The organism is Gemmatimonadota bacterium (assembly GCA_026705765.1).
Taxonomy (GTDB): domain Bacteria; phylum Latescibacterota; class UBA2968; order UBA2968; family UBA2968; genus VXRD01.
Window position 1 is genome coordinate 1 of the sequence record JAPPAB010000167.1, and the last position, 50954, is coordinate 50954.

Consider the following 50954-nt stretch of genomic DNA (forward strand, 5'->3'; position numbering starts at 1 on the left):
GGTCGAGATATGTGTACATATAGAAATACCCCCTCTTTACAGGTCAATATTTGATGGGGGAGCATAAATGGGAGAAGTGTAGCGAGTAGAAGTTCTTTGTCTAACTCTTGCGTTCATAATATACGACTGTGAATTGATCATGTGGCTCTTTTTTTGAGATGGTCCATTCATTTTCGTCAAATTCGGGGAAGTATTCATCACCTGCGTATTCACCGTCGATGTACGATAGGATCATCTGGTCGGCTTTTGAAAGCAGGGCGCGATAAATTTCGCCGCCGCCGCAGATGAATACTTCGCGGTCATAGGATCTGGCTTTTTCAATGGCTTCTTCGAGTGATCTGCACACATCTACGCCTTTTGTGTCGGGCAGGGTGCGGCTCACGATGACATGTAGGCGGTCCGGCAGGGGTTTGCCACCCCAGGATTGATATGTTTTGCGCCCTACGAGGAGGACGTGTCCAGTAGTGGTGCGCCGAAAGTGCTTCGATTCTTCAGAGATGTGCCAGGGCATTTGGTTGTCCCGACCAATGACGCGGTTTTTGTCCATTGCAGCGATGATGGTCATTGTTTTCCTCAGTTTTGTGTGGGCGCGATTTCCAATAGGGCGTTGGTTTTGACGACATGTCCGATGAGGTCGTGTTCGGTTGCGTCGGTGATTTCGACTTCGACAAAGTCACCGATATTTGCAGGACCCGTGAAGAATACGGCGCCGTCGATTTCCGGGGCGTCCATTCGCGTGCGGCCGATGTAGTGATATGCCGGGTCGTCTGAGGCTTCATCTACCAGTACTTTGAAGGTGCGTCCCACATGTACGGCGTTCAATTCGCCCGATATTTGCGCCTGTAATGCCATGAGGTCGTTCAACCGTTCGCGTTTGATGTCTTCGGGTACGTCGTCTTGCAGTGCGCCCGCTTGCGTGCCTTCTTCGTGTGAATAGGTGAATCCGACGAGGCGGTTGAATTGCATTTCATCGACGAAGTCCATGAGTTCTGCAAAGTGTTCATCGCGTTCGCCGGGAAATCCGGTGATAATTGATGAGCGGATGGTCAAATTGGGTATGCGTTCGCGCAAGGTGTGGATGAGTTTTCGAATGCCCGCTTTTGTGGTGCCCCGGTTCATGGCTTTTAGTATAGGGTCTGATGCGTGCTGGATGGGCAGGTCGATGTAGGCACACAATTTTTCTTCGGTTGCCAGGAGGTCGATTAGTTCATTGCGCCAACCGGTTGGATAGGCGTATAACATCCGCACCCAGTCGAGTTTCTCGATTTGGATTAGTTCTTTTAGCAGGTCTATCAGCCGGGGTTTGCCGTACAGGTCTGCGCCATATCGCATGGTGTCCTGGGCGATGAGGGCGATTTCGCGCACGCCGTTGCCGACCATGCGATAGGCTTCGGCGATGAGGCGGTCCAGGTTTTCGCTTTTGTTTTTTCCGCGAAAGCTCGGGATGGCGCAAAATGCACATGTTCTGTCGCATCCGTCCGAGATTCGCAAGTACGCCCAGTGTTTTGGGGTGAGTAGATGGCGGGCTTCTGCATCTCGGATGGTGTGTATGCGCGATGTGCCCAACAGGTGATCGCAGTGTGCGACGATTTCGCGTTCGCCGGCGAGGCCCACGATCATGTCTGCTTCGACGAGTTCGGTTTCCAATTCTGTTCGATATCGCTCGGCCAGGCAGCCCGTGACGATGACGCCGCGACAACGTCCGTTTTTTTTGTATTCTGCGGCGTCCATTACTGTTGCTATTGATTCTTCTTTGGCTGGTTCGATGAATCCGCAGGTGTTGACGACGATGATGTCGGCGTCTTCCGCGTTGTCCGAGAGGTCGTAGCCGTTGAGCTTGAGGAGGTGGTGCATGCGCTCGGAATCGACGGTATTTTTGGGGCAGCCGAGGGTTATGAGGTTGATTGTTGGCATAGGATATTTTCAGGTTAAAGGTTTATGGCATTGCCGTCCAGATAGCCCAAGCGTAGATTGCGATGAGTATTGTGATTATCACGGCAAATACAATCGCTTTTGGTTTGCGCGCTGGTATGTTGAGGAGCAGGGTTGCGATCATTAAAAGATATGTGATGAATAAAATTTGTCCAACGCGATCGTCGGGCAGGATAAAGCGCGTTGTGAATACCAGCGGCAAGAGTAATACCGATGATGGTCTTTCGTCCCGGTCTGTATCTGACAATTTTATGGCGTAAACACCTGTGTATCCGATGAGCAATGCGACGGATAGGGGACCTTTTAATCCAAAGCAATAGGCAAAAATAGCGGGTGCAAAACCATAGGTGCAAATTGCAATGAGGCGGTTGAGAACGACGTGTTTTGGGTTGCGCCAGATATTGAGCAGGGCGGCGAATAGCAGGGCTATGAGGGCGGCTTCGTATTGCGCGTGTATGGCGTAGATCGCGATGCCAAAGGCGAAGAACAAGCCCGATAGTGCGGTTAATCTGGATGGTGTTTTCAAATTCATGATACGGCCTGTACGCCCAGTTGTGATCCCGCGTGTACCTGGACTTCGATGCCTGCTTGTGTATCGCGGGTCAGGTCATTGTCAAAGACAATGCGCCCGGGCTCAAACAAGAGTACCAGAGTAGATCCTCCAAATTGGAAATAGCCCTTTTCCTGCCCACGTTCTACATTGCCCGGCTGGTATGTTTGGACGATGCGCCCCACGCCCCAGCCCGCTACTTCCATGATCAGGATGCGGCCAAAGTGTTCGGTTTCGAGGTATGTTACTTCGCGCTTGTTGTGGGCAAATAAGTCGGGTTTTACGTCGAGGGCAATGGGATTGACGAGATAATAGCGTCCAGAGATTTTAGTAGATGAGGTTGCGATGCCAGCAACGGGAAAGTGGTAGCGGTGATAGTCTGCCGGGGCCAATCGAATGACGAGTGCAGCACCATTTCTATAGGGGATTGCAGATTCTTTTGATGATAGGAGGTGTGCAATATCGACATGGGATCCTTTGATGGGTAAACGGGTTTGTGCATTTAGTTTGGGATATGCGAGTACTTTGCCATCGGCGGGTGAACAGAAGATGCGGAGGTCGGCGATAAAGGGGCGTGCGTCGGGTTTGAGTTTGCGCGAGAAAAAGGCGTTTAGGTTTTTGTACTGGTTCAGGGGCAATTCGATTTCGTTGAGGTTGATGTCGTATTTTTGTACAAATGCCTGGATTTTTTTTCGCGATCCCGATAGGTCCATCCATTTGCCGAGTAGCCAGCAAAATGGGTATGTGTTCAGGACTATGTTGTAAATAACTATTGCGACCCGAGATCGCGCAACAGCGTATTGAACGCGGGGCAATATGAGCGGTTCGGAGATCATTTCACCTGTTTTGCGATTGCGATAGGTTATTTGTTCGGTCATGGGTGTGCTTTAAAGCTATGTGAAAGATTTGGGCCAAAATTTTTCTGGCCGGGTTTCAAAGGTCATGCGTTCCTTTTTTGTCGGGTGTATTATGGTCAGGCTCTGTGCGTGGAGGGCGATGGCGCGGTTGGGGAATGGTTTGCGCGATCCGTATTTAAAGTCGCCCAATACAGGGTGGCCTATGTCCGCGAATTGTACGCGTATTTGGTGATGGCGTCCGGTGGCGAGGTCCACGCGGATTGAGGATATCCCGTTGCGATATGCCAGTCGCTCGTACGTGAGTTCTGCGCGTTGTCCGTGAGGGGCGTTTACGATGCGGCTTTTTGTTTGCCGCCGCGCGATGTGGTTTACGAGATGGCCGTTTTCGGGAATTTTGCCGTGGACGAGAGCGATATAGCGTTTTTCAACGGTTCGCTCTCGAAATTGTTGCGACAGGCGGCGAGCTGATTTCGATGTACGCGCAAAGACGACTACGCCCGATACGGGACGGTCCAATCGGTGTACGAGTCCGAGAAATACGTTGCCAGGTTTGTTGAATTTGACTTTGAGATAGGCTTTGCCCATGTCCAGCAAGTTTTTGTCGCCAGTGTGGTTGCCCTGTACGAGCAGGCCAGCGGTTTTGTGTACGACCAGCAGGTGATTGTCGAGGTAGAGGATGTCCATTGTGTCTCAAATTTACATGCTAAAGATTAAAAGCGCAACTGATGTGGGCATTTTGCGGTTGACCACAGGATGTGAATGGGATAGCTTGCAGCGCGATAAGGGTTAAAGGCAACTGTCACTACTGAGTTGTGCGTACGTCATTGCGGCAGGATTTTAGCCGCAATCCAGAAAGGTTTTTATGAAAAGATTTTTTGTTTTGCTCCTGATGGTCAGTGCGCCGCTCGGTGCGGATGAAAGTCTTCATCGGGCTGCGATTGATGCGATGGTTATGGCGGCGCGCTATTTTCGCACCGATGTTGCGACCAATGGCGGTTATTTGTGGCGGTATAAGACCGATTTTTCCATGCGCGAGGGCGAGGGTACGGCGTCGTTTTCGACGATCTGGGTGCAGCCGCCGGGTACACCTGCTGTGGGTATGGCGTTTTTGGAGGCGTATGAGGCTACGGGCGATACGCTGTTTTTGAATGGTGCTGTTGAGGCGGCGCGCGCGCTTGTTTGGGGGCAACTCGCTTCCGGGGGTTGGGATTATCGCATTGATTTTGATGCGGAGCAGAGCAAACGCTGGCATTTTCGACGAGATGTCGAGCGGGGCGATGTCGATACGGGGAACCGCCGCAATCGCACGACGCTTGACGATAATAATACGCAGAGTGCGTTGCAGTTGTTGATGCGGGTTGATAAGGTGCAAGATTTTGAGGATGAAGAGGTTCACACGGCGGTGTTATTTGGTCTCGATGCGCTTCTCAAGGCGCAGTATCCAAATGGGGCGTGGCCGCAGCGGTTTGAGGTTTTTCCCGATCCGGAAAAGTTTCCGGTGAAGAAGGCGCGTTATCCCAATACGTGGTCGCGGACCTATCCCAATACGCGCTATTTGGATTATTATACGTTTAATGATAATGCGATTGCCGATGTGATCGAGACGATGGTTGAGGCGTACGATGTTTACGGGGATGTCCGCTACCTCGATGCGGCCAAGCGCGGTGGTGATTTTATTATTCTGGCGCAGATGCCCGAGCCACAGCCCGCGTGGGCGCAGCAGTACAATTTGGATATGGAGCCGACCTGGGCGCGTCGTTTTGAGCCGCCTTCTGTTACGGGTGGGGAGAGTTTTGGGGTTTTGCAAGTGCTTTTGGATTTGTATTTGGCGACCGGTGGGGAACGCTTTTTGGATCCGATTCCCAGGGCGCTGGATTGGGCAAAGCGCTCGCTTTTGCCCGATGGTCGCCTGGCGCGGTTTTACGAGCTTCAGACCAATCGGCCGCTGTTTTTTACCCGCGATTATGTGCTTACGTATGACGATTCAGATTTGCCCACGCATTATGCGTTTAAGGTGAGTGGGAGTCGGATTGAGCGGGTTGAGGTTCTGTATAAGCGCATCAGGGCAGAGGGGCGGGAGAAGATTCTGTCTGAGCGCGGGCGCGTTACCAGCCCGGGTGCTGATCGCGTGAGGGAAGTTATTGATGCGCTCGATGACCGGGGGCGCTGGGTCGAGCAGGGGTCGTTGAGGAATCCAGAGAATAGACGCGAGCGCATTGAGGCGGAGATTCTTTCGTGCCGCACGTTTATTCGGAATCTGAGCTTGCTGGCGCGTTATGTGAGAAGTGAACGAAAATAAATAAGGAGATGCTATGCCTGAACTCGAAACGCGACGTCTTGGTCGCACGGAACTTAAACCCAAAGCGATTGGTCTTGGCTGTGCGTTTCTCGGCAGTCCGCAGCGCGTTTCCGATGATGAGGGGGTTGCGACTGTGCGAGAGGCGATTGATCGGGGGATCAATTTTATCGATACGTCTGCTGCTTATGGCGCGGGCGAGAGCGAGCGGCGCGTGGGTCTCGCGCTTCAAGGGGGGTACCGGGAGAAGGTTTATTTGCAGACTAAGGCGGGTACTCATCGGGATCGGCGGCACGATTTTTCGGCGAAGTCGATTCGATGGACGGTTGAGAATAGTCTTAGGCAACTCAAGACGGATTATATCGATGCGTTGCTTATCCACGATCCGAGGGATATAGAAGAGGTTTATTCACCGGGGTATGCTTCGGATGAGCTTTTGAAGATGAGAGACGAGGGGCTGATCGGTTATACGGGTATTGGCTGTCGTTCACACGATTTTCACCGCTATGCGATTGAGACGGGGGTTTGCGATATTGTGATTACGTTTCTCGATTATACGTTGCTGAGTCAGACGGCTGCGGAGACGACGATTCCTCTCGCGCTTGAGCACGATGTGGGTGTTATTCTGGCGAGTGTGCAGGGTATGGGTGTGCTGGCAGGTCCCAGGCCCGATGTCGAGTTGACGGGTCGCCGGTATCCAGGGCAGGCAGAGCGCGCTGTTGCGATGTGGGAGTGGTGCAATGCGCGGGGGATTAGTATTCGTCGCTTTGCTCTGCAGTTTTGTCTGGCAGCACCCTTAAATGGCAATGGCATGCTTCTTGTGGGACCGGCTTCTCCCCGCGAACTCGACGAGGTGCTCTCCGATGCCACTGCTGATGTTGATCTCGATCTTTGGGGGGAGTTTGAGAGGGCGTTTGGTGTGGGGTTGGAAGTGTGAAGTAGGAAGTGAGAAATGTGAAGTAAGAAGTTGAAAGCGATTGTCATCGCGGCAGGGTGTTGAGCCGCGATCCAGTGTTTGTTGTAGGGGCGACCCCCTGTGGTCGCCCTGTGTTTTGTACCTATTTCTGATGTTATACCCAATGATCATTACTAAATAAAATATATTTAAAGAGATTTTTTCTCTTTTCACCTTGATTTTTGGCTAAATTTCTCTAAGTTTAATATGATATAAGCCGAAAATATCATATTAGGAGGTGGTGAGATGATAATCAGTTTCTCAGTAGAAAACTGGATGTCTTTCCGCGACCCAACCACCTTTTCGATGGTTGCCAGCCGAGAGCGTCAGCATGGAGAACGCGTCCCAAAGCTCGGCAAGTACCAAACGCGGGTTCTTCCGATTGCGGCGATTTATGGCGGCAATGCCTCGGGCAAGACCAATTTTTTTAAGGCTCTGAATTTTGTCAAGACGCTGGTTATTAAAGGTACCAGACCCGATAGCCTGATTCCAATTGAGACATTTCGATTGGATGCCGAGGGGAAAAGTCGGCCTTCGTGCTTTTCTTTTGAGTTGCTGATTGACGAGATCATCTACGATTTTAGCTTTGCAGTGACCCAAGAGGCGGTGCTGGAAGAAAGAATGGTTAAGATCACGAGTACAAGTGAAAAAGTGCTCTATGATCGACGAGATGGCAATCTCAGCTTTGATACATCGCTCGCCGAAGACATGTTCTTGCAATTCGCTTTCAGGGGGACCCGGGATAATCAGCTTTTTTTGACCAACTCCGTGTCCCAAAAGGTGGACAATTTCAGACCAGTCTATGACTGGTTTGAGAATACGCTTGAACTGGTGGCACCCGACTCGCGGTTTGGACCCTTTGAGTTTTTTGATGAAGAACATCCACTTTACATGGCCATGAACGAGATGTTGACATGGCTCGATACCGGAATTGCTCATCTTGATAGTGAAGAAATTCCATTTGAGAACATACCGCTTACCGAGCGATTAAAGACCGAACTCCAGGAAGAAGTGCAGGAAGGTAAGAGTGCTCATCTGGTGCGGGAAAATCCGGCTGACCGCATGGTGATTACCCGCAAGGATGGGGAGTTAACCGCAAAGAGACTGGTCACTTTCCATACGAAATCGGATGGTACAGAGGCCAGATTCGAAATTCATCAGGAATCGGATGGTTCACTACGGGTTATTGATCTCCTGCCCGCCTTTATTGATCTTTCGTCGCAAGTGTCTCAGAGGGTCTATCTTATTGATGAGATTGACCGCAGTCTGCATCCCTTGTTGATCCGTCACCTACTTGAGATGTACCTGACCTGTTGTTCTGCAGAGACTCGAACGCAATTGCTGCTGACGACCCATAATGTTATGCTGATGGATCAGCAGTTGTTGCGTCGGGACGAAATGTGGGCGGCGGAAAGGGATAAGTCAGGCGTGTCGAGTCTGTTTTCTTTTAGCGAGTACAAAGATGTTCGTTATGACAAGGATATTCGGAAAAGTTATTTGCAGGGGCGGATGGGAGGTATCCCTCGCATCTCGCCAGGATGATTATTCGCAAATCTTCATAATCCGGAGAAAATAGAGGAACGGACTGATGCCGTCGAGAAGACGTAGATTCCGCATCAAAGAATTGCGAAAGGGTAATTCCCTTTTCGAAATGTTTGAAGTCACAAGGGAAGGTTACGCCGACGCAGATGAAATCGACCTGAACTAATCCCTTTGCTGCTCTAATAAAGAAAAATGGTTGTATAAGCGAAACGCTTTGAATAGCCCCAGCATTCTATAATTGTCAATCATCCTGATAGAGAAGTGGAAAATGGCCCAAGACGAATCCCCTATCATAAACATTCCTTCCTATCGTCGTGACCTTTACCAACTGCTTACCTTGTTGTTGGCAGACGAAAAAGTTGCGATGAATGAGAATTTCAGAAATTTGTCCGAAATTAACCATGACAACGAAGTCAATAGGCTATTGATATGGATAGCTATAGCGACTCGCCAGTTGCTTGATATCAAAAACCACTCCATAAGAGCACAGATATGTGGACAATACTGTAATAATTTTCCACATAGAGGCTATGATGATCTGAATTTTCGCACTGCGTGTAACGCCATTATCCACGCTGTAGAAATTCTTTCTTACGATCCCGATGATGAAGAAAGTACTCGTGAGGGCACCTGGAAGGCAGATTACTATAAAGGAACAATCACTGTTCGAGGAAGACGACGAGTGAGAGGGGGACAACAAGCGACACGTGCATTGCTGGACTGTGAAAAATTCGTGGAATACTGTATCTTGTTGAGTGAAGAATTTATTGTGGAGGTCTAACGACATGGCTACCAGTAGAACCGTTTACAAATACCACTTTAAGTTGGGCAATCGCATTGTCCACACGGGCATCACCAGAGATCTTGATCGCCGCGAGGCCGAGCACCAGCGAAAACCCGGTTGGGACAGGGGCCACATTTTTCAGGTCGGTTTTCGCACCACTCAAGAGGCTGCGCTCCAATGGGAAGCGGAACAACGGAGACTGGGCAAGCCAACAGGGCCGTAATGTCTGAGAAATCCCTCAATGGAGTATGCTATGATATCGACCCTGAAGAAGATTTTGTTCCACCAAGGCAGGCTGAAGCACCTTCGCACCCCTCAGGATGAGACAGCCGAATTTCTGTTACGATACCGCGACCTCGATGTGGGGCATCTCTCTCTTCATGATGGAAAGTGGTATTTCGAGTACACGGATGCTTTCCGGAAGAAGAAAGACGCTTATCCAATCGTCAATTTTCCGCGTTTAGACAAGCGCTACGAATCTGACGTGTTGTGGCCATTTTTCGTGGTTCGTATCCCTGGCCTGGGGCAGCCATCCATCCAGCGTGTGATCCGCGAGGAGAACCTCGACCCGCATAATGAGGTCCAATTGCTCAAGCGTTTTGGCAAAACTACGATCGCCAATCCATTTATCTTGATCCCCAAAGACAGCTCCGCCGGACCCGAAGATTGATCCTTCTGACCTCCTCCAAGCTACTTGAAGTCCAACGGCGTCTTCCAAACCGTTGGGCTTTTTTTAAGGGATTATATACGGTAGTGCCAAAGGGTTATCTTTGAGCATGGTTGTATATCTGAGTGTTGGATAGCGCGGATGAAAGAAGAAAGGCGAATATGGTGTTGATACTCAACGGGGCGGTTGAGAAAGGATCCCATCGACGCGAAAGGAACAAAAAACGCCGACAGGCTTTAACAGAATAGGGTGACACAATATAACGCTGTGGAAAGGATGTCAGATGAATGATTTTTCTAAATTTCTCAAGAGTGTAGATCTTTCCGGTATGTCTGTTGAACAAATACTCGCCATGATTCCAGTACTCAAAATGTTACCGTTGCCAAAAAAAATAAAGGAACAACTTTTAGATATGGAAAAACAAGCAAAAAATTTGATAGCAACAAAACAACAAGCGTATAATGTTGATGCCCAATTACTTGACAGGGGATGGTTTGTTCACAAAAATCTCAATATTGAAACGGTTCAACAAGCCAATACTATGTGTTCTGTCGGTAATTTGTTGGCAGCAGAAGAAGTGTTCTGTGACTTCTTTTTGGACAGGATAGACGAAGATACTAACCTTTTGGGTATCTACGCGAAAAATATCGGATGGGGCAAGTATCTTGATCCAAGGTCAAAAAAGACGCTTCGACAGGAAGAAGATAAAGATGCAGATTACTCGGGAAATATGTATGCACAAAACATCAACCGTGCGTATGAGAATACCCGGAAGGGTTGTTATGCTGAGGCAACGCTATTGATGCTTCCTATCATTGATGGTATGACATCTAAGTTTTTGATTGCTTCTGGTACGGACAGAGAGACAATTTTTTCTAATAATTCAAGAGAGAAGTTGACGCCAGAGGCAGAACAAGCGATAAAAACTGTCGCACCTAATTTCTGGGAAGCATTGGATATTATAGCAGAAACACGAAGCAGATATAGTGCCGAAGAGATAACAATTCCTTACAGAAATGGAATTATGCATGGGACTGATGTCAATTTCAACAATAAGTTTGTTGTGTGCAAATGTTGGGCACTTCTGCTTACTGTTGACGAGGTAATGAAGAAAATCTCTGATGCCGAATATCAAAAAACCGTAGCGAGAAAATCACTCGCAGAGTCAAGGAGAGAAACACAGCGATTAGAAGAAGATTCAAAAACATTTGTACCACGGGATAAACTGGCGATAACAGGTGACGGCAACTTTGAGACGCAACAGTTTGAAAAAAATACACCCGAATATGCTTTGCAGAAATTTTTTACCGGGTGGAAAAACAAAAACTATAGAGATGTTGCTATGATAGCGTCGGTAATTACACAATCAAAAAGTATACCCGATGATCAACGGAGAGATTTGCATAGTGTTATACAAGAGATGAAAGAACGGCTTGATGATTATGACCTGATTTCTTGTATTTTTAAACCTGATATATCGGAGAAATTGTGGCAAACGAAAATCTCTTGCGAGGTTACTTTTCTAAATAAGTTTTGTGAATCTCCCGAACAAAAAACAGGTGTTTTCGAGTTTATACTTGGTTGCCAAGAAACAGATTTTTTTGATACTGTTTCACGGTATGATAAGAATGCCGTATGGCAGTTGTATTTGGACTCCTTATCTTTTCTGTCTTAGTGAGATTTTTTCTATACACCGAAACAAAAGATCGCCCTGAGGTTATTTTAAGCCATTCTGGGTGTGTTATGTGCCTTCTCGCTTGGTCTGTATCTACTTGCCCCTATTTGTCTATGAGGAAAACGGAAACAGGTCTTTTTTGCTTTTGGCACTACCGTATATAATCCCCTTTTTTTATTGGAGTCTTACTGGCGGCTTCACAAGTGCTTTTAGTGTTGTTCATAATTGACTGACGGGTTTTCTTTAACAAGGAAAAAAATTTATCTGCTTCGTCATTGTGATAGCATTTGACATTTACCATTAGGAGGTATCCATGCCTACAATGCCCCCAATTCATCCGGGAGAGATCCTGCTTGAGGAATTTCTCGAGCCTCTGAGTATTAGCCAGTATCGTCTGGCAAAAGACATCTCAGTTCCCCCTCGCCGGATTAACGAGATTGTTCACGGCAAGCGCGCTATTTCGGCAGACACTGCGCTTCGGTTGGCGCGCTACTTTGGAACCACAGATCGGTTCTGGCTCAATCTTCAGACACGCTACAATTTAGAGTTGGAGAAAGATCGCCTCGGTGAGCGACTGGAGGCTGAGGTGCGCGTTTTAGAGCGTCAGGTGTTGACGGACGCCCGGTAGGATGCGATTGATAGCCGGAAATGGACACAGTCGGTTTGAATATAGCTCAAGTCGCCGGAGGTTGCATTTCTGGCTATTTCAACACCTGGTCGAGTGAAACCCGACCCGATTCAATGGCCAGAACGGCTCTTAGAACGTGCAGTTCAAACATCATTTCATCGTCAGGAAATTCAGTTCTGACTTGATGGCATATTTGATCCAGATGCTCATTGTTGATGCCGGTTCGGCGTGCAGCACTGAGATAGTCAAACATCATAATTGAAATCCTAAAAAAATACTGTTTTCCAGATAAAGGTTTGCAAATATACTAAAAAAAGAAGCCAGGACAATGGGCGAACTCATTTTAGATGTACAGTTAGGGATATAAGTCTCCAAAATACCATAATCCTAATCCCCATAACTGCCTGCACTTTATAGTCGCTGACAAGAAATCTATCTGGTTAATATTGTTATTTGGAGTTATATTTCAAGTCAGCAGAGCATTTATACAGGGAGTCACAGAAATGGCTGATTTACTTGAACAGGTAGTCGCAGAGATTCAAAAACTGCCGCAAGACCAGCGGGATGCCATTGCCGCACGTATTATAGCTGACCTGAAAGATGATCAGGCCTGGACAGAACGTTTTGAGGCCACAACTGATGAGCAGTGGGATCGTTTAGCTGAAGGAGTAAGAAGGGAAGTAGCTGCGGGTGATACGGTGCCACTTGATGATGTTTTTCCTGTTAATCAGTCTCAGCAATGACATCCAGTATTACGAGAGAATTTCGAAGACGACTCAACCGGCTTTCTCCACAGGCTCAAAGGCAAGCTGCCCAGGCTTACGACCTTTGGCGATCAGACCCCTATCACTCCAGTCTCCAATTCAAGCGTGTCAGTCCGCGTCAGCCGATCTTTGCTGTTCGCGTCGGGATGGGCCATCGGGCGTTGGGTTTGCGAGAAGGAGATCATATTTTTTGGTTTTGGATAGGATCGCATGCGGACTATGACCAGTTAATCAGGCGTCTGTAATTGAGGTGTAGAGAAGATGTGATCGAATCTTGTTTTTTTGAAGCCCAACGGCCTCTTCAAACCGTTGGGCTTTTTCTATTGGGGCTTCACTGGCGGCTTCAGTAGATTTGTCTCCAGGTATAAGAAGAGAGAACCACAAACAAAATCGGTCTTGATAAATTCCGATTCTCAATGTATTCTCATTGATGGTAGATGTGATTTTACAGAAAGGTAGAAACGTTCAGGGAGATAACATATGAAAAAAATTCTCATTACAGGCATGAGTGGGCTTATTGGCGGGGCTGTTCGCGAGCAGCTTGAGGGCAAGTATGAGCTTCGCGCGCTCAATCGCCGCGATGTGGCTGGCGTGGATTGTCGGCGGGCTGATATTTCGGATTTTGACGCGATTTGTCCGGCGTTTGAAGATGTTGATACGGTTGTGCATCTGGCTGCTGCGATTAGAAGCGATTTTGAGGGGTTTGTCGCGCACAATATTGTGGGTACTTATAATGTTTTTGAAGCGGCGCTTCGCGCCGGGGTCAAGCGCGTTATTTTTGCCAGTAGCGGTTCGGTGACAGCGGGTTGGGAGAACGATTCGCCGTATGGTGCGATTGTGTCGGGGCGATACGATGAGGTGCCCGAGTCCTGGGATAAGTTTTCCCACGAGACGCCTACGCGCCCGCGCGGGATTTACGGTTGTACAAAGGTCTGGGGCGAGGCTTTGGCGCGGCATTATGCCGATAGTACAGATCTGTCTGTTATTTGTCTTCGCATTGGTGCGGTGAATGCCGAGGATCGGCCCAATGGTACGCGCGGTTATTCTGTGTGGTGCAGTCAAAGTACGATTGCCGGTATGGTTGAGTCGTGTATTGAGGTGTCCGGTGATCTCAAGTTTGACATTTTTTATGTGGTTTCGAATAATAAATACAGCTATCGGGATATGACGCATGCGCACGATGTGCTCGGTTTTGAACCCGAGGGGGATGCGGAGGATTATCGGTGATGTACAGGACGATTTTTTTTGATGGGTATGGGACGCTTTTTGACACAGCTTTTGATGCGTTGTACGAGACGTGTCAGATTATTGTGGATGATTTGCAGATCGATATGAGCAAGGAGGCGTTTCTCGATCACTGGGATCGCTATTTCTTTCCCCTGTTGAAAGAGAGGGATTTTATCACGTTTTGGGATGCGCATATTATCGGTCTGGAGAAGACGTTTGCCGATTTGAATGTGCGGGCGAATCCCGAGTCTTATACGGCAGGTCTTTTTGATGCTTTTGGTCGCGCGCCCATTTTTTGCGATGTGAAACCCACTCTGGATGCTTTGCCCGATGTGAAAATCGGTGTGATTTCCAATGCGGATCACGGGCATCTCATGTCTGCTTTGCGTGCTAATGAGCTGAGTTTTCCGGTTGTGATTAGTTCGGAGTCCGCGCGGTGTTATAAACCGAATCCCGATATTTTCTTTTCTGCGTTTGAGGCTCTCGGTGCCGATCCCGACCAGACTCTGTATGTCGGCGATTCACAGGAGGACGATATTGTGGGTGCAAGGCGGGCGGGTATTTCCATTGCATGGCTCAACCGGGATGGGGCTGTGCGGCGGGACAATATTCCAGAGCCTGATTATGAGATTAGCAGTTTATCGGAGTTGTGCAATATTCTTGGAGAGGAATGATGCGACCGACGGAAATGGAAGAGTACCTTTTTGATTTGCGCGGGTATATTGTGCTGAAAAATGCCGTGGATGCCGAGCATCTCGTCGAACTCAATGAGATTATCGATACGTATGACGATCTCGAACCCGATGGATGGCGGGGGTGGGTTCATCGGAGCGGGGGCGCACGACATTTGCACAATATTTTTGAGATGGGTGAACCTTTTGAACGCTTGATTGACCATCCGTCGTGGATTCATCACATGGGGCGTTTTGTCGGTGGGGATGATGGTCTTTTTATCGATGAGTCATTTATTGATATTCGGTCTCTGGGCGGTGCGACGCGCATTCATTCGGGTGCGCATAAGCGGCGTATTCGCACGCAGTTCCGCTTTCACAACAATCAGTTTCGCTGTGGGCAGATCAATATTTTGCTGGCGCTTAACGATATTGGGGATGGCGATGGGGCGACGATGGCGATTCCCGGTTCGCACAAGTCCAATTTGCTTCATCCCGCGTTTGAGGACCCCAAAGGTACGGGTAGTGGGCATTCGCTGGATCGCGTTGAAGCGGCTGTTCAGATTCAGCTCGATGCGGGTGATGCGGTTTTTTTTGTGGATTGTATGGCGCATGGTTCGTCAGAGCGCACGCGCCCCGGTGAGCGTCGCGTTGCTATTATTCGCTATGGTCCGCACTGGGGCAATGACCGATATGGCTATCAGCCTTCGCCCGAGCTGATTGCGCGTTTGACGCCTGAACGACGTAAGATTGTTCAGCCTTTGCCGCCTAAGATGCCGCCGGGTGTGCAGTGCGTAAGTTATTGAGGAGTTACTTGTGTTATGAAAAATGGACATGCCCCTCTCGCCCGTTTTACTGTGCTCGATTTGACCCGTGTGCGTGCGGGTCCCACAGCGGTGCGTCAGCTCGCGGATTGGGGTGCGAATATTATTAAGATTGAACCGCCTGAAAATATTGACGAGGCAAAGACTATGGGGGGACCGCGTCACGGGCCGGATTTTCAGAATTTGCACAGGAATAAACGCGGGATGACTTTGAATCTCAAAGCCGATGTGGGTCGCGAGGCGTTTTTCCGCATGGTTAAGCGCGCGGATGTGGTTGTGGAGAATTTTAGGCCCGATGTTAAAAATCGCCTCGATATTGGGTATGAGAGGTGTAAGAGAGAGAATCCGGGTATTGTGTACGCGAGTATTTCGGGGTTTGGGCAGGAGGGACCATATAGATTGCGGCCGGGTTTTGATCAGATTGCACAGGGTATGGGAGGGTTGATGTGGATTACGGGTTTGCCGGGGCAGGGTCCGGTGCGCGTTGGGGTGCCGATTGCAGATCTCGCTTCTGGTTTGTACACCGCTATTGGTATTCTCACTGCTTTGCTTCAGCGCGAGGAGACCGGGGAGGGTCAGTGGGTGCATACGTCATTGCTGGAAGCACAAATTGCGATGCTGGATTTTCAGGCGGCGCGCTGGCTGATTGCAAATGAGGTGCCCGAGCAGGCGGGTAATAATCATCCTACGAGTATTCCGACGGGTGTGTTTCAAACCCGCGATGGGTATATCAATATTGCCTGTAGTGGGGAGCTTATGTGGCAGCGTTTGTGCGATGTGCTGGGTGCTGGGGATTTGTACAGGGATGAGAGGTTTTCCAATGGCGGCGTGCGGTTGACCAATCGGGATGTGCTGAATGAGAGTTTGCAAGCGTATTTTGTAGGGCGAGATAGTGCTTATTGGATTGATGCGCTGAATGAAGCGGGTGTGCCGTGTGGTCCGATTTATAAGATGGATGAGATGTGGTCCGATCCGCAGGTTATGCACTTGAAGATGTCGCGTTCGGTGACTAACCGCGTTATGGGGGATTACGATGTGGTGAGGAATGCGACTAATTTGAGCAATGCGCCAGATCTGCCCTACAGGGCGTCGCCCGAGCGGGGTGAGCATACGGATGAGATTTTGCGCGAGTTTGGGTTTTCGGAAGGTGAAATTGCGGCTATGAAAGAGGAGAATGTCGTTTGATGTTCTCTGTGGGGTATTCAATGACAGATAAAATTATTGTGCAGAAAGATGGCGGTGTTGGATATATTCGCCTGAATCAGCCGGAGAAACACAATGCCATTTCTTATGAGATGTGGCAGGGTATGGCGCGGGCGATTGACGATTTTGAGTCGGACGATGCGGTTCGCGTTATTGTGCTTTCGGGGGAGGGCGGCAGGGCGTTTTCTGCGGGGGCAGATATTTCGCAGTTTGAAGCGCAACGCGGGACGGCAGATGCGGTGGAGGTGTATAACGCGACTATGGGGCGCGCTTATGATAAGCTCGCGCATGTGCTCAAGCCCACGATTGCAAAAATTGCGGGGTATTGTATTGGTGGTGGGCTTGCGACTGCGCTGTGTTGCGATTTGCGGATTGCGTCCGATGATTCGTCTTTTGCCATTCCCGCTGCGAAGCTGGGCCTGGGGTATGGGTACGGTGCGCTCAAACCGCTTGTGGGGCTGGTGGGTCCTGCCAATGCGTGCGAGATTTTGTTTACGGCGCGTCGGTTTAATGCTTCTGAGGCGTATCACATGGGTCTGATTAACCGGGTTTTGTCGCGGGATGCGTTAGATGCTTATGTGGATGATTATGCCGAGACTATTGCGGGCAATGCACCGCTTACGATTAGCGCAACCAAGCAGATTATTGCAGAGATTGGCAAAGATGCAGATCAGCGCGATCTCGATTTGTGCCAGCGGGTTATCGATGCGTGTTTTGCGAGCGAGGATTACAAAGAGGGCCGCGTAGCATTTATGGAGAAGCGCAAGCCAGATTTTCAGGGGCGATAGTTTATTCCCAGAGTGCTTTTAGTCGCGGGATCAAAATTTCTGTGTCGCGGTCGTGGATTTCTCCTTGCCACATCTGATTTGTTTGTACGGGCGAGCGATCAAAGGAAGCCTGCATCAGGTCGGGCAGGTCCAGTGTGCGGAAGCGCGTTTTGAAATAGCCGTCTTCTGTGAGCCAGATTTCGCGGAAGCCCAGTGGGAAACCAATCAGGCAGGCGGTGTCAACGATGAGGAAGTCGCGATATGTGCGGATGCGGTTGATGTGTCTGTGTCCGGTGAAGATGGCTATGACAGCGGGCAGGTTTTTTACGGCTTCCATGATTTGTTCGGCGTTGGTGACAATGCCGCTCTGTGCTTCGTATTGGGGGAAGACCCAGGGGTGAATGAACAGGATGAGGGCGCAATGGTCGTCATAAGCTTTTGCAGCGGCTTCGCGCAAGATGCGGTCGTGTGCTTCTGTCCAGGTGCCCAAACTGTCTTCCAGTGGACTGATGGGATATACGTTGGCGAGTGCCAGGCGCAGGCGCGGCGCGGCTTCGACGATGTCCAGGGTTTCGGGGATTGGAAATTGTCTGGCAAAAGCTTCAAAGCTCCCTTCCTGGGCATCGCAATCGTGGTTGCCCGGGACGTAGTATGTGGGTGCTTGGAGGCTGTTAAACGCGTTTTTGGCTTCGTCTATGGTTTGCAAGTAGATATCAAAGGGCATTTCAAATGCCCCACCGCCGCAGACCACGTCGCCGCCGTGTACGATGAAGTCCGCTTTGCAGGCGTTGATGGCGGGTACCATTGCACGGTGTATTTCATGGCTGCGTGTCAGCATTTTGGGCGCGCCGAAGTCTTTTTCGGCAGCGGCGTGGTGATGGCTGTCTGTGACGAATACAAAGTGTGAAGGCATGGGGTCTCCTTGGGTCAGGGGTGTGTTGTGCTGAATTGAAAGGCGTACAGCCGGGCACAGAGGATATGAAATCGCAGTTTTACGGTTGTTCCAATTAAGGTGCGTACATCGCCTTCCGCCCAGGAGACGCGATGGCGCACAGAGTCACCGATTACGGGCTGGCACGATAGGCGATCAAATCCTTCGATTACTTCATTTTCGTCGTTTAAAATTTCGACGCGTATTTCCCCCCAGGTTGCATCTGCGTTTATTTCCAGGTGGGTGCCCGAGAATTGTATGGGTACGGTTGTGATTGTGCCACCGCTCGGTTTTTCGCCTGCGTCTATCGAGATGAATCCGTCCAGGCGCAGTGTTGCCAGACCAATGCCGCTTTTTTCTTCAAACGGACGTCCCATTCCGTTCCAGTGTGGCCGGTTGCTGCCGTGGTAGTAGATGTGGATTTGATCTTTTACGACGGATGGCGCGCCGACCATGATTTCTGCAGATTCATAACTGTCTGGTTCTCCCAGTGGGATGAAGATCTCGCGGTTTCCCGCCCGATTCCAATTTGCATTGTCCCGACTCGTGGCCAATTGTACCTGAAGTTTTCCGGTTCGCCAATCAAAAAGGCTGGGCATCATAATATAGGCATAGTCCGCTTGCGGGTACTTGAATGCAGCGGATGTGTATATGTCTGTGTCTTCGGGGTCGCGTTCATCTGGTTTCAGGACGATTGTGGGTGTGGTCCAGTGGATGAAGTCTTCGGATTCGATGCGTCCCAATGCGCGGTGTCGCTTTCGCGGTCTCTGGTTTATGCGTACGTACGCGATGTATTTGTCACCGTCCTGTACTGCGACGTTGAATGTGTCAAAGACGCCGGGTAAGACGGTTTTGGGGTGTTTCGTCCAGTGGATGCCGTCCGGTGAGAATGCGACTTTTAGTCCGCCGCCTTCTTCGATGGTTTTGTAGAGCATTTTGTATTTTTTGTTGGGGTTCTTCTCTTTGGGGATTTTTAAGACGCATACGCCACCACTTCCGCCAGGTCCGGGATCCAGTAACAAGTTGTTTTTGGCAGATCCCTCATGGGGCAGGATGTTGAGGATGGGTTTTTTCCATTTGAGTCCGTCTTCAGAGGTGGCATAAGCCATGAGTACTGCGCTGTCTTTGCCGTATTTGTAAGTCCGGTTTGTGTACCACATTTTGTAGATTTGGTCTTCCTCATCCCACAGGACGGAACCGTAGAGTTGTACCTGTAATTCCCAGGGCGTGTCGGGTACGAGCAGCGGATTGTGCGGGTGTTTTACCGGCTGGTGCATGACATAGCGAATTCCTTCGGCGCGTTCTACCAGAAACCCGTCGTCCAGAAAGAGCTGCTTCTGATCGCCCACATCAATGTGACGCGCCACATGCCGGGGCCAGCTTGCGTAATTTATGTCTGATGCCATGAGATTGTCTCCGCATATATACAAAATCCGCTGATGTTATTGAGAGGTAGTATAATTAACTACGTGGATTTATGCGATGAAATTTGTTTCTGTCGAGGTAATAAAAAAGTGTCACCAGTGGTGACACAAATCCCGAGCATATTAAGCAACGCAATATTATTCCCACTTAAAATTACCGATCCACCACACACCTGAATCCAAGCGTATCGGTTTGAAGATTGGATTTTCGAGCGTCGCGCGCGGTTGTGCGTACCAGGAAGGCCGTGCTGAACCACGACCCGCCGCGTACAACGCGTTCGATATGCAAGTAATGGGTTTTGACTTCGTAATTGACGGGGTTGTCGCGCGGGGTGCGTTGATAGTACGCGCTATCGTATTCGTCTTGTGTCCATTCCCAAACATTGCCAGCCATGTCCAATACGCCATAAGGGCTGCGCCCGTCGCGATTGCCTTCCCGATAATATGCAACAGGTGCTGTGCCGTTGTCAAAGGGGTCGCCGCTGTTGAGGTAGTTGGCGCGGTTGGGGTCCGGGGCAGCGCCCCAGGGATAGATGCGCCTGTCGGTTCCGCGCGCTGCTTTTTCCCATTCGGCTTCGGTGGGCAGGCGTCCGCCGAGCCATGCGCAGTATTCGCCAGCTTGAAACCAGTTGATATTGACAACGGGATGTTCAGGCGGGTCAAAGTTGGGCAGTTGACGCTCGGCAATGGCGTAGGGATTCCATTGGGCATTGCTGACTTCTGTGTGGTCTATGTAATAGGCTTTAAGATGGACGGTGTGTTCCGGGCCTTCGTTGCGGATGCCGTTGTTGGCACCCATTTCGAACGGACCTTCGGGTATTAAAATGAGGGTGTGCGTCGTGCCCACATGGGTTGTGATCTGGATGCCTGTTTGTGTCTGCGATACAACGTGCGGTGGCGCCTCTGGTTCTTCCGGCGGGGCAGTGGGTTTGTCCTTGCATCCGGGCAAGAAGGTAGAGAGGATGATGAGATAGAGGGTTGTGCGGGTAATGGTCTTCATATCTCGATCAGGCAGAGGATGTATGGGAGAGTGGGGAATATCACTCAATATAATGTATTATGTGTTTAAAGAGAAACCATCTGCGATCAAGATGTGTCCAATGGATGATGGTTTTTCATTGGAAATGATATGCTAAACCTTGACGGTTCTGAAGATCGTGGCTACACTCGTACGTGACGATTTTAGTTTTTATTTGTAACGGAGGCGGGTTGTCGTGTTTAGAAATTATCTGGTTATCGCACTGAGAAATCTCAATCGGCAAAAATCCTTTAGTGCAATTAATATTCTGGGGCTTGCCATTGGTCTGGGTACGTGTTTTTTGATCGTGCTCTATATTCAGGATGAGTTGAGTTTTGACGCCTGGCATGCAAAAGGAGATCGGATTTATCGCGTGGTCCGGGAGACCCGATCTGGGGGGCAATCGGATTATTTGCCATTTACGTCGGGCGCGCTGGCACGGACACTTGCGCGGGACTTTCCCGAGGTGGAAAAAGCCGTGCGCGTGATAACGTGGTCGTCCGTAGATGTGCGTTTGGACGAAAAAAAGTTTGAGCTGGGTCTCTGTGTTGCCGATCCCGAGATGTTTGAAATTTTCGATTTCCCATTTGTGCGCGGCAATCTCGAAACTGCATTTCCCAATCCCAATGCGATTGCCATAACAGAATCGGCGGCAAAGCGGTTGTTTGGAGACGAAGATCCGATTGGCAAGACCATCACCGCTGAGAGCAATCACCACGGAGGCGAGCGCACCATCACGGCAATATTAAAAGATGTGCCTCTCAATTCTACACTCGGCTTCGGTGAAATCGATTATTTTTCAACAGGCGGATTCACGTCCCCAGGTGCGAAAATTGTCTGGGAAGATTGGATCCCAACCGATGGTTGGCGTCCGGTCAATACGTATTTTCTGCTGCGAGAAGGGGCGGATCCAAAGGCACTGTCCGCAAAATTTCCCGAATTGATTGATCGCTATATGGGGGCAGAGATCGCACGCACAAATGCGTATCACCTCCAGCCTCTCAATCGCATTTATCTCTATTCGAGGCAGGATTACGGTCTGGATTGGTACGGCGATATTGAACGCGTTTATCAATTTGGTGCTATTGCAGTTCTGGTGCTTGCAATTGGATGTATCAATTTCACAAATTTGACCACGGCGCAATCGGCTCGCAGGGCACACGAGGTGGGTTTGCGAAAGGTGTCGGGAGCGTATCGCTCACAACTGATGGGTCAGTTTTTGGGCGAGTCTGTTCTCACGGCACTGGTCGCGCTTGTGCTCGCGCTTGTTGCCGTCAAACTCGTGCTTCCCGAGTTTAATGCCTTTTTCTTCAAGCAGATTGAGTTGAATTTGTTGAGCGATCCGTTTCTTGTAACTTCTTTGATTGGTATTGCCGTATTTGTCGGGCTGTTGGCTGGCGTTTATCCCGCATTTTTTCTTTCTGCGTATGAACCCACAGAAACGCTAAAGGGGGCGTTTCGCGCGGGTTCTCGGGGGCAGTGGATTCGGAAGGGGTTGGTGGTGGTGCAATTTGCGATTTCAATTATTTTGCTCGCGAGTACGGGCGTGATCTATCGGCAACTCGATTATATGAGAAACAAGAACCTGGGTTTTAATGTGGAGCATATGGTGCTTATGCCCATCTTTGTGCTTGATCAAGAAACAAAATCAGACCCGGGGCAAAAGCTCGCCGCCCGTTATGCCACGGTGAAAGAGGCTTTTCGCGCCCATCCGAATGTGCTTGAGGTGACGGCGTATCGCTGGTGGATTGGATGGGGCGGGGGTATTACCCGAACCATTCGGGCAGAGGGACACGAGGGCACGGACTGGCGCATGCCCCTTCTGGAGGTCGATGAAGATTATCTCGATGTGTTTCAAATCGAACTGGTAGAGGGACGCAAATTTGATCCGATTGCATTTCCCACAGATACGTCAAAGGCATTTATTATTAATGAAACGGCGGTGGCTCGGCTCGGTTGGGACGATCCTGTTGGCAAGTCTTTTGAGTGGGTTGATCGGGTGAGAAATCGGAAGGGGACGGTGATTGGCGTTGTGCAGGACTTTCACTACAGTTCGTTGCACGAAAAAATTGGTCCTGTTGCACTGACGCTTCGGCACCAGCAATTTTACAATCTGGGCGCGCGGGTCAAAGCCGAGGGCATGGAAGAGACGCTCGCTTTTTTTGAAAAGACATGGAAGCAGTTCGCTCCCGCAGATCAGCCATTTGACTATATGATGTGGGATCAGCAGTTTGAATTCATGTACTATGCAGAACAGCGGGTGCAGGAGCTGACATTGCTCTCTTCGGGGATGGCGATTTTGCTCGCGTGTATGGGGCTGTTTGGCCTTGCGGCATTTACGGTTGAGCAGCGGGTGAAAGAGATCGGGGTGCGAAAGGTTTTGGGTGCGAGTGTATCAAATATTGTGATTTTGGTTTGTAGGACATTTGCGATTATGGTTCTGATTGCAAATCTGTTTGCCTGGCCGGTTGCGTATTTTGCGATGCGAAGTTGGCTGGACGGCTTTGAATATCGCACGGATCTTTCGTGGTGGATATTTATGTTGAGTGGCGCGGTTGCCCTGGCGATTGCGTTGTTTACTGTGAGTTTCCACGCTCTTCGCGCGGCGTTGTCTAATCCAGTGGAAGCACTACGGCATGAGTAGATTGGGATAGTGAAAATAAAAAAGGTCTGTGACATTTGTCACAGACCTTTTGCTTTTTGCGGGTGGTCGGTTACTCGGTGGGTTGCTGTATGACGCGCAAATAGGGTTTTACAGCGGTGTATCCAGGGAAGCGCTCGTCGGCTTCTTCGTCTGTAACCGTGGGTGAGATGATCACGTCTTCGCCGGGTCGCCAGTTCACTGGCGTGGCCAAACTGTGTTTGGCTGTCAATTGCAGGGAATCGACTACGCGCAGGATTTCGTCGAAGTTGCGGCCCGTAGATGCCGGGTAGGTGAGCATCAGTTTGATTGTTTTGTCGGGTCCGATTACGAATACCGAACGCACGGTCAGGGTGTTATCTGCATTGGGATGGATCATTTCGTAGAGGTCGGCTACCTGGCGGTCGGGGTCGGCGATCATGGGATAATTTACGGTTGCATTTTGCGTTTCGTTGATGTCGCTAATCCAGCCTTCATGGGATTCGAGGGGATCAACGCTGATGGCTAAGACTTTGACGCCGCGCTTGTCAAATTCGTCTTTGATATTCGCCATGGCACCCAATTCGGTGGTGCATACCGGCGTAAAGTCAGCCGGATGGGAGAACAGAATGCCCCAGCCATCACCCAACCATTCGTGAAAATTGATGGTGCCTTCCGTGGTTTCTGCTGTAAAGTCGGGGGCAATATCGCCTAATTGCAATGACATAGTGTAATCCTTTCCTATTGGATTGTGGAGGAGATAGAATCCAACTGCGTGGCGATAATATAAGACAAAACCACATAGCGTCAAGCTGTCAAGTTTATAGCGTTGTTGCATGAGGTGGTGCTTTGAAATATATTCGATGAAACGCAGATTGGTTTGATGATCTCAAGGGAGGAATTGTGGCTACAATTCATTTTGACAAACTTTCGATGTACGACCGTATTGGCGAACCCGTTTCGCTCGGTATTCCATTTGCTCAGGGGCGGCTCACCGACTCTGGGCAATTTGGTATTTGTAATGATGGAACAGATATAGCGGTTCAGACCGATGTTACAGCGCGCTGGGACGATGGGTCGATCAAGTGGCTTATGGCGCATTTTCTGGCTGATCTTCCCGGCAACCGCGCACATGATCTCACTTTTGCGACTGATGGTAGTATTACTTCGCCTGATCTGGAACAGAGGACTACGGTGACGCACGAGGGAGATATCTATACCATTGATACGGGTGTTCTTTCTGTTGATGTTGGATGCGGGACAGATCTTTTTAAGGCGATTCGCGTAAATGATATTGAATGGTTTGGTGCAAATGCTTCTTTTGGTATAGCTGGTGCAGAAGGTGGATCGTATCTCGCCAATATTGACCAGATTACTCTTCTGGAGTCAGGTCCCGTGCGGAGTCTTGTCGAATGTGCAGGTAAACACGTTGGCGATGCGGGCACATTGTTCGATATGCGCGTTCTGATTGAGGCATGGGCGGGTAAACCTTTTCTTCGCCTGGATTATCAGTTTATCAATCGAGAGAAGGTTGCGAGTGTTGATGTGTCAGAGATTGCGCTGAAGTTCGCGGCATCGGGTGCGGGCGATGTGCGATGCGCTACTGGAGAGGGTTATTATCGCACCGATCTTACAGAGGGTGCGAATGCGCGTCTTCTGGATGCTGAGACGATTGTTTTTCAGTCTGTTGAACATGTGCTTGATACGTTTTACGGGGATTTCTGGGCAGACTGGTGCGATGCTGAGAAAGGCGTTTGTGTTACGCCTTTTCAAGCCCATCAAAATTTTCCCAAGGGGATTGCAGTTGGCGAAGATGGCATTGATCTGGATATTTATCCCGCGAGTCAGGATACTGTCAAGGTTTTGCAGGGCGTGGCGAAAACCCATCGCATGCAATTTTATTTTCACACTTCTGCGATGTCTCTGGACGATGTTGTTGTACAATCGCTCCAATTTCAATATCCAGATATCGGTATTCTGCCCGAGTCGTGGTATCGCGAAGCGAATGTTTGGGAGAATCTTTTTCCCACGAATAAAAATTGGGATATTGAAGCCAGTATTATCAATATGGCCGATGGGCGCAATCAGGGGCTTGGGATGATGCATTGGGGCGATGGTCCGGATCACGGGTACACGCAGCAGGGGCGCGGCAAAGGGGAGTTGGTGTGGACCAATAATGAATACGATTTTCCACATGCGATGTTTTTGCTCTATGCGAAGACGGGCGAACGCCGGTTTAGAGATGCGGCTTGTGTGGCTGCACAACACTGGATTGATGTGGATTTTTGCCATTATAGCGACGATCCACTCAAGATGGGTGGGCAACCCATTCACACGGCGGGGCATGTGACGGGCGGTGTAACGCCTTCGCACGAGTGGACCGAGGGGTTGCTGGATTATTATCACATGACCGGTAAACGGGAGGCTCGCGAAAAGGCGATTTCCATTGCGGATAATATGATCCGCCATCTCGAGTCGCCCAAATTTTCTCGCGCTGGAGGGCAGCAAGCCCGCGAGACTGGCTGGGCGATGCGCGGTTTGATTGCTGTGTACATTGAGACGAGGGAAGAAAAGTATCTCGATGCGTGTCGCAGAATTGCCGAGCAATTTATTGAGTGGAAAGAAAAGTGGGGGGCTTTTCTCGCGCCTTATACCGCGCATACGCTGGTGCGCGTTCCGTTTATGATTTCCATAGCGGTCAATGCGTTGCATCGGTATTATACCGCGACGGGAGATGGTCGTATTCCATCACTTATTGTGGCGGAGATGGGCGATTTGCTCGATCACTGTGTGATGCCCGATGGCCGCTTTTTTTACAAGGAATTGCCCAGTCTCCAGCGGCGCGCGGGCGGTCCTCGAGAAATGGAAGCGCTGTGTCATGCTTATGAGCACTCGGGCGATAAACGCTTTTTGGAACAGGCCGAGCGGATGATGAAATCCATGCGTCCGGGTGGTAGTCGCAGCGGCAAGCGGATTGTCAAAGATCTCGTTGGTGATACTGTGCTTTTCGATGGTTCGGGGCCCAAATCGTTTGCTTCTTTTTATGTGCCGTTTATGTCTTCGTACAAGATTTTGTCGGATGAGGATTGCCTGACTTGATTTGAGATCGACAAATGGTTACTTTTCAAGAGTTATGTTTGGATCGAGAATTTTCGGGAGGATAAATGGCTTTTGATGAGATAGACGAAACGGGTCTCCAGCAAGTGAATGACTCCATGAAGATGCTCATGGGGGAGTTGAATAATTTTCAGGATATTGCCCGCTACGTCACACCATTGCCGGGGGAAATACCCGCGCTCGACGGTGTTGATATTTACGGTGAGACCATTCCGCTCAACGGTATTGTGGGTGGTGATCATATTGTGTATGTCGATTTTAAGAAGCGCTATGATCTCGATGCTCGTATAGAAAAAGCCCGTGACCGCGGGCAGGATTATGTTGTCAAAAAGCTGGAGGAATGTCGCTTTAAAGCTGGCGTGGCAGTAGCCGATGTTTCGGGGCACCAGATTACGGACGCGCTTCTCGCGGCGATGCTGCATCAAGCTTTTTTGATGGGTGCGATTTACGAGATGGATTATTACGGGAATATTACAGCCAAGTTGTTTGAAAATCTCAATACGCGGTTTTACAATTCGTCGAGTCTCAGCAAATTTATTACGATGATTTACGGTGAGATATCTCAGGAGGGACATTTCCAGTTTCTGTCGGCGGGACATCCCATGCCGCTGGTGTATTCGCGTAAGCACAAAGGGATTGTCGAAGTATCCGAAGAGAGGATGATCGCCTTTCCACCCATTGGTACGCTTCCCTCTGGACGCGATATCGATCGCAATATCAATGAGAGTGTGCTCGGTTTTAAGGAAGAGTACGAACTTAACGAATGGGATTTAATGGGCGCGGGCGATATTCTCATTCTTTTTACCGATGGTCTGGTTGAACACCACCGCAATGGCGAGTTTTACGCACCGCATTATCTCGAACAAAAACTCCGCGAGGTCGAAGACCGGACTGCCAAAGAAATTTTCTACGCGATCAAAGAGGACCTCATCGCGTTTAATAGACCGGATGACGATATCAGTTATGTTGTTATCAAGCGGCATTAAATCACGGGTTGCGGTCCAGGTCTGATCAGTATCCCTCCTTCCACACTATCCTTCCTCTACTTCATCCAGTGCGCCTACTTTTCTCAAGCTCGGGGAAGCTATTGCTGTTATGCCTGTAACTAATAGCGTTCCTATGCCGCCGCTTACGACTGAGAATACAGGTCCGTACAATTCCGCTACGCCTCCAGATTCGAGGCCGCCCAGTTCATTTGACGCGCTGACAAATACCCCGTTTACAGCCGATACCCTGCCGCGCATTGCATCGGGTGTGATTAACTGTACGAGTGTGTGTCGAATGACCATGCTCACGTTGTCAAATGCCCCGGTCAATACGAGCATCGCGAATGACAACCAGAAGTTTTCCGATATTCCGAAGACAATGGTTGCTGCGCCAAATCCGGCTACGGTGAGGAGCAGATTTCTGCCGGCTTTTTTCATCGGGGGCAGGTGTGCCAGTGTGAGTGCCATTATCAGGGCACCCACAGCAGGTGCTGATCGCAATATTCCGAATCCCTCTGATCCTACCTTCAATATGTCCTGCGCGTAAATTGGCAATAGATATACGGCTCCGCCCAGGAGCACGGCAAACATGTCCAGTGCCATGAGGGATAATAGCAAGCGGTTGTTTTTTAAAAATACCAGTCCGCCCATCAGATTTTGTAGCGGTGAAATCCGCGCTGCGTTTTTATCGCGTTCTACGGGCGGTACGCGCAATCGGGATAGTATCAATAGAAACCATCCCGTACATCCGGCACTTGCCAGGTACGCTGCAGGTACATAAACTGCGGCAATCAGGCCTCCGATCATGGGTCCCACTACCCACGCCATTTGCATCAAGCTCATACTCCATGCTACGGCATTGGGAAATATCCCGCGCGGTACCAATTGGGGTATGATTGCCCGCCGTGCTGGCGCACCGAGTACGGTTATTGCGGCATCGACGACGAGCAGGGCGTACATCAGGGCAATTGGTCCCTGTTTCCACGATACTGCGGCAAGGCCCAGAGAGGTCAGGGTCGTGCCGGTCAAGCTCAACATCATGACTGTGCGCCGGTTAAAGCGGTCGGCGAGATAACCCGCGGGGAGTGCGAGGATCATTGTGGGCAATGCAATTGCCAGACCCACCAGGCCCAGCGCGAGTGCCTGCCCGGTGCGCGCGTACATTTCCCATCCTATGGCGGCACTCTGAATCTGCGTACCGACCAATGCGGCAAACCAGCCCAGCGCGTATAACCGAAATTCCCTGATGCGAAATGCTTCATAGGGATTATGTTTGGTCAATAGGATTCCCGTTCGCAAAAATTATGTCAAATTTGGACATGATTATAGCTATCTTACGCCCGATGTCAACACATCGCTAAAATCTATGTGTTTGCCCTTGACATTTGCTCGAATTAAAACTATACATGTGTTCAGTATTTTCGCGTTGAACAATCTCGGGAGAAATCCATGCGACGTACTTTTCAATTTGACCAGAATACTCTGCCTCTTTGTCGCCTTGGTCTGGCTACGAGGGGCAATACCCATTTGTCACCTGCCGATGTGTATTATGCGGTTGAGCGCGGTGTCAATTATCTCAACTGGTGCGGTCGTCCCGATGGTTTGAGTAGCGCTGTTGCGGGTATGGGGGCAGAGCGGGAGGAGATTGTACTGGCATGGCAGCTTAAATCCCGTACTGTTTCAGGTGCTGAACGGGAGCTTGAAGATGCGTTGAAAGAGCTGAATACCGATTATATAGATGTTGTGACTTTTTACTATGTGGAGAGCGAGGGCGAATGGTGCGAGATCGCGTCCAGAGGCGGTGCTTATGAAGCTATGGCTCGCGCCCGCGAGCAGGGCAAGGTGCGATTTCTGGGTCTTACCAGCCACCAGCGCAATATGGCGGCGCGCATTGCTACGGGTGATCTCCGCGCGCCTGAACAGGTAGAATCTCGTCCTCTGGATATGCTTATGCTCCGGTACAATGCCGCCCACCGGGGGGCAGAGGAGGATGTGTTCCCTTTGACCGATCCGCGCAATATTCCGGTGGTTGTTTATACCTGTCTGCGCTGGGGCGCTTTGATGAAGCCCACCCCGGATGATCCTCCCAATTTTATACCGCCGCCCGCAAGAGAGTGGTACCGCTTTGCACTGGCCTATCCCTCTGTTGCCATTGCGATTGCAGCGCCCAACGATCGGGCGGAGCTTGAGCACGATTTTTCACTGTTGGATGATTGGCGGGCACCTGCGCCAGAAGAGAATGAGATGCTTATGGCACACGGAGACCGCGTCTATCAACACGCTGGTCGCTTTCCCTGAGTTTCCATGTTCTACAATTTTCTGACAGTTGCGATTCGCAACGCAATGCGTCACAAGTTCTATGCGTTTATCAGTCTGAGCAGTCTGGCCATTGGATTGACGTGTGCTGTGCTCATTATGCTTTCTATTCGCTATGAGATGAGCTACGATGCCTTTCGACCCCATGCCGACCGGGTTTATCGGATTATGAAGAGGGATATAGACGCGCGGGGGCAAGTCGAATGGCGCGGCGCTCTTTCTTCAGAGATTGCCGTGCATTTGCGCGATGAATATCCCGAGGTCGAGGCTGTTGTTCAGTTCCGCCGCATTACGTCCTGGTTTCGCGCGGAGGACCGATTGTTTCAACAGCGCCTGTGTCCGGTTGATGGAGATGTTGTGGATTTCTTTGGTCTGGATATTATTCGAGGGGATGCTGCTGCGCTCAAACGCCGAGATGCGTCCATTGTTTTAACGCAGGGTGTTGCCAATAAGCTCTATGGTCATAAAGATCCTATCGGTCGCACTGTGGAGGTGCAGCGCGAGACCTATCAGCAGGTGTTTACGGTTGTTGCCGTGATGAAAGACCGTCCTCCCAATACGCGGTTGGAGTTTGATAGTGTGACTTTTTTTGGGTCCGATAACTGGGCGATACGCGCTGCGCCGATTTACGTGCGTTTGCGTCCCAATGCAGATGTTGAGGCTCTTGAGCATGCAATTGCTGAGCGCTTTCCTTCGGAGTCTCAGGGTGCGACTTATCATCTCCAGGCTTTGCCGCGCATCCATCTGTATTCCAGGATTGATCTGGCGGGTTTTACAGGTGATTCGGGGATGCCGTATCGGGATGTCCGCGATCTCTATCCCCTATCTGTTCTGGGTGTGGGTATTTTGCTCATTGCCTGTATCAATTTTATGAATCTGGCGACTGCGCGTTCAGCTATTCGCGCACGCGAAATTGGTCTGCGCAAGGTTGTGGGGGCGCGCAGGCAGCATATTATGGGGCAGTTTTTGTGCGAGTCTGTGTTGTTTACCGGGGTTGCTCTACCCGTGTCTTTTGGATTGACGGTGTTGCTTTTGCCCCAATTTTCAGGTCTGATGGGGCAACCGCTTGTTTTCAATATTTTTGATCATGTTTGGTGGATTGTGTGTATTGCGCTGATTACTGCTCTGGTTTCGGGGAGTTATCCCGCTTTTTATCTTTCGGCGCAGCAGCCCGTCGATGTATTGAAGGGGCTGCGCAACAGGTTTCCGGGAGATCTCTGGCTACGGAAAGGTCTCGTGGTGGTGCAATTTGCCGTGTCTGCTATTCTTATTGCATCTACGCTCGTGGTCTATCAGCAAATGGATCTGGTCCGCGGCAAATATTTGGGTTTTGATCGCGATGAGATTGTCGTGGTGAAAGTTTTTGGTCCGGATGCGGAGCAAATTCACTTAAATGGTCAATACAATGCGGTCAAACAGCGTTTTCTTCAGCATCCCAATATTATTGTAGCGGGTACGAGTCTGGATTTGCCCGGACACAGTTGGCCGAGCCGGCGTTTTGCATCGGATATTGACATGCCTGACCGCGAGGTTGAAGTGCGCGTTTTTCGGGCGAATGAGAATTTTCTCACCTGTTATAATATTCCGATGCTTGCGGGTCGAAGTTTTTCGCAGGCTTATGCCGAGCAGGTGAGAGAGAACGCGGCCGCGATGCAGGTGGTGATAAACGAGACTGCTGTGAAGCGGTTCGGTTGGGCAGATCCTTTGGGACATACGCTGATGATTGGGGAGAGACCTGCGCAGGTTATTGGCGTGATGGGAGATTTTCATGTGCGTTCTCTGAGAGAGCCTTTGGGGCCTGTGGTTTTGTCTGCAGCGGGTGCGGATTTGAAGTACTTGCATCTCAAGATTAAACCAGACCGTATTCGGGAGACGATGGCTTTTGTCGAAGAGACCTGGTCGCATTTTATCCCGACGCGGCCTTTTGAATACTTTTTTATTGACGATTATATCGATTCTAAATACCGACGAGAACAACGCCAGGGGCACATTTTTACGCGGTCTGCAATTGTTGCCATTGTGCTGGCCTGTCTGGGGCTGGCGGGGCTGGCGGCTTTTGCCGCTGAACAGCGTGCCCGAGAAATTGGTATTCGCAAGGTGCTGGGTGCTTCGGCATCCCATCTCGTCGTTTTGATTAGCCGGGATTTTGCCAGGCTCGCTGTGTTCGCGAGTGTGCTTGCGGGTCCGGTTGGATATTTTTTGATGCGAGATTGGTTGCAGAATTTTGCCTATCAGATTGATCTCGCGGTTTGGCCGTTTCTTTTGAGTATAGTGATCCTGCTTGTTATAGCTGTTTTGACAGCAGGATGTCTCGCCTGGAAAACAGCGCGTACCAATCCCGTTGATATATTGCGATGTGAATAAGCAAAAAAAGGTTGAAATCCATTATGCGCCAATACAATCAGTGATGCAGAACTTCCCTTGACAGATATACAAATGTTCACTATAATTTTTATAATAGAAAACGTGGAGATGTTGTGTACTGACATTCGGGAAAGGAACCGACATGGATACAAATGGAACTTATCAAGTCGCCGATTTATGCGAAGCGGCAAGTGAGGGCGATGTCGTCAGGATTCGTCAGATTCTCGATGTGCAACCCGATCTGGTCAATGTGCATATGGCCGAAAACAACGAGCATCTCGCCATTCACTACGCGGTTATGAATCAGCATGCGGATGCGGTGCGCGTTCTTATGGAGGCGGGTGCAGATCACACGTCGGGTATTTATCCCCATCGCGATGCTACGGACGCGCTTACCATGGCGGATGAACGCGGTATGGATGATATTGTTCAGATTTTGCGAGAGGAAGATGAGAAACGCAAACTCGCCGCGTGTAAGAATATCGCGATTACAGAGGAGAATGACGCGCTTTTTGAGGCTATTCGCGAGGGGCGGATGATGGAGACAGTGGAAATTCTCTATAAGAATCCCGATTTGATCGACGCCTGCCATCGCAATGGCGGTAGCGTGATTCACACTGGTGCATCTCTTGGAAATTATGAGCTTGTTCAATATCTGCTCAAGCGCGGTGCGGATATCACGCATCTTACCCCCGAGGGTCAATCGCCCCTGGACGGTGCTGTTCACAATATTCGCGGTCGCAACAGGCCGCTCAACGAGGGGTGTTTGATTTGTGCGGGTATTCTTCTTCAGGCTGGCTGCGAACAATCGCTTGAGTCTGCTGTCGCGCTTGGGGATTTTGGTTTTGTTCGCGAGTATGAGAGACAACATCCCGAACGCTTTCAGTCCAATGATAGCGAGCGAGACGGTCTTTTACAGATCGCTGTGCAAAATGACAATCTCGATATGGTGCGTATGCTGCTGGATCTGGGGCTCGATCCCGATGACAAATACCAACTTCACCACTATGAGACCAAACCCTATTCATGGGGCCAACCGCTGGCTCATGCGGCAGGTCATTCGCAGTATGAGATTGCCGAGCTTCTGCTCGAGCGCGGTGCCGATCCCAATGCGAGTCTTTACGGGAGTGGCAATCCCATAGCGGCTGCGTATAATAATCGCGACGATAAGATGAAGGGTTTGCTGTTTAGATACGGTGGGGTTTTGGATCATATCACTGCTGGGCTTGAAGGCGAGACGTCTGCCGCTGCTGTTGCGCTTCACAATGATTCTTCGCTTGCGGAGAGGCTTTTGTGGGCTGCTGGCTGTGGGGGTGATCCCAATATTGTGGGGATGTGTCTGCGTCAACTCGAATGGGCTCCCGATGACGGTCGCTGGTTTGGTTTGCTCGAGCAACCAATTCGCCTGTGGCGCACGCACCCACATCGCAAGTTCCGAGATTTTGACCGTACGGTCTATCCCGAGATTTTTCGCATGATTCTCGATCACGGCGTCAGTCCCAATCTGGTCGGGCGTTTCGGGTATCGCCTCGCCCATCACATGGCGGCGTGCGGTGTTGTGTGGGGAGAGGTGATTATGACCGAAGCCGAGCGCGTCGCTTTTGCGACAATTCTGCTCGACTATGGTGCAGATCTCGATGTGATTGATGAGCTTTTGCAATCTTCGCCGCTTGGCTGGGCTGCGCGATGGGGCAAATACGATCTCGCGCGTCTCTATCTCGAGCGCGGTGCCGATCCCACACTGGCAGGTGCTGATTGGGCAACACCACTCGCCTGGGCAGAGAAAAAAGGGTATGGGGATATTGCCGATCTCATCAGACGGTATCTTTGAAAATGAATATCGTCGAAAACGCCATCGGAAATGCTTTGCGGTGGCGTTTTCTTTTTGTACCATGAGGGCTAAAGACCAGAGGTTGATTTAGCCATCGGTAAGATCAAAAGGAGATAGGCATGGTTCGCACGTTGATTGGCAGTCGGTATTCAGAGGATGTTGAGGCACTGTTAGAAGGTGCGCCTTCTGAGGTTGAGGTGATTTTTTTGCCGGAGGGGGAAAAGCAGGCTGATTATTTATCGGGCGTGGAAGTGCTTTTTGGCCGGCTTTCGGAATCCGATTTTGATCACGCAGATGCGTTGAAGTGGGTTCAGCAACCCCATGCGGGTGCCGAAGGGCATTTGTATGAAAAATTTAAGAATAGCGATATTGTGTTGACCAATGCGGGGGGATTGTTCGGTCCTCAGATTGCAGAGCATGGGTTTGCACTTTTGCTGGCGTTGACGCGGCAGATTCACACGCAGTTGGCGTTTATGAAGCGCAAGCACTGGGAGCGCGTGCCGTGTTTGGAACTGGCGGGTATGACGATGGGTATTATTGGTTTGGGGGGTATCGGCCGGGCGATTGCAGACCGCGCAAAGGCGTTTGAGTTTCGGGTTATTGCTGTTGATCCTGAGGATATGGCGTGTCCCGATTCTGTGGATCAGTTGGAAAAGATGGATTATTTACCCGAACTTATGTCGCAATCCAATGTGATTATGGTGTGTTGTCCCAGTACGGCTGAAACGCATAAGATGCTATCGGGTGAGATGTTTGATCGGTTGATGGAGGGGAGTTTGCTCGTGAATGTCAGCCGGGGAAAGGTGGTGGATGAGGAGGCTATGGTCGCGGCACTGCGGTCGGGCAAATTGGCGGGTATTGGGCTGGATGTGACTTATACGGAACCATGTCCGGAAGATAGTCCGCTGTGGACCGAACCCAATGTGATTTTGACATCGCATAGCGCGGGGTCTTCGCAACATATTCGGAGGCGCGCTATGGTGCGGTTTGTGGATAATTTGCACAGGTATGTGAAGGGTGAGGCACTGCAGAATGTGGTGGATAAGGTGAAGGGGTATTAGGTGCGGGGATTGTAAATACTACTTATTCTCCCAAAAAAGAGGCTTTCCAGAGATTTGCAAAGTGGCGTTTTACCCACTTTAATGGTTTTTGGGTGAGGGCGTTAAAGCCACCCCACGTCCACCGCGTGGGGTGGCTTTTTTTTGTTATTTGCTGGAATAGTTCTCGGCGGTCTGCATCCAACCATTTGAGTGTGTCAGATAGATAGATCAATTCGCGCTCGTATTCCATGGATACCATTGCTTTCATGTGTGCATCGACTTTGTCGGTTTCTTGTAATTTTGTTTTTGGACATACGGTGTATCGCTCTGTGGATAAGAAGGATGATATCCATTGATAGGGTACCTGGTCGCGTGCGGATTCAGCCGTGGCGTTGACTTGCGATACCTGGTTCAAAATACCGTAGGTGCGACAGGTTAAGGGACGCGCCGGATGGATTGAGCAGCCGCCTTCGGGTGTTAAGAACGGACAACGGCGCGGGCGTTCTTCGACTGTGTTTAGCAGTTCACGCTGTTTGTTGGGGTCAAAGTGGGAGCGCACATAATCTATGATGTTGAGGTATTCGACGGCGTAGAGTGGATACATGGTTGCAAAGTCGTCATTGTATTCGGCATCTGTTAGCTCGCAGCAGCTTCCCGGTGCATCGCAACCTGCACACGATACAGCGGGGATCTGTGCGTACACTGCGTTTAAGCGCGCGCGGGTCTCTTCGGGTAAAATTGGCGATGCGATTTGTAGTAAGGAATTACGCACTTTTGGGGCCTTTAAGAGATGTCGATATTGTAAAATGCGTTTCGTCCGGGATAGATAGCGGTGTCGCCCAGTTCTTCTTCGATACGCAGCAATTGATTGTATTTTGCAATGCGGTCCGAACGCGATGCCGATCCGGTTTTGATTTGTCCGGCATTGGTGCCCACGGCAATATCGGCAATGGTGGTGTCTTCGGTTTCTCCCGAGCGATGCGAGATGACGGCTGTATATCCCGCGCGTTTGGCCGTTTCAATAGCTTCCAATGTCTCGGTCAGGGTTCCAATTTGATTGACTTTGATGAGTATGGAATTGCCCACTTTTTCTGAAATTCCGCGTTTTAAGCGCGTTGTGTTGGTGACAAATAGATCGTCGCCAACCAGTTGAACGCGGTCGCCCAATTCGGCCGTTAGTGTGGCCCATCCAGCCCAATCGTCTTCGTCCAACCCGTCTTCGATGGAGATAATGGGATACCGGCTCGTCCAGTCTTTCCAAAATGCGGTCATATCAGCCGAAGACCGTTTGGATCCGTCCGATTTTTTGAATACGTAGTGTTCACCGTCGTAAAATTCACTCGATGCGGGGTCCAGTGCCAGCAAGATATCGTCGCCCAGTACATAGCCGGCATTTTTGATTGCCTCGGCAATGATGTCGAGTGCTTCGTCATTGGAACCCAAACTCGGCGCAAACCCTCCTTCATCTCCTACGCCCGTGCTATAACCCGCTTTTTTGAGTACGTCGCGCAATGCGTGAAAAATTTCAGCACCTGCGCGCAAGCCCTCGGCAAAATTTTCAGCACCTGCGGGCATGACCATAAATTCCTGGAGGTCAACACTGCTGTCGGCATGCGCGCCGCCATTCAAAATATTCATCATTGGTACGGGCAATTGACACGCCGAGGCTCCGCCGATATAGCGATAGAGGGGCATGCCATAAGCTGCCGCAGCGGCTTTGGCCGCCGCGAGAGAAACACCCAGGATGCCGTTTGCGCCGATTGCGCCCTTGTTGGGTGTGCCATCGACATCGCGCATGATCTGATCGATTTTTATTTGATCTGATGGGTCAAGACCAACAACGGCTCTGGCAATTTTATCATTGACATTTTGAACCGCTTTTTTCACGCCTTTGCCCAAATAGCGCGTTTGTCCATCGCGCATTTCCACAGCTTCGTGTACGCCTGTTGAAGCCCCCGAGGGTACGGCTGCGCGGCCGATAATGCCAGAACTCAGGCGCACATCCGCTTCGACAGTTGGATTTCCCCTCGAGTCCAATATTTCACGGGCGTGAACCGCCTCAATCTTCGTCATATTCCGACTTCCTCCTCTGGTGTTGGTGATGTGTTTTCCATTTTCATCAATGTTCTGCGTATTTTTCGCAGGTCGGTCATCGCATGTTGCATGCGGTGGGACATGATTTGTGCCAGACGGCAGAGAATTTTGAATCCCATCCGGGGATGCGTGTTTATCAAATCGACCAGATCAGTGCGGAAGAATCCGACCAGTTCACTCCGTTCGGCTGATAGAATAGAGGTCGCAGGTTGTGTATCGTCCAATGGCACGATTTCGCCTACCAATTCGCCTGCTCTCAGGGTATCGAGTACGGTCTGTTCGCCATTGGAGCGACGTTGAATGACGTGTACGACGCCGGATACGAGGACAAATAAACCCGACCTCGGTGTTGGGATTATTTCGCCAGGGACAAAGCGTCTGCGATGCACAATGCGTTCGATGGTGTGCAATTCCTGGCGGGTCAATGTATCGAATAGCGCGAGCCGGGCGAGAATCTCCGGTAAATTTTCTTGCTTATTGCCACGCAGTGTCATGTTGCCCCATTCGGGGTCCTGGAAATTCGTAGACTTATTCTCCATTTTTTAGACCTTTCCCCGTCCGCCAGAAATAAATTTGGCGAGTTGTCGATGGAGATGGGCGCGCACTTCTGGGTTGTCTGGGTCCAATGCAATGGCCTGGCGGATGATGAAGATGGCGCGTTCGGTGTTGCCCATCTGGTAATGCAATTCGGCCAGTGTGTCCAGGTAGGATGGCGTGTGTGGGCGCAGGCGCAAAGACCGCCGCGATAGGCGAATACCTTCGCGCAGGTGTATTCCCTGGATGGCGTATATCCAGGCGAGATTGTTCAGGCTGCTGTCGTCGAGGGGGTTGAGTTCCAGTGCTTTTTTGTAGTATTCTTCGGCGCGCTTATAGTTTTTGCGCTCGTAATAGACATTGCCCAATTCGCCGTGCGTGCGTGCTTGTATTTCTGCTTCGTTGTCGTTTTTGGGTTCAATATTCAGCACCTGTACATAAGCTTCTTCGGCGCGCTCAGGCCATTTTAATACCATATAGAGACCGCCCAGTTGAAAATGTGCCCACATCGCTTTTGGCCATTGTTCGACAACTGTTTCCAATAGGGATTGTGCTTCGCTCAACTGGTCGTGGGCCAGATAAAGACGGATGAGGTCGCGGTAAGATTCCCGGTGCGCGGGCACCTGCGATATGGCTTTTTCCAACCACGCGATAGCGGCGTCTGGTCTCTCAAGTGCTTCGTTGACGATTGCGAGGTCACGGTACAAGATCATATAATTGGGAGCAAATCCGAGCGCAGTTTCAAATTCGGTTCTCGCTGCGTCGTATTGGCTGCGCCTCAGATATGCCCTGCCCAACCACCGCCGCAAAACCGCGTCTTCAGGACAAATATCCACAGCAGCCTGAAATATCGCCAGTGCTGTTTCGCGATCGCCATTGGCCTCGAGGGCAATCGCGCGGTCTAAATGGCGATACGCCCGATACTGTGCACAGCCAGACAAGAGCATGACGGATGCGAGTGTGCAAAAGAGTATTGTACGCGTGTTGTCCATAGAGCTACTCCTCAGGGGAAGTATAGAAATCGCGACAGGGGTTGTCAAGATGCAAAGGTGTTTTCCCTTGACGCATATAGGCGGGCGGGTATAAAATAAGAATAGACGAACCCTGCCCAACCACCTAACTGCTATAGTTACTCCTGTCATCCTTCACTTTTTTAGTATGAGGTCTTTCATGTCGCGTATCTATTTCCTTCTTGTTTTTTTGTTTTGTATCTCCTGTGGAGCACCGCAGGAGAGGATGCAGACGCAGAATTTGATTGTTGCAACAGCTACGCCCGGCGGTACGTATTATCCGGTGGGTGTTGCGCTGAGTACGACGATTACACAGAAGCTACAGCCCAAAATTGTGGTCGCAGCTATCAATTCTGCAGGGTCGGCCGAGAATATTCAGATGCTGGTCAATCGAGAGGCACATCTGGCGATTTTGCTGGGTTTGTACGGTGCGATGGCTTATCGCGGAGAGAGGACTTATCAGGGGCAAGCGGTTAGAGATCTCCGGTCTATTACCCTGCTATGGGAGAATGTCGAGCATTTTATACTTCGGGCGTCCGATGCCAAAACAGGTACTGTTGAGGACTTGAGAAAACTCGGCCGCAAATACGTTATTGGCAAACGCGGCAGTGGCACAGAAGGTGCGACGCGAACTATTCTCGCAGCGCTTAATATTTCTCCGGATGAGGATTTTACGTCTGAGTATTTGGGTTATAGTCCGTCTGCTCAGGCTATGATTGACGGCCGTATTGCAGGGGCGACGCTTTCGGCTGGTCCGCCCGTGGCTGCTGTGACGCAGGCTTTTGCTCAGCTCGGTGCGGACGGGGTTTCTGTGCTTGCTTTTAGCGATGATCATCTCGCGGCGATCCAAAATGTGTTTCCCATGTGGACGCGCTATATTATTCCGGCCAATACGTATCCCGGGCAGTCCGAAGCGATTGAGACGATTGCACAACCCAATTTTTTGGCGTGTAGAGCAGATTTGCCCGAGGATGTGGTCTATGAGATTACAAGAACTATTTATGAGAATTTAGAGGAGATTCAAAATATCCACAAGGCCACGCTCGCAATGTCTCTCGAGAAAGCCACGATGGGCCTGGCTGTTCCCCTGCATGCGGGTGCCGCGCGCTATTATAGCGAGAAGGGTATCGATATTTCGCCGTCTCTGATAGGGGAATAGGTTTGAATTCCGAATTTGAACAGGGCGGCGAAGTGAGTACACCCCATCGCGTGCTTACTGGCAGGCATCAGGTGCTGGTCGTTGTTGTGGGGGTCTGCCTGTCTCTGTTTCACCTGTGGAGCAATACGCTGGGCGTTTTGCCCGAATTGCAGCGCAATGCCACCCATTATGCCTTCATTCTTTTTTTGGGATATCTGCTTTATCCCGTTTCTTCGCGCTATGCCTCGCGCACGCTGATTCTCGATTATATTTTTGCCGTTCTCTCTCTCGTCACCGCCCTTTATCTCGTGTTTTTTGAGGATGCGCTGCACGCCCGCAATGAGGTGCCGAATACGGCGGATCTCATTTTTGCGGGTATCGCGATTCTCCTTTTGCTCGAGATTACCCGCCGTACGACCGGTTTTTTTATTCCGCTGCTCGCGCTTGTATTTCTCACGTACGCGCTTTTTTGGGGGCGGTATATTTCGGGTATATGGGCGTTTCCCGGTGTGTCATTTCCGCGCTTGTTGTATCGCATGTATTTCGCACCCGATGGTATTTTTGGGACGATTGCGACTATTTCATCTACTTTTGTCGCGCTTTTTGTGCTTTTTGGCGCGTTTCTCCTGCGTTCGGGTGCGGGCGATTTTATGATTCGTCTGGCGCTCGCGCTGCTCGGGCGCACAGTGGGCGGGCCGGCAAAGATGGCGGTTTTTGCCAGTGGTATGCTCGGTTCAATTTCGGGGAGTGCTGTGGCGAATACGGTGGGGTCGGGTTCGCTTACTATTCCGATGATGAAGCGCACGGGCTTTTCGCCTACGTTTTCAGGCGCGGTCGAGGCGGCGGCATCTACAGGTGGTCAACTCATGCCGCCGATTATGGGTGCGGGTGCGTTTATTATGAGTCAGTGGACGCAAATTCCCTATTTGACCATTGTCGCTGTGTCCTTTATTCCCGCGCTTATCTATTTTTTAAGTGTTACTTTTTTTATTCATTTTCGCGCGCGAAAAAGAGGGATTGCGCCCCTGCCTGCTTCGGAACTCCCAAATATCCGCGATACGATCCGAGAAGGCTGGCATTTTGCGATTCCTATTGTGGTGCTGGTGGGTACACTGATCTACGGTTTTACACCTACGTTTGCCGCGGCAACGGGAACAGCGAGCATTGTTGTTGCGAGTTGGTTGAATAAGAATACGCGCATGAATATCCGAGATATTGTCGATGCACTTGCGCTGGGTGCTCACAATATGATTACCACGGGTATTATTCTGCTGTGTGCGGGTATTATTGTGGGTGTGGTGCTGATGGTTGGCGTTGGGATCAAATTTTCTTTGCTCATTTCAGCGATTGCCGGAAGCAGTGTGCTTATTACTGTTGTGCTCATTGCCATTGCGTCCCTGATTCTGGGCATGGGCTTGCCGGTGACGGCTTCTTATATCGTGCTCGCGGTGCTGGCTGCGCCTGCGCTGACCAATCTGGGGGTGAGTTTGATTGCGGCGCATTTGCTGATTTTCTGGTATTCACAGGATGCCAATGTTACGCCGCCGGTTTGTCTGGCTGCGTATTCCGCTGCGGGTATTGCGGGGGCAAATCCGCTGCGTACGGGTTTTGAGTCGTGGCGCATTGCCAAGGGTATTTATTTTATTCCTCTGCTTTTTTGCTATACGCCCATTCTTTTTGAAGGGGAGACCTGGCGCGTTGTTGAGACAGCGATTGCCGCTCTTCTCGGCCTGCTGTGTTTTGCGGCGGCTTCTGAGGGTTTTCACATGGTGTCGCTGAGTGTATTATACCGCGTCTTGTTTCTGGTGGCAGCGGTGCTGTTGCTTTGGCCTTTTCAGGAAATCGTTTCTTTTTTGAAGATCGTGCAGGTTTTCGACAATGCCGAGAATTGGAATCTGGTCGGTCACGCGATTGGCGGAGCTATTTTACTTGTTCTGATGTTGGTGCAAAAACGCGTCGCTACATAAGATCGTCTGAGTCGGCCAGTTGCACTGTCAGTTTGGTCAACGCTTGGATGAGGCGTACAATTTTTTGCAGGTCGATTGCAAGGGGCCAGCGGTCGGTGGGATGATGGAAGAGGCGATTGCGACCTGTGATGGAAATATATTGCCCGCCTCTGTCGTAGATATTCCGCGCTTCGCCGCCAGGGCGCGTGCCAACAGGTGTAAAGTCAATTGCAGAGACACCGGTCTCCGCGATGGCTCGATGGGCCAATTGCGCCAATTCCTCGCGCGACGCTTGAAGTCTTATGGGACAGTTTGCAGCCGCAAAATTCGCGCCCAGATGAATCCAGATGTGCGCCGCTTTGATCAATGGACGGTGGTGCGAGAGGAAGAAATCCAATCCCAGGTGTCCCAATTCGTGTCCCGTGCTTGCGACAAACCACACGTCTCGTTGCGGCTGATGTTCAGAGAGGGCGCGGATCATTTCGAGCCAACAGGCTATTCCACCTCCGCGTTCCGATACACATTGCCACCAGCCACTTCTCGGAGTGATGACTACGAGCGGAGATAGAGATGAATTTTTGCCCTGTATTCGCGTTTCAACATTCAGTGCCTGGACTTCGGTGCGCACTACATGGGCAATTACGCGCGCTTTTTTATTAGCAGATATGGCTTCTGCGATGCGCTCTTCGGCACTGTCTGGTACCTGTAATACGGGCGGTCCAAAAGGTGTTGTAAAATTCTCTGCATTGGTCGGTGTCAATCCGCGCACGTCTTCGGAGTGGGTTCGTTTGCATATCGCGATCATGGCTTTGATTTTGTTCCGCCTCCGCGCATGGGCAAGTTGGGGTTTGTCCCATCCCCGATTGGTCAGGTGGTGTCCCACTGCTATGGGTGTGTTATCTTCTGGACCACCCATCTGCCCTCTTACGCCATTTTTATCTGTAAATGTGCCGTCAAAAAAGGGTACGCCTTGAATTGTGTCGTTGCCGATTTGAAGCTCCGACTGTATTGGATCAACGCGCAAATGCCGAAATTTTGTCAATAGAGGTTTTTGGCCCGTTGCTTTTATTTGTTCGACCAAATAGTGTGCGTTTTCCGTGTCTCCTATTGTTCCTGTTCGGTGAATGCCCTGCTGATCGTAGGCTTCTAAAATTGTAGCGACTCGTTGTTTGAGAGATTTGTTTTTAGACATTTTGTTTCTCCACGACTCTTTTGGCTAACTACTGTAATATAAAATTATTATTATAGTGAATTACAATAGAATTTCAATTAATTCTTTTGAAATCACCAATCAGTTCGCAAACGTTTTAAAATGGCTTCCAAAGTCTTGTTGATCTGGAGAAAGTAGAACGGATCATGTAATTGACACCATTCTCGACAAAAGATACCAAATCCAGGCGCACCTGGGAGCCGGGGGCATGGGCGAAGTGTATCGGGTTTTGGATCTGGAACAAGACCGGGAGTGCGCGCTCAAAATTTTGAATGAAATGATGGATGAGCAGGCTGTGCGCCGCCGTTTTCACAGAGAGTTTCAGGTGTTGAACAGATTTCAGCATCCGCGCCTGGTCCGCACATACACCTGGGGCTTTGCCGAAGAGCGTCCCTATTTTACAATGGAATATTTGCCTGGGAAGACATTGGAAAAGATAATTGCCGATCGTGTACTGTTAGAGCAATTTCGGGCGTCTCACTTTTTTGATTTGATACAACAAATTGTCGAGGGTTTGGCTTATATCCACGCGCAGGGTGCAGTGCATCGCGATCTCAAACCCTCCAATATTATGGTTCTGGAAACAGAAGAGGGGATTGAGACCACGATCCTGGATATGGGGCTGGCGAAATTCAGGCATCTGCATAGTATTTCCATTACACAGGAGGGCACGGCGATTGGCACAGCAGAATATATGTCGCCAGAGCAGGGTAAGGGGCTCTGGGTGGATCACCGGTCAGATTTGTATTCATTGGGCGTGATCTTATATGAGATGCTCACGGGCGCACCTCCCTTTTCTGGACAAAATCCGGTGTCTGTTATTCTGAAGCATATTCGAGAGTCACCGCCATCAATGGGTGAAGCCCATGTCGAGGTTCCAGCCCAGACGCAAGAAATTGTGCTGAAGTTGCTGGCAAAAGAGCCTGTTGATCGCTATCAGTCGGCAGAGGAACTGGTGCAGGCGTTAAATGGTGTGGCATCATCGGGGTTTGTGCTATCCGATGACGAGCAGCGCGATGTGCATAGAAAAGTTGTGCGCCCGCAATTTGTTGGGCGGGAATCTGAAATGAAGATACTGAGTGCGATGTTGAAGGATGTACAGGATGGCAAACAGCGCGTAGTTTTGATCTCTGGTGAGTCAGGGGTGGGAAAAACAAGATTGGTCGAAGAACTATTGGGCGATGCGCTGATCCATGATTTTCTGTGTTTGAAAGGGTCTGGTCAGGAAGAGGGCGGACAAATATACGGTGCATTGATCGATGCTTTTCAAGGAACGACGGATTTGGTGGCAGAGTTACCCGATCCGGTAAAATCGGATAAGTTTTCTGTTATGGAGCGTTGGTTGCAGTTATTAAAAACTCTGCGGCAGAAACAGCCCATTGTGCTGTGTTTGGAAGATATTCAATGGCTTGATGAATTGACATTGGAATTTTTGCAGTATGTGTTGCGCGATCCAGAGCCGTGCCCGTTTTTGTTATGCCTGACCTGTCGATGGTCTAACCTGGAACCCCTTCCAAAAGAAATTGAGAATTTTATACACAGCAATGAACTTGCTGAGGCGACTCAGATTCAGTTGGAGAATTTACAACAAGAAGAGGTGGGATATTTAGCGGCGTCAATGTTGGGAGAGCGGTCCATACCTTCTGATGCCTTGCAAACCCTGTTCAGAGAGACAGGTGGGCAGCCCCTGTTTGTGGTGGAGGCGGTGAGGACACTGGTGAATGCCGATGTGGTTCGGCAGAATGTGTCTGGCGATTGGCAGTGGGGAGAGTTTCCGGAAACACTATTATCCGATGATATTTCAGAGGTTTTGTACAGGCGCATAACTACCCTGCCTGATGTGCAACAGCGGGTGCTGGAATACGCCTGTGTTTTTCTGAGTGATTTTTCTTTTGAATTATTGGCTGCGGTTTGGCGCGGTGATGAGTTGGAGCTATTGGATTTATTGGACGACCTGATTGCAGAAGGGCTTTTGACAGCTTGTGGAGAGGATGAAGATCAATATCGTTTTTCACAGGAGTTGTGTCGGTGTGCAATTTACAATCGTATGCAAGGTGTGCGGCGGCGTCTGTTACATCGAGAAATTGGCAATGCTCTGGAAGAGACGGAAGATATAGAAGAATTGACCGAAGAATTAGCGGATCATTTTGCTGCGGCAGAAGAACGAGATAAGTCTGTAAAATATATGTGTCTGGCGGGTAAAAAAGCATTGGAGGTACAAGCGTATCGCCAGGCATTGAGACGGTTCGAGGCAGTGAGGGACTGGACAGCGGATGACGTTTTTGAATTACCTGCAGATGCTATTGATTTTTTGTGCGATTATGCAGATGTGTTGCGCAATTGTAGTGAATACAATTGCGCACTAAAACTTTTAGACGAAGCAAATGCATTATTGCAGCCGGAATCGTAGTCGCAGGTTGGTTGATTGGCGAAGCCATTGAAGACGCCGTTGAAGACGCACTTCCAGACTGCGACGATCCACATATCACTATTAGTTACGACTTTGATGATCAAGAACTGATAGCTGAAATTGATTGTGGAGATGAAGACGGGGGTTGATTATCCGTCGTTTCGGTATAATCTCCTACACCAAGTGAGATCGGGGTCAGCCTTTGATGTAAGGGCTGGCTCCGGTTCAGGTTAGTAGTTTAAAATTCCACCAAATCCATAGACTTCATTTGAAGTCATCACTTGAAAGGAAAGCACCATGAGCCTTGCCGTTTCAGCCTATCAAGAACCTGTTTTGCCGATACCTGATTCCCCATCAGTAATCTGCACCAATTTGCCAGTGCATCAAGAATCTCTGGATTCTGTGCAGATGAATCATACCGAAGGTGGGTGGGTTCTCGAAGCATGCATTATTGCAGTCGGAATCGCAGCCGCAGGTTGGTTTATTGGCGAATCAATTCCAGACCCAGAATTTCCAGAATGTCCAGATCCACATATCACTATTAGTTACGACATTGATGATAATGAAATAACGGCTGAGATCGATTGTGGAGATGAAGAAGATGGGGGTTGATTACCTGTCGTTTTGGTAACCACGTTCGCTAAATGAAATCGGATTCAACCGTTAATATGATGTCATATCGACAGATCAAGCGGTATACATTCAATTGGAAATTTTTTAGTCCTAATAGGTCGATAAAATGATAAGAATACTGATTGTTTTGTGTTTGGTGATTGGGGGAGTGGATGCTTTTGGTGAAGAACAGAACAAAGAAAGTACGAAGGCTAAGAAGAAGAAAGAAAGCGAGAAATGGTATGGGATCCTGGGAGGTCTGTCGCAATTTTACTTAAAAGATGAATTGGGTTCCTACTTGCGATACGAAGATCAGACGCGATCCATTGCCTTGCTATCCCTAACCCAGGGAGATAGTAGTTTTAGTTCCAGTTTTCTTACATTCGGTCGTGGTAAACTATATGCTTCCGGGACAAGTGTAAATATCGTGTATCTTCAAAGTGAAGAATACTTCTATGGTCGTTATTTGGCATCATATCTTCAAAATAAGATGAAATTGGGCATTATGGGGGGGATGAAATTGGAAGTTTATTTCAAAGAATATGTCCATCCTCCTATACATTCCCAACTTATTTTCGATATGGATTTTGGCCTGGGTTTTGCAATTGTTGGTGACTATCTTCTCAAGCCCCGGCATCATCTCAGGGCATATACCGGCAGCAGTATTATATCGTATTATGTGCCGCACTCATCTGGAATCGTGTCTATTCGGGAAGCCGCGGCGAATATATTCAATGGTGATCTGGTATTATGGAACCGCTTTCTGAATTTTAATATCGGAGTTCAATATGCAAACCGGCTGTCCTCATCCATACAATTTTATACACTCTATCGCATGGATTATCAGCGTGCGCGAAGGTATGAACGCACAGCCTCTATGTTCGCGCATAATCTCCTGATCGGTTTTGCTTACAAGGTCAAGTAATATGTTACGCACACTATGTATCGTTGTCACCTGTGTCTTTTTATTATCCTGTGGAAAGTCGATTATAGGCGGTGATTTTGATCAGTCTCCCGAACACAATTTTGAAATTCTCTGGCAAGAGTTTAATGATTTTTACGCACTGTTTGAGGTCAAAAATGTCGATTGGGGCGCGCTTTACAATGCTTATCGTCCTTTGGTCACAGACCATTCCACTCAAGAGGAACTTTTTGCAATCTGTGTTCTTATGTTGGAACATCTCTATGATCGGCATGTCCGTCTTGTTACTCCATTCGCCAGATTTACATCAGGCCATAGTGGTGAGCCTGTGACTTTCGATCCGCGAACAGCCGGAAGAGATACAACTTTTACAATTACGTTGGGCAATCGGGACAGGGATGAATCTTTCGATTTGGGCAGTGTTAGAAATTATGTTGGAAATATACGCAGTCAGGGCAGTATTCTGTATGGTATTATCCAGGAACATATCGGATATATCTTGATTCCTGACTTTTCAGACGAGTCGATTAAAAATTGGGAACGCGATATTGATGCTGCATTAGAGCAGTTACACACGACTTCTGGTGTAATCATTGATTTGAGACTAAACGGTGGCGGGTTTGGGCATATCAGTAGAGCAACTATGGCGCGTTTTATTGATTCACCACACATATATGGCTATGCACAATTTCGCAATCGTCCCAGGGGGTCTGACTTTACACCTCTTTTTGAATTACAAATAGAACCTGCTGGCGTGCGGCAATATACCAGACCCATTGCTTTGCTCGTTGGGAAAAATACCGCGAGTGCTGCTGAACACTTTGTTTTGGCTCTGAGAGAACTCCCACATGTTACGGTTGTTGGCAGTTCGACCGCAGGTGCTCTTGGATCCACCAAACAAGGTCAATTGCCCAATAGATGGACTTACCAACTCACGATTTCAAAGGTCGTTTCCGTGGATATGATAAGCTATGAAGGTACGGGTATTCCCCCCGATATTGTTGTCGGTTCTTCCGGTTCTCCTGATGCGGGAGATCTGGTGCTTGAAAAGGGGATTGAAGTTTTGGTGGGAAAGTAAAAAGGAAGGAGCACAGATAATGTTCATCAGATATCTTGGGCTATTGTTTTGTATTTTCGCTGTTTTCTCGAACTGTTCTGTCTATGCTCAGACTCTTGCACAACTGCGCTTGAGGGCTGGCACAATTGAAGGGGAAATCGCTCAAATTCGGGAACGCTCCTTTAAGCAGTCCATTAATGTAGGTATTCAAAGCACTTCCGAACTTGAAGCATATCTCGAACGGCAGTCCGCACTACAAAATTCCGGTCTGGACTGGAAATACTATGATCGCGTGATCCGAAAACTGGGTCTGTACAGGGGAAATCTGGCCTTAGACCATTCTGATTTTATCTCCTTTTCCAAAAGCCAGGTCGCTGCATATTACGATCCCGATGTAGATAAATTCTATTTGATTATGCAGAATCTACCCACAGATTTGTTAGACGGTTTATTGGCCCATGAACTTTGTCATGGTCTTCAGGACCAGCACTTTGACCTCAACCAATTCCTATTTGCTCAGATCAATACTTTAAGTGCAGACGGGATGCTCGCTCGTCAAGCTGTCGTAGAAGGCGAGGCCACTTACATCCAGACGGTTTGGACGCTGAAAAATCTGATTGGACAGGTGCCCGAATATGAACTCTTACAAAACGTGATTGATATCCAAACGCAGTTGGATGTTGAGACACTCCGCGAACAGATGAAAAAAGTTGTCTCATTACAAAATAATGCACAGGCCGCCATTGAGGCGATAGATGCGCTTCCTGATTTTATGATTTTGCAACAAATCGGCGTTTATCAACTTGGAATGAATTTTGTTTATCACATTCAGAAACGGGGGTGGGAGAATATTGATCGGTTGTACACACAACCTCCTGTCTCGACCGAGCAGATTTTGCATCCTGCAAAGTGGTTGTCTGATGAAACACCGGATCAACTGACTTGGCCGCCATTTCAACAAGAAGCTATCTTTAATGAATGGGAAATGGTGGATAAGAATACGCTGGGAGAACTCATGTGGCGTATCATCTTTTCTGAATTTGACATGGATAGTCGGGGTAAAGTAGCTGCTGCCGGATGGAATGGGGATCGATATGTAATTTTTCGAACGCGAGATGGCAATGCTTTGCTTTTAATGATCTATACGAGTTGGGACACAGAGAGATGCGGAAGAGTTTAGCCAGTTGTATGACGAATTGCTGGCATTAAAGTATCCTTCAGGGGATATAACCTATAAGATATCAAAACAGGGGCGGGATGTGTTGATTTTGGAAAGTGACCTAAATATCGATACTGATGCAATCTTGGTATTTATGGGTACAACGCGTACCTGGGAGCAGGCGGTTATTCGCTCGGTTGATTTTAATGAGAATGGGCAGATAGATTTCGAGGATTTTTTGCTGTTCGTCCAGAATTTCGGGAAAGACCAGACTACAATCGGATTTAATCCTATTTTCGACTTAAACCAAGATGGACAGATTAATTTTTCAGATTTTTTGACGTTTGCTCAATATTTCGGGAAATCCACTTCTTGAGACATAGGCTACAGGGAATAATAGAGAAAACATGAACCTTTCGCACTTTTTTGCCAAAAACTCAGTTCGGTCACAATCTGTTCACTTTCCCTTTGGAAGTGTTGTGTTTCAACAGGGGCAAGAAGGTGAGGCGTTTTACATTGTGCAGTCTGGACGGTTGCGGGTGATGAAGCAGGATGGGAATGGCACCTCGATGACTGTGGGCTATTTGTATGCGGGCGATCACTTTGGCGAAGGGGCCTTGTTGACCAGGCAAGGACATCGGGCAACGGTGCGAGCGGTTGAGGATGCTGATGTATTGCAAGTGCCGAAGGATGAGTTTTTTAAGGCTGTGAGAAAAAGTTCTGATGTGAAAGACTACCTCGAAGAACAGATTGCCTGTATTGCGTATCGGGATTTTACGCGATTTTTGAAAGGAGATGTTCCGGGTGAAGCGATGCGGGTGTTGTTTGCACGGTTGAAGCGCGAGGCGGTTGAGAAGGGTGTGACGGTTGTTGACCGGGGGCAATTCGGACAGCGGTTTTATTTGATTGGCAGCGGTCAGTTGAAGGCAGTGTTGGAAAATGGAGACACGGTGATTTTACGTCCGGGGGATTATTTTGGCGATGAAGATTTATCAGACGACAAAAGGGTGATTCGCAGTCGGCGTGATAGTGTGCTCTTTTATATAGATAAAAGCGATTTTAATAAGTTAAAAGCTATGATGCCGGGATTTGAAGAAGCGCTGGAAAGAGGGCGCATATCGCGTGGAGATCGGGGATCGAATGGGGTATTGTTGCGACAAGCGCAACCTAAGCCAACGGTTGTTCGGGCAGAGGAAGAAGGCCAGAAGTCCAGTACGGCATCCAATGTGGTCAATATCAGAATAGACGGTGAAAAACCACAAGTGCCCACATGGTTTCGCTTCCCGTTTTTGAAGCAGCACGATCAATCGGATTGTGGTGCGGCGTGTTTGGGCATGATTTGTAAGTATTACAAGATGCCTATTGGATTGAACAGGCTGCGCGATATGTCCAATGTGTCGCGGTATGGCACGTCGATGGCGGCGTTGGCCGAGGCTGCGGAAACCATAGGTTTTGTTACCCGCGGTGTGCGCACGGGGTATGAAGCTCTGATGCGTACAGAATTGCCGGCTATTCTACACTGGGAAGGCAATCATTTTGTGGTCTTGTATCAGATAAATAAAAAGGAGGTGAAGATAGCAGATCCCGGCGTGGGCATTCGCAAGCTGTCGCGGGCAGAGTTTGAGAAGGGCTGGACAAATATGGCACTGTTGCTGGACTATACGGATCAGGTAGCAGAGAATGAACCGTCTCAGTCTTCTTTTAAGCGGTTTTTTCCTCTGATCAGACCCTATACAAGTATTTTGATTGAGGTATTGCTGGCGTCTCTGGTGCTCAGTTTGTTCGGTCTGGCATCGCCTATTTTTATGCAGACGATTATCGATCAGGTCTTAGTGCATCACGATAAGGATTTGTTGAACTTGATGCTGGTGGG

Annotated in this window: 47 protein-coding genes; 31 read left to right on the top strand and 16 right to left on the bottom strand. The window is 49.5% G+C overall.

Annotated elements, in window-relative coordinates; genetic code table 11:
- Window positions 1–100 precede the first annotated feature (100 nt).
- Genes OXH16_20905 through OXH16_20925 form a run of 5 tightly spaced genes read right to left on the bottom strand, consistent with a single transcriptional unit; the run spans window position 101 to window position 4023 of the window.
- A complete protein-coding gene (locus tag OXH16_20905; GenBank protein MCY3683867.1) occupies window positions 101–565 on the bottom strand; it encodes a dihydrofolate reductase in 465 nt (154 codons plus the stop codon).
- 8 nt (window positions 566–573) lie between these two features.
- On the bottom strand, window positions 574–1914 hold the full coding sequence (gene rimO, locus OXH16_20910; protein MCY3683868.1) for a 30S ribosomal protein S12 methylthiotransferase RimO: 1341 nt from the start codon (window positions 1912–1914) through the stop codon (window positions 574–576).
- Window positions 1915–1936: 22 nt separating this feature from the next.
- Entirely contained in the window at window positions 1937–2464 is a 528-nt protein-coding gene (locus OXH16_20915; protein MCY3683869.1) for a hypothetical protein, read from the bottom strand.
- Window positions 2461–3360 carry an archaetidylserine decarboxylase gene (gene asd / locus OXH16_20920; protein MCY3683870.1) on the bottom strand — a complete coding sequence of 300 codons (900 nt, stop codon included), beginning with the start codon at window positions 3358–3360 and terminating at the stop codon, window positions 2461–2463. The genes OXH16_20915 and asd overlap by 4 nt, the downstream gene beginning before the upstream one ends.
- Before the next feature lie 15 nt (window positions 3361–3375).
- Window positions 3376–4023 carry an RNA pseudouridine synthase gene (locus OXH16_20925; protein ID MCY3683871.1) on the bottom strand — a complete coding sequence of 216 codons (648 nt, stop codon included), beginning with the start codon at window positions 4021–4023 and terminating at the stop codon, window positions 3376–3378.
- Window positions 4024–4201: 178 nt separating this feature from the next.
- Here OXH16_20925 and OXH16_20930 point away from each other — a divergent pair, with 178 nt between their 5' ends.
- The 8 genes from OXH16_20930 to OXH16_20965 all read left to right on the top strand — a co-directional run bounded on the left by OXH16_20930 (window position 4202) and on the right by OXH16_20965 (window position 11886).
- The gene (locus OXH16_20930; GenBank protein MCY3683872.1) at window positions 4202–5638 is read left to right on the top strand and encodes a pectic acid lyase; all 1437 of its coding nucleotides are present in this window, start codon (window positions 4202–4204) and stop codon (window positions 5636–5638) included.
- Window positions 5639–5651: 13 nt separating this feature from the next.
- Window positions 5652–6572 (top strand): aldo/keto reductase, encoded by a 921-nt coding sequence (locus OXH16_20935; GenBank protein ID MCY3683873.1) that lies wholly within the window; start codon window positions 5652–5654, stop codon window positions 6570–6572.
- Window positions 6573–6836: 264 nt separating this feature from the next.
- The gene (locus OXH16_20940) at window positions 6837–8132 is read left to right on the top strand and encodes an ATP-binding protein (GenBank protein MCY3683874.1); all 1296 of its coding nucleotides are present in this window, start codon (window positions 6837–6839) and stop codon (window positions 8130–8132) included.
- A 268-nt stretch (window positions 8133–8400) separates the two neighbouring features.
- Window positions 8401–8913 carry a hypothetical protein gene (locus tag OXH16_20945; protein MCY3683875.1) on the top strand — a complete coding sequence of 171 codons (513 nt, stop codon included), beginning with the start codon at window positions 8401–8403 and terminating at the stop codon, window positions 8911–8913.
- Window positions 8914–8917: 4 nt separating this feature from the next.
- Window positions 8918–9139: a GIY-YIG nuclease family protein gene (locus OXH16_20950; GenBank protein ID MCY3683876.1), complete on the top strand. Its 222-nt coding sequence runs from the start codon at window positions 8918–8920 to the stop codon at window positions 9137–9139.
- Window positions 9140–9169: 30 nt separating this feature from the next.
- Window positions 9170–9586, top strand: coding sequence for a HipA N-terminal domain-containing protein (locus tag OXH16_20955; GenBank protein ID MCY3683877.1), 417 nt, complete (start codon window positions 9170–9172; stop codon window positions 9584–9586).
- Window positions 9587–9866: 280 nt separating this feature from the next.
- On the top strand, window positions 9867–11258 hold the full coding sequence (locus OXH16_20960) for a hypothetical protein (GenBank protein MCY3683878.1): 1392 nt from the start codon (window positions 9867–9869) through the stop codon (window positions 11256–11258).
- A gap of 313 nt (window positions 11259–11571) precedes the next feature.
- A complete protein-coding gene (locus OXH16_20965; GenBank protein ID MCY3683879.1) occupies window positions 11572–11886 on the top strand; it encodes a HigA family addiction module antitoxin in 315 nt (104 codons plus the stop codon).
- Between the two features lie 73 nt (window positions 11887–11959).
- Here the strand turns inward: OXH16_20965 and OXH16_20970 are convergent, their stop codons facing one another.
- The gene (locus tag OXH16_20970) at window positions 11960–12142 is read right to left on the bottom strand and encodes a hypothetical protein (GenBank protein ID MCY3683880.1); all 183 of its coding nucleotides are present in this window, start codon (window positions 12140–12142) and stop codon (window positions 11960–11962) included.
- Between the two features lie 247 nt (window positions 12143–12389).
- Here OXH16_20970 and OXH16_20975 point away from each other — a divergent pair, with 247 nt between their 5' ends.
- From OXH16_20975 to OXH16_21005, 7 genes are all read left to right on the top strand, one after another.
- On the top strand, window positions 12390–12629 hold the full coding sequence (locus tag OXH16_20975) for a hypothetical protein (GenBank protein MCY3683881.1): 240 nt from the start codon (window positions 12390–12392) through the stop codon (window positions 12627–12629).
- Complete coding sequence (locus OXH16_20980) at window positions 12626–12895, top strand: hypothetical protein (GenBank protein MCY3683882.1); 270 nt, start codon at window positions 12626–12628, stop codon at window positions 12893–12895. The genes OXH16_20975 and OXH16_20980 overlap by 4 nt, the downstream gene beginning before the upstream one ends.
- Window positions 12896–13130: 235 nt before the next feature.
- A complete protein-coding gene (locus OXH16_20985) occupies window positions 13131–13877 on the top strand; it encodes an NAD(P)-dependent oxidoreductase (protein MCY3683883.1) in 747 nt (248 codons plus the stop codon).
- Window positions 13877–14551: an HAD family hydrolase gene (locus tag OXH16_20990; GenBank protein MCY3683884.1), complete on the top strand. Its 675-nt coding sequence runs from the start codon at window positions 13877–13879 to the stop codon at window positions 14549–14551. Before OXH16_20985 ends, OXH16_20990 begins: the two co-directional genes overlap by 1 nt.
- Complete coding sequence (locus OXH16_20995) at window positions 14548–15354, top strand: phytanoyl-CoA dioxygenase family protein (protein MCY3683885.1); 807 nt, start codon at window positions 14548–14550, stop codon at window positions 15352–15354. Before OXH16_20990 ends, OXH16_20995 begins: the two co-directional genes overlap by 4 nt.
- A gap of 15 nt (window positions 15355–15369) precedes the next feature.
- Window positions 15370–16557 carry a CaiB/BaiF CoA-transferase family protein gene (locus OXH16_21000; GenBank protein MCY3683886.1) on the top strand — a complete coding sequence of 396 codons (1188 nt, stop codon included), beginning with the start codon at window positions 15370–15372 and terminating at the stop codon, window positions 16555–16557.
- Window positions 16558–16577: 20 nt separating this feature from the next.
- The gene (locus OXH16_21005) at window positions 16578–17363 is read left to right on the top strand and encodes an enoyl-CoA hydratase (protein MCY3683887.1); all 786 of its coding nucleotides are present in this window, start codon (window positions 16578–16580) and stop codon (window positions 17361–17363) included.
- A 1-nt stretch (window position 17364) separates the two neighbouring features.
- On the opposite strand, the gene OXH16_21010 is transcribed toward OXH16_21005, so the two are convergent.
- From OXH16_21010 to OXH16_21020, 3 genes are all read right to left on the bottom strand, one after another.
- The gene (locus OXH16_21010; protein MCY3683888.1) at window positions 17365–18255 is read right to left on the bottom strand and encodes a metallophosphoesterase; all 891 of its coding nucleotides are present in this window, start codon (window positions 18253–18255) and stop codon (window positions 17365–17367) included.
- A gap of 14 nt (window positions 18256–18269) precedes the next feature.
- Complete coding sequence (locus OXH16_21015; protein MCY3683889.1) at window positions 18270–19679, bottom strand: hypothetical protein; 1410 nt, start codon at window positions 19677–19679, stop codon at window positions 18270–18272.
- Between the two features lie 172 nt (window positions 19680–19851).
- Window positions 19852–20697, bottom strand: a complete 846-nt coding sequence (locus OXH16_21020; GenBank protein MCY3683890.1) for an SUMF1/EgtB/PvdO family nonheme iron enzyme — start codon at window positions 20695–20697, stop codon at window positions 19852–19854.
- 214 nt (window positions 20698–20911) lie between these two features.
- On the opposite strand from OXH16_21020, the gene OXH16_21025 reads away from it, so the two are divergent.
- A complete protein-coding gene (locus tag OXH16_21025; protein MCY3683891.1) occupies window positions 20912–23359 on the top strand; it encodes an ABC transporter permease in 2448 nt (815 codons plus the stop codon).
- A gap of 70 nt (window positions 23360–23429) precedes the next feature.
- Here the strand turns inward: OXH16_21025 and OXH16_21030 are convergent, their stop codons facing one another.
- Window positions 23430–24062: a peroxiredoxin gene (locus OXH16_21030; GenBank protein MCY3683892.1), complete on the bottom strand. Its 633-nt coding sequence runs from the start codon at window positions 24060–24062 to the stop codon at window positions 23430–23432.
- Between the two features lie 176 nt (window positions 24063–24238).
- On the opposite strand from OXH16_21030, the gene OXH16_21035 reads away from it, so the two are divergent.
- Complete coding sequence (locus OXH16_21035; GenBank protein ID MCY3683893.1) at window positions 24239–26434, top strand: glycoside hydrolase family 127 protein; 2196 nt, start codon at window positions 24239–24241, stop codon at window positions 26432–26434.
- Window positions 26435–26499: 65 nt separating this feature from the next.
- On the top strand, window positions 26500–27438 hold the full coding sequence (locus tag OXH16_21040; protein MCY3683894.1) for a PP2C family protein-serine/threonine phosphatase: 939 nt from the start codon (window positions 26500–26502) through the stop codon (window positions 27436–27438).
- A gap of 45 nt (window positions 27439–27483) precedes the next feature.
- On the opposite strand, the gene OXH16_21045 is transcribed toward OXH16_21040, so the two are convergent.
- Window positions 27484–28719 (bottom strand): MFS transporter, encoded by a 1236-nt coding sequence (locus OXH16_21045; GenBank protein MCY3683895.1) that lies wholly within the window; start codon window positions 28717–28719, stop codon window positions 27484–27486.
- A gap of 168 nt (window positions 28720–28887) precedes the next feature.
- On the opposite strand from OXH16_21045, the gene OXH16_21050 reads away from it, so the two are divergent.
- From OXH16_21050 to OXH16_21065, 4 genes are all read left to right on the top strand, one after another.
- Complete coding sequence (locus tag OXH16_21050; protein MCY3683896.1) at window positions 28888–29736, top strand: aldo/keto reductase; 849 nt, start codon at window positions 28888–28890, stop codon at window positions 29734–29736.
- Between the two features lie 6 nt (window positions 29737–29742).
- The gene (locus OXH16_21055; protein ID MCY3683897.1) at window positions 29743–32118 is read left to right on the top strand and encodes an ABC transporter permease; all 2376 of its coding nucleotides are present in this window, start codon (window positions 29743–29745) and stop codon (window positions 32116–32118) included.
- Window positions 32119–32260: 142 nt separating this feature from the next.
- Window positions 32261–33949 carry an ankyrin repeat domain-containing protein gene (locus OXH16_21060; protein ID MCY3683898.1) on the top strand — a complete coding sequence of 563 codons (1689 nt, stop codon included), beginning with the start codon at window positions 32261–32263 and terminating at the stop codon, window positions 33947–33949.
- A gap of 119 nt (window positions 33950–34068) precedes the next feature.
- Complete coding sequence (locus tag OXH16_21065; GenBank protein ID MCY3683899.1) at window positions 34069–35010, top strand: D-2-hydroxyacid dehydrogenase; 942 nt, start codon at window positions 34069–34071, stop codon at window positions 35008–35010.
- 22 nt (window positions 35011–35032) lie between these two features.
- Here OXH16_21065 and OXH16_21070 read toward each other — a convergent pair whose 3' ends face one another.
- From OXH16_21070 to OXH16_21085, 4 genes are read right to left on the bottom strand one after another with little or no spacing between them, the layout of a single operon-like run.
- Window positions 35033–35761 carry a YkgJ family cysteine cluster protein gene (locus OXH16_21070; GenBank protein MCY3683900.1) on the bottom strand — a complete coding sequence of 243 codons (729 nt, stop codon included), beginning with the start codon at window positions 35759–35761 and terminating at the stop codon, window positions 35033–35035.
- An 11-nt stretch (window positions 35762–35772) separates the two neighbouring features.
- Window positions 35773–37062, bottom strand: coding sequence for a phosphopyruvate hydratase (gene eno / locus OXH16_21075; protein ID MCY3683901.1), 1290 nt, complete (start codon window positions 37060–37062; stop codon window positions 35773–35775).
- A complete protein-coding gene (locus OXH16_21080; protein ID MCY3683902.1) occupies window positions 37059–37622 on the bottom strand; it encodes a cyclic nucleotide-binding domain-containing protein in 564 nt (187 codons plus the stop codon). The genes eno and OXH16_21080 overlap by 4 nt, the downstream gene beginning before the upstream one ends.
- Before the next feature lie 3 nt (window positions 37623–37625).
- Entirely contained in the window at window positions 37626–38609 is a 984-nt protein-coding gene (locus OXH16_21085) for a tetratricopeptide repeat protein (protein MCY3683903.1), read from the bottom strand.
- Between the two features lie 178 nt (window positions 38610–38787).
- On the opposite strand from OXH16_21085, the gene OXH16_21090 reads away from it, so the two are divergent.
- Both OXH16_21090 and OXH16_21095 read left to right on the top strand, forming a co-directional pair.
- Complete coding sequence (locus OXH16_21090; GenBank protein ID MCY3683904.1) at window positions 38788–39786, top strand: TAXI family TRAP transporter solute-binding subunit; 999 nt, start codon at window positions 38788–38790, stop codon at window positions 39784–39786.
- A 2-nt stretch (window positions 39787–39788) separates the two neighbouring features.
- Window positions 39789–41732: a TRAP transporter permease gene (locus OXH16_21095; protein ID MCY3683905.1), complete on the top strand. Its 1944-nt coding sequence runs from the start codon at window positions 39789–39791 to the stop codon at window positions 41730–41732.
- On the opposite strand, the gene OXH16_21100 is transcribed toward OXH16_21095, so the two are convergent.
- Window positions 41725–42903 (bottom strand): M28 family peptidase, encoded by a 1179-nt coding sequence (locus tag OXH16_21100; protein MCY3683906.1) that lies wholly within the window; start codon window positions 42901–42903, stop codon window positions 41725–41727. The two genes, OXH16_21095 and OXH16_21100, sit on opposite strands and share 8 nt — an antisense overlap.
- 199 nt (window positions 42904–43102) lie before the next feature.
- Here OXH16_21100 and OXH16_21105 point away from each other — a divergent pair, with 199 nt between their 5' ends.
- The 7 genes from OXH16_21105 to OXH16_21135 all read left to right on the top strand — a co-directional run.
- Window positions 43103–45331 carry a protein kinase gene (locus OXH16_21105; GenBank protein MCY3683907.1) on the top strand — a complete coding sequence of 743 codons (2229 nt, stop codon included), beginning with the start codon at window positions 43103–43105 and terminating at the stop codon, window positions 45329–45331.
- 297 nt (window positions 45332–45628) lie between these two features.
- Window positions 45629–45943, top strand: coding sequence for a hypothetical protein (locus tag OXH16_21110; GenBank protein MCY3683908.1), 315 nt, complete (start codon window positions 45629–45631; stop codon window positions 45941–45943).
- A gap of 127 nt (window positions 45944–46070) precedes the next feature.
- Window positions 46071–46868: a hypothetical protein gene (locus OXH16_21115; protein ID MCY3683909.1), complete on the top strand. Its 798-nt coding sequence runs from the start codon at window positions 46071–46073 to the stop codon at window positions 46866–46868.
- A gap of 1 nt (window position 46869) precedes the next feature.
- Window positions 46870–47943: a S41 family peptidase gene (locus OXH16_21120; GenBank protein MCY3683910.1), complete on the top strand. Its 1074-nt coding sequence runs from the start codon at window positions 46870–46872 to the stop codon at window positions 47941–47943.
- The gene (locus OXH16_21125) at window positions 47909–49102 is read left to right on the top strand and encodes a hypothetical protein (GenBank protein ID MCY3683911.1); all 1194 of its coding nucleotides are present in this window, start codon (window positions 47909–47911) and stop codon (window positions 49100–49102) included. Before OXH16_21120 ends, OXH16_21125 begins: the two co-directional genes overlap by 35 nt.
- Before the next feature lie 4 nt (window positions 49103–49106).
- The gene (locus tag OXH16_21130; GenBank protein ID MCY3683912.1) at window positions 49107–49457 is read left to right on the top strand and encodes a hypothetical protein; all 351 of its coding nucleotides are present in this window, start codon (window positions 49107–49109) and stop codon (window positions 49455–49457) included.
- A gap of 31 nt (window positions 49458–49488) precedes the next feature.
- The coding region (locus OXH16_21135; protein MCY3683913.1) for a cysteine peptidase family C39 domain-containing protein at window positions 49489–50954 on the top strand (1466 nt) is incomplete at its 3' end.

Coding starts and splice junctions, on each gene's coding strand:
- OXH16_21030 (MCY3683892.1), bottom strand. CDS start 24,062: ATGTCATTGCAATTAGGCGATATTGCCCCCGACTTTACAGCAGAAACC.
- OXH16_21115 (MCY3683909.1), top strand. CDS start 46,071: ATGATAAGAATACTGATTGTTTTGTGTTTGGTGATTGGGGGAGTGGAT.
- OXH16_20940 (MCY3683874.1), top strand. CDS start 6,837: ATGATAATCAGTTTCTCAGTAGAAAACTGGATGTCTTTCCGCGACCCA.
- OXH16_20985 (MCY3683883.1), top strand. CDS start 13,131: ATGAAAAAAATTCTCATTACAGGCATGAGTGGGCTTATTGGCGGGGCT.
- OXH16_20995 (MCY3683885.1), top strand. CDS start 14,548: ATGATGCGACCGACGGAAATGGAAGAGTACCTTTTTGATTTGCGCGGG.
- OXH16_21065 (MCY3683899.1), top strand. CDS start 34,069: ATGGTTCGCACGTTGATTGGCAGTCGGTATTCAGAGGATGTTGAGGCA.
- OXH16_20935 (MCY3683873.1), top strand. CDS start 5,652: ATGCCTGAACTCGAAACGCGACGTCTTGGTCGCACGGAACTTAAACCC.
- OXH16_21080 (MCY3683902.1), bottom strand. CDS start 37,622: ATGGAGAATAAGTCTACGAATTTCCAGGACCCCGAATGGGGCAACATG.
- OXH16_20965 (MCY3683879.1), top strand. CDS start 11,572: ATGCCTACAATGCCCCCAATTCATCCGGGAGAGATCCTGCTTGAGGAA.
- OXH16_21050 (MCY3683896.1), top strand. CDS start 28,888: ATGCGACGTACTTTTCAATTTGACCAGAATACTCTGCCTCTTTGTCGC.
- OXH16_20930 (MCY3683872.1), top strand. CDS start 4,202: ATGAAAAGATTTTTTGTTTTGCTCCTGATGGTCAGTGCGCCGCTCGGT.
- OXH16_20980 (MCY3683882.1), top strand. CDS start 12,626: ATGACATCCAGTATTACGAGAGAATTTCGAAGACGACTCAACCGGCTT.
- OXH16_20945 (MCY3683875.1), top strand. CDS start 8,401: ATGGCCCAAGACGAATCCCCTATCATAAACATTCCTTCCTATCGTCGT.
- OXH16_21060 (MCY3683898.1), top strand. CDS start 32,261: ATGGATACAAATGGAACTTATCAAGTCGCCGATTTATGCGAAGCGGCA.
- asd (MCY3683870.1), bottom strand. CDS start 3,360: ATGACCGAACAAATAACCTATCGCAATCGCAAAACAGGTGAAATGATC.
- OXH16_20950 (MCY3683876.1), top strand. CDS start 8,918: ATGGCTACCAGTAGAACCGTTTACAAATACCACTTTAAGTTGGGCAAT.
- OXH16_21040 (MCY3683894.1), top strand. CDS start 26,500: ATGGCTTTTGATGAGATAGACGAAACGGGTCTCCAGCAAGTGAATGAC.
- rimO (MCY3683868.1), bottom strand. CDS start 1,914: ATGCCAACAATCAACCTCATAACCCTCGGCTGCCCCAAAAATACCGTC.
- OXH16_20955 (MCY3683877.1), top strand. CDS start 9,170: ATGATATCGACCCTGAAGAAGATTTTGTTCCACCAAGGCAGGCTGAAG.
- OXH16_20975 (MCY3683881.1), top strand. CDS start 12,390: ATGGCTGATTTACTTGAACAGGTAGTCGCAGAGATTCAAAAACTGCCG.
- OXH16_21000 (MCY3683886.1), top strand. CDS start 15,370: ATGAAAAATGGACATGCCCCTCTCGCCCGTTTTACTGTGCTCGATTTG.
- OXH16_20970 (MCY3683880.1), bottom strand. CDS start 12,142: ATGATGTTTGACTATCTCAGTGCTGCACGCCGAACCGGCATCAACAAT.
- OXH16_20990 (MCY3683884.1), top strand. CDS start 13,877: ATGTACAGGACGATTTTTTTTGATGGGTATGGGACGCTTTTTGACACA.
- OXH16_21005 (MCY3683887.1), top strand. CDS start 16,578: ATGACAGATAAAATTATTGTGCAGAAAGATGGCGGTGTTGGATATATT.
- OXH16_21055 (MCY3683897.1), top strand. CDS start 29,743: ATGTTCTACAATTTTCTGACAGTTGCGATTCGCAACGCAATGCGTCAC.
- OXH16_20960 (MCY3683878.1), top strand. CDS start 9,867: ATGAATGATTTTTCTAAATTTCTCAAGAGTGTAGATCTTTCCGGTATG.
- eno (MCY3683901.1), bottom strand. CDS start 37,062: ATGACGAAGATTGAGGCGGTTCACGCCCGTGAAATATTGGACTCGAGG.
- OXH16_21110 (MCY3683908.1), top strand. CDS start 45,629: ATGAGCCTTGCCGTTTCAGCCTATCAAGAACCTGTTTTGCCGATACCT.
- OXH16_21120 (MCY3683910.1), top strand. CDS start 46,870: ATGTTACGCACACTATGTATCGTTGTCACCTGTGTCTTTTTATTATCC.
- OXH16_21010 (MCY3683888.1), bottom strand. CDS start 18,255: ATGCCTTCACACTTTGTATTCGTCACAGACAGCCATCACCACGCCGCT.
- OXH16_20915 (MCY3683869.1), bottom strand. CDS start 2,464: ATGAATTTGAAAACACCATCCAGATTAACCGCACTATCGGGCTTGTTC.
- OXH16_21085 (MCY3683903.1), bottom strand. CDS start 38,609: ATGGACAACACGCGTACAATACTCTTTTGCACACTCGCATCCGTCATG.
- OXH16_20905 (MCY3683867.1), bottom strand. CDS start 565: ATGACCATCATCGCTGCAATGGACAAAAACCGCGTCATTGGTCGGGAC.
- OXH16_20925 (MCY3683871.1), bottom strand. CDS start 4,023: ATGGACATCCTCTACCTCGACAATCACCTGCTGGTCGTACACAAAACC.
- OXH16_21020 (MCY3683890.1), bottom strand. CDS start 20,697: ATGAAGACCATTACCCGCACAACCCTCTATCTCATCATCCTCTCTACC.
- OXH16_21100 (MCY3683906.1), bottom strand. CDS start 42,903: ATGTCTAAAAACAAATCTCTCAAACAACGAGTCGCTACAATTTTAGAA.
- OXH16_21090 (MCY3683904.1), top strand. CDS start 38,788: ATGTCGCGTATCTATTTCCTTCTTGTTTTTTTGTTTTGTATCTCCTGT.
- OXH16_21015 (MCY3683889.1), bottom strand. CDS start 19,679: ATGGCATCAGACATAAATTACGCAAGCTGGCCCCGGCATGTGGCGCGT.